We start from the raw sequence: 57,349 nt of genomic DNA, 5'->3' as shown, positions 1-57,349 counted from the left end.
ACCCCCGCCCGTCCGGCGGGTCAGTGGGCAGGGCCGATCGGGGCACCGGCCGGATTCGCCCCTGCGGGCGGTTCCTCCGGCGGGGCCGGGGAAGCGGCGGACTCGCCCGAGGCCGCGTAGCGTTCGGCTCCGGCCAAGGCCAGGGTCACGATGCGCCTGGTCAGGGTCTCCGGGGTCTCCTCGGGGTGTTGCAGGAGCCAGTCGGTCAAGGCGTCCGCCGCGCCCGCCGCCACGTGGGCCAGGACCTCGGCGTCCTTCTCCGAGACCAGGCGGCCGCCGCCCTCGGTCGCCGTGCCCGTCACCACCAGGGAGGTGATCTCCTCCATCACCCTGCAGCGCGCCTGGAAGACCTCCCGGGAGAACGGCTCGCCCTGGGTCCTGGCCTGCTGGTAAAGGACGATCCAGCTCTCCCTGTTGTCGGCGACGAACTCGAAGAACGCCCGCAGGCCGGCCCACAGCCCTTCTCCCGGCGTCGCGCACCCGGACACGCCCGCGCGGACCGCCTCGACCAGGCGGTCGGCCTCGCGCCGGATGCACGCGGTGAACACGCCCTCCTTGGAGCCGAGGTAGATGTAGACCATCGGCTTGGAGATGCCCGCCTCGTCGGCGATCTCCTCCACCCCGGCGCTGTGGTAGCCCCGGCGCGAGAAGACGCGGATGGCGGCGTCGATCATCTGCTGCTCGCGGACCTCCCGCGGAAGCCGCCTGTGCTTGGTTCCCACGGCGCACGACCCTATCGAGGCGCGCGGCGGCCCTCCCCTGCCGGTCGGCCCGGACGGCGGGGCGGGAACGGACCGGAGGGAGGGGCGGAGGTCCCGTGCGCCGGGCGCCCCGGAAAGGTCCTACCGTCACACCTGGAGCCCCAGGTGATTGCACTCCGTATACACCACCTGGCCTCATCCGGCCGCCGAGCCCCTCTAGCCCTCGCCCGGCCTCCCTCTTATGGGGCCCAGCATGATCGCTCTGACCACCGGAGATAAGGCCCAGCTAAAAGCCGTTCCGGAGGTTGGACCCACAGGCGCGCCCCGCCGCCTCCCCCTACCGCCGTGTATCGCCCCACCCGCCCTCCGCTAGGCACGGTGTGCAACAGCCGTGTTGCTCAACGGGTCGATTCGCTTATAGTCGCGAACTGTTTACCGATCGTCCGGTGGACACTCCGCCCGGCCCACAAGGCCGGGTGCCCCAAGACGTCCCGTCGGCCCGGCTCCGGCCGCAGGCACGGCGGGCGTCCGACCGCTCGACGAGTTCGCTGACTCCCCACCGCAAGGAGTAAGGAACGTGCGGAAATCCCCCTTCATTCGCCTCCTCGGCGGATCGACGCTGGCCGTGGGCCTGATCGCCGCCGCCCCCACCGGCGCCCAGGCCGACGCCTTCCCCGAGGGCACCGAGCCGCTGGCCCAGGCCCTGGAGCGCGACCTGGGCGTGGCCTCCGGCCAGGCCGATGACCTGCTCACCGCCGAAGCCGACGCCCGCTCCGTCCAGGAGGCCGCCCAGGAGGCCGCGGGCGCGGCGTTCGCGGGCGCGGTCTTCGACACCGATACCCGCGAGCTGACCGTCTCGGTCGCCGACGCCTCCGCCGTGGAGGCCGTCGAGGCGGCCGGCGCCGAGGCCCGCGTGGTCGAGGCCAGCCAGGACGACCTGGAGGCCGTCATGGCCGACCTGGACGCCGAGGCCGAGGACGGCGTCTCCGACAAGGTGACCGGCTGGTACGTCGACGTGGAGTCCAACTCCGTGGTCGTCGAGGCCGTGGACGGCGCCGAGGGCCTGGCCGAGGACCTCGTCGCCGACGCCGGCGTCGACGCGGCCGACGTCACCGTCGAGGAGGGCGCCGCCAAGCCGGAGCCCTTCGCCGCGATCGTGGGCGGCGACGCCTACTACCCCGGCAACAGCCGCTGCTCGATCGGCTTCTCGGTCTCCGGCGGGTTCGTGACCGCCGGGCACTGCGGCAGCACCGGCACCTCCGTGCGCGGCTCGGCCGGCGAGTCGGGCCGCGTGGCCGGCTCCATCTTCCCCGGCCGTGACATGGGCTGGGTGCGGGCGAGCTCCGGCTGGACCCCCTCCCCCTACGTGAACAACTACTCCGGCGGCCGCGTGACCGTCCGGGGCAGCCAGGAGGCGTCCGTGGGCGCCTCGGTCTGCCGCTCCGGCTCGACCACCGGCTGGCACTGCGGCACCATCCAGGCCAAGAACCAGACCGTCAACTACTCGCAGGGCGCCGTCCACGGCCTGACCCGCACCACCGCGTGCGCCGAGCCGGGCGACTCCGGCGGCTCCTGGATGAGCGGCAACCAGGCCCAGGGCGTCACCTCCGGCGGCTCGGGCAACTGCTCCTGGGGCGGGACCACCTTCTTCCAGCCGGTGAACCCGATCCTCAGCCAGTGGGGCCTGTCCCTGACCACCGGCTGACCCCCTGTCCTCCATTCCCCTGCCTCACGGCGGCGGCGTCCCCTCGGGGGCGCCGCCGTCCGGCGTTCCCAGGGCTCCGGCCGACCCGCCCCTAGATTACCGACCGGTTGGTATTGTAAGCTCGCGCACACCCCCGGGGCGCGGCCCCCCTCGTCGCGCCCCCTGCCACGCACGCGCGGGAGACGCCACATGAGCACCACCGTCCGGGCCGCCCTCTTCACCTCCGTCGGGGAACCCCCCGCCATCGGCGAGGTGGTCCTCCCCGAACCGGGCCCCGGGCAGGTGCGGGTCCGGCTGGCGGCCGCGGGCGTGTGCCACTCCGACCTCTCGCTGTCCAACGGCACGCTCCCCCAGACGATGCCCGCCGTCCTCGGGCACGAGGGCGCGGGCACGGTCGAGGCCGTGGGCGAGGGCGTCGCCTCCGCCTCCCCGGGCGACCGCGTCGTGCTGAACTGGGCCCCCGCCTGCCGCGCCTGCTGGTTCTGCGCCAACGGCGAGCCGTACCTGTGCGAGCGCTCCGGCGAGGCCGCGCGCACGCCCTACGCCGCCCTCCCCGACGGCACGCCCGTGCACGCCGGCCTGGGCACCGCCGCCTTCGCCGAGGCGACCAACGTCCCCGAGAACGCCCTGGTGCCCCTGCCCGGCGACGTCGACCCGGGCGCCGCCGCACTGCTGGGGTGCGCCGTCCTGACCGGCTGGGGCGCGGTCGCCAACTCCGCCGGAGTGCGCGCGGGACAGTCGGCCGCGGTCATCGGCCTGGGCGGGGTGGGGCTGGCGGCCCTGCAGGCCGCCCGCATCGCCGGGGCCGACCCGGTCATCGCCGTCGACGTCTCCCCCTCCAAGGAGGAGCTCGCCCGCGCGCTGGGCGCCACCCACTTCGTCACGGCGGGCGACGCCGCCGCCAAGGAGGTCCGCGCCCTGACCGAGGGCCGCGGCGTCGACCACGCCTTCGAGGTGGTCGGCTCCTCGGCCGCGATCCGCAGCGCCTGGAGCATGACCCGGCGCGGCGGCACGGCCACCGTCGTGGGCGTGGGCGCCAAGGACGACCGGCTCTCCTTCAGCGCGCTGGAGCTGTTCCACTTCGCCCGCACCCTGCGCGGCTGCGTCTACGGCTCCTCCGACCCCGCACGCGACGTGCCCGCCCTGGCCGGGCTCGTCCGCGACGGCTCGCTCGACCTGGCCTCCATGGTCACCGACGAGATCGGCCTGGACGGCCTGCCCGACGCCTTCCTCCGGATGCGGGAGGGGCGCGGCGGCAGGTCGCTCGTCCGCTTCGGCCCCTGAGCCGGGCGCCCCCGGACGGGGCCGATCGCTGTTCCCTCCCCGCCCTGCCCCGGGCGGGGTCCGACCCTAGGGAGTGTGCGCATGACCGAACCCCCCGTCCAGCGACCGGTGCGCGCGATCGGCGCCGTGACCGCCCGCCTCCTCCATTCGGGAAGCCCCTACGAGATCGAGATCGCCGACGTCGGCGGGGTGCCCACGCGGGTCTGGAAGCACGCGGCGCCCACCCTCCGGGCGGCCCTGGAGGCGAGCCGGGACTTCGGCGACGCGCCCGCCCTGGTGTACGGGGACGAACGCCTCGGCCACGCCGACTTCTACCGGCACGCCGCCACCATGGCGCGGCGCATGGCCGAGGACTACGGGGTCGCCAAGGGCGACCGGGTGGCGCTGGCGCTGCGCAACTACCCCGAATGGGTGATCGCCTACTACGCGGCCGCCTCCATCGGCGCGGTCCTCGTCCCGCTCAACGCGTGGTGGAAGGGTGAGGAGCTGGAGTTCGGCCTCACCGACAGCGGGGCGAAGCTGCTCGTGGCCGACGGTGAGCGGATCGCCGCGCTGGGCGCGGCCCTGCCGCGCCTGGGCCTGCCGGTGATCGCGGTGCGCACCGACGGCCCCCTGCCGGAGACGGCGCGCCCGTGGCCGGAGGTGCTGGGCGAGGTGGCACCGGACGCCGAGCCCCCGGCGGCCGACCTCCACCCCGACGACCCGGCCAACATCTTCTACACCTCCGGCACGACCGGCCGCCCCAAGGGGGCGGTGGGCTCGCACCGGAACATGATCTCCAACCAGATCTCCGCCGACTACGCGCGCATCCGCTCACTCATGCGGCTCGGCCTGGACATGCCCGACGCCCAGGCGTTCCTGGACGCGGTCGGCGCGGCGACGGTGCTGTGCACGGTGCCGCTGTTCCACACCACCGGCGCCCAGTCGGTGATGTACCCGGCGCTGGCCAAGGGCGGGGCGCTGGTGCTGATGTACCGGTGGGACGCCGAGGAGGCGCTGCGCCTGATCGAGCGCGAGCGGGTCACCGCCATCACCGCGGTCCCGGCGATGATCTCGCAGATGCTCGCCTCGCCCCGGCTCGGCGAGTACGACCTGTCGAGCCTGCTGGTGCTGTCCAGCGGGGGCGCGCCCGCGGCCCCGGCGCTGGTCTCGCGCGCCCGCTCGGGGCTGCACGAGCTGATGCTGGGCCAGGGGTACGGGCTGACCGAGTCGTCGGCGATCGCCACGGTCAACGGCGGCAGCGACTACCTGCTGCGGCCCGACAGCGCCGGGCTGCCGGTGGCGGTGGTCGACGTCAAGGTCGCCGGGCCGGACGGCGCCGAGCTGCCGCCGGGCGAGGTCGGGGAGGTCCTGCTGAACGGGCCGGGGATCGTGCACGGGTACTGGAACCGCCCGGAGGCGACCGCCGAGACGTTCAAGGACGGCTGGCTGCACACCGGCGACCTGGGGCGCCTGGACGAGGACGGGTTCCTCTACATCGTCGACCGCGCCAAGGACATGATCATCCGCGGCGGCGAGAACGTGTACTGCGCCGAGGTGGAGGCGGCCATCCACGACCACCCCGCCGTGGGCGAGGTGGCGGTGGTGGGCGTGCCGCACGAGGTGTTCGGCGAGGAGGTGGCCGCGGTGGTCGGCCTGCTGCCGGGCGCCGAGCTCACCGTCGAGGGGCTGCGTGCTTACCTGGAGCCGAAGCTGGCGGCGTTCAAGATCCCCGAGCACATCCGGATCGTGTCCGAGGAGCTTCCGCGGAACGCGGCGGGCAAGCTGCTGAAGAAGCGCGTGAAGGCGGAGTTCAAGCTGGGGCGGGAGGAGGAGGCCTGAGGCGCCGGGGGCCGCCGGGAGGACCGCGGTGCTCCAGGGGACGTGCGGTGCTCTCCCTCACGCGCGCCGGTCGCGGGGAAGGCCCAGGACGCGCTCGGCGATGATGTCGCGCTGCACCTCGTCGGTGCCCGCGTAGATGGTGTCGGCCCGCGAGAACAGGAACAGCCGCTGCCAGCGGTCCAGGTCGTAAGGGGGCCCGGAGGCGAGTGCGCCTTCGGGCCCCACGACGTCCATGGCCAGCTCGCCCAGGCGCCGGTGCCAGCGCGCCCAGTGGATCTTGGAGATCGACGCCTCCGGGCCCGGTGCGCCCTCGGACAGGCCCGCCATGGTGCGCAGGGCGGTGGCGCGCATGGCCCGCACGTCGATCCACGCGCGCGTGAGCCGGTCGCGGAGGAGGGGGTCGCGGGCGGTGCCGTTGGCGCGGGCCACGTCGATCAGCGCGCGCAGTTCGCGCTCATAGCCGACCTGCCGCCCGAGCGTGGAGACGCCGCGCTCGAACCCCAGGGTGGCCATGGCGACGCGCCATCCCTCCCCCGGCGCGCCGACGATGTGGTCGGCCTCGGCGCGCGCGCCGTCGAAGAACACCTCGTTGAACTCCGAGGTTCCGGTGAGCTGCGTGATAGGGCGGACCTCCACCCCCTCCTGGCGCAGCGGGACGAGGAGGTAGCCGAGGCCGTGCCTACGGGTGGAGGCGGGGTCGGTACGCGCGAGCACGAAGCACCAGTCGGCCTCACGGGCGTGGGAGGTCCACACCTTCTGCCCGTGGATGCGCCAGTGCGCCCCGCCGGGTCCATCGCGCCATTCGGCGCGGGTGGAGACGGCTGCCAGGTCGGATCCGGCTCCGGGCTCCGAGTATCCCTGGCACCACAGTTCCTCTCCCCGCCTGATGGGCGGGAGGAATCGGCGCTGTTGGTCGGGCGTGCCCAGCGCGATGAGCGTGGGTCCGAGGAGCTCCTCGCCGATGTGGTTGACGCGCGCTGGGGCGTCGGCGAGGGCGTATTCCTCGTGGAAGGCGACCTGGCGTTCGATGTCGGCGCCGCGACCGCCGTGCCCGGTCGGCCAGCCGATGCAGGTCCAGCCTGCGGCGGCCATGTGCCGCTCCCATGAGCGGCGCAGGGCGAAGGCCTCATGGTCGCGGCCGGGACCGCCCATGCCGCGCGCGTCGGCGAACGCGCCGGTGAGGTTCTCCTCCAGCCAGGACCGGAACGCACGGCGGAAGCCGTCCACGGACGCGTCCGGCCCGTCCGGCGGCCCTTTCGGCGCGTCGGGGCCAGTGTCGGCGGCCCGGGCGGGGTCGGTGGTGGACATGCACGGCCCCCTCTGGTCCACGGCGGCGCACGCGGTTAACCTATCAAACGATTGTTAGGTGAATCAGGGCCCACCGCCCCCGGGAGGCCGACATGCGATTCCGCCCCGAGCACGCGGACCTGCGCGCCGGAGTCCGGCGCCTGCTGGCCCACCACGGAGGCGGCGCGGCCTGGCGGCTCCTGGCCGAACAGGTCGGGGCGCCGGGACTCGCCGTCCCCGAGCGCCTGGGCGGCGCCGGGTACGGCCCCCTGGAAGTACACGCGGTCATGGAGGAACTCGGGCACGCGCTCGCGGAGGTGCCGTTCCTGTCCTCGTCGGTGCTGGCCACGCAGGCGCTCCTGGGCTGTGAGGCCTCCCCCGCTCGGGACGCCTGGCTCGGGCGCCTGGCCGAGGGGACCGCCACGGCGACCCTGGCGTGGGAAGAGGACGACGAGGGGGACGCGCGGAACGGCGACGCACCTCGCTGTTCCGCCACGGACACCTCCGGGCGCTGGAGTCTCAGCGGCCGCAAGCCGCGCGTGCTGGACGCGGCCACGGCCGACCTGCTCGTCGTGGCGGCGGCGACAGGCGACGGTCCGGCCCTCTTCGCGGTAGCGCCCGACGCCGAAGGCGTCGAGCTCGCCGAACGCGTCCCGCTGGACCTTACTCGGCCCCGGGCCGACGTCGCGTTCGACTGCGCGGAGGCGCTGCCGCTCACCTTCCAGGGCAGTCGGGTACTGGCCGACGCCCTGACGGCCGCGAACGCCGCACTCACGGCCGAACAGGTCGGGGGCGCCGCGCGCTGCGTGGAGATGACGGTCGGGTACGCGGGGACGCGCGAACAGTTCGGCCGCCCCATCGGGTCCTTCCAGGCGGTCAAACACCGCCTCGCCGACATGTACGTGGATCTGGAGAGCGCACGCTCGCTCTCCTATGCGGCGGCGTTCTCTCTGGAGTCGGGGAACGCCGACGCGTGGGCCGACGTGTCGGCGGCCAAGTCCGCCTGCTCCGAGGCCTATCGGGAGATCGCCGGGGAGGCGATCCAGCTGCACGGGGGCATCGGGGTGACCTGGGAGCACGAGGCCCAGCGGCACTTCAAGCGCGCGCACGGCTCGGCGTCGCTGTTCGGCGCACCCGAATGGCACCGTCGGCGGCTGGCATCCGTCATAGGCCTGGAGGACGGCGCCGTGGACCAGCACCCCGGCGGCGCCCTCTCTCCGTGAGCGCCCGGTCGCGGGGACGCAGCGGCACGACCGCCCCGAACCATGGAAGACGCATGCACCAGCCGACGCACCACCACCCGTACGGCCATGACCCGTTGAAAGAGGGGATCCGAGTCGACGGCGTCCGGGCCAGCCCGGGCGGACGGCGGACCCTGCGGTTCGGGACGGCCGGTTACACGACCGATCCGCGCCCGGTCGTGAAAGTGCTCGACCGCGTCTTCTCCGCCTGGCCCATGTTCACCGCCTTCGCGGTCATGGTCCTGTCGGCGATCGGGTGGGCGGTCGGTGACCCGGGGACGGCGCTCCACGCGTTCGTCCCGGTGTTCCAGGGCGGCGTGGTCGGCGGCCTGGCCTACCTGCTGGCCGGTCTCTTCTACCACCAGGGAGGGGAGATCCTCGGCGAGATCGCGGCATACGCCCTGATGGGGATGCTGCTGTGGTTGCTCGTGGCGGGGCTGGTGTTCTGGCTGCTCCTGCTGCCGTTCCCGTCGGCACGACGGGCCCTGAAGGCATGGTGGAAGAAGCGCTGGCCGGACAAGGAGGACGGGAGCCGCCGCAAGTGGCGCAAGCGGGCCGCGGTCGAGCTGGTGCCCTACTCCAAGGTGGCGTCGGGCAGCCTGACCTACGACCGGCGGGGAGGCACGATGGTCACCTTGTGGTTCAAGGACGGCAGCCACATCGTGTACGCGGCCTGGGGCGAGTCCGGTCAGCACTTGGCCCGCGCCTTCCACCGGGCGCTGGGCGTCCGTTTGCGGACCGCCCTGTAGGCATATGGGCCCCGCAGCGGATCAGCTGCCGACCACGCGCTGCACGGCGCCGAGGATGTCGGCGGTCTCCTCCGGGCGGCTGACGTGGGGGCAGTGACCGGCGGCCACCTCTACGGGGCGGACGCCGAGCCGCTCCACGGCGGCGCGGCGCATCCAGTCGGGGCGCAGTGTGCGGTCCGCGGTCGGCAGGATGTAGGTGGACGGGACGTCCGCCCGGCCGTCGGCCGGGCGGTGCCGGTAGACCTCGGGCGGGGCGAACATGCGCAGGGTGCTGAGCGCCCACTCCTGCACGTCCTTGGCACAGTCGTGGAAGAGGAACCGGCGGGCGGCGTCGTGGTCGGAGGAGGGGTCGACGCCGATCCAGTCCTCGGCGAACATCGCGGCGGGGTCGTCCTGGGCCTCTTCCAGGAGGCTGCGCCCGCCGACGGTGTCGGGCACGTAGGCGGCGAGCCAGACCAGGGCCCCGGCGCCGACGGCGTCGGCCACGGCCGGGAGCAGGGCGCCCGAGCCGGAGTGCGCCACCACGACGGGGGTGCGCACCCGGTCGGCCGTCTGCTCGGCCGCGATCCGCGCGTGGTCCTCCACACCGAGGGCGGGGTCGCCCGGCAGGTCGACGGGGATGCCGGTATGGCCGCGCTGCGCGAGCGCCTCGCGCAGGAGGTCCCACCCGGCCGGCGATTGGGTCGTTCCATGGATGAGGACGAAGTCGGTCATGGCGCTCCCCTTCCCGTTCGAAGCCCCGACAACGCACGGAATGGACGCCCGCACGCGGGCCCGTGGCCGGAGGGAGGACTCTCCCCGGCCACGGGCACCCTTCATCCCTTCATCCCTTCTGGGCGGCCGCAGCCTTCCTCTCCGGGGAGCGCCCGACAAGGGCCACGCCGAGGGCCCCCAGGGCGAGGACTCCGCCGAGGACCATGGTCGATGTTCCACCGAAACCGTCGACCGCCCATCCCCCGGCGAGGGCGCCCAGGGCGATGCTCGCGTTGAACACGCCGACGAACAGCGCGGTGACGGTCTCGGTGTCCTTGGGGGCGGCCTTCATCATCCACGTCTGGGACGCCACCGAGACGCCCCCATAGGCCAATCCCCACAGGATCATCAGCGCACCCGCGCCGAGGACGGTGACCCCGGCCCAGGGGACCAGGAGCACGGCGGCGGCGAGTCCCAGGGCGAGCACCGCGAGCACGGCCCGGACCGACCGGGCCGCTCCCAGGCCCGCCAGGAAGTTGCCGACCACCCCGGCGATGCCGTAGACGAGCAGCAGCGTGCCGATCATCGCGGCGCCGATCCCGGCGGAGCCCTCCAAGACCGGTCGGACGTAGGTGTATGCGGCGAAGTGCCCGCTCACCAGGAGCACGGCGGCGGCCAGGCCGGTGGCCACACGCGGGTCGGCGGCAAGGCGCAGGGCGCCCCGCGCGCGCACGGGGGCGTCGGCCGGAAGCGGCGGGAGGAGCAGGGCCAGCGCTACGGCCACGAGGAGGGCGAGCAGCCCGAGGACGGCGAAGGCCTCGCGCCAGCCCGCAAGCGCCCCGGTATAGGTGCCGAGCGGGACGCCCAGGACCGAGGCGACCGCGATCCCACTGAAGATGAGCGAGGTCGCCGCGCCGACCGACCGGGCGGGGACCAGGCGCGGCGCCAGCCCGGCGGCGAGGGCCCACACGCCGCCCATGCCGATGCCGACGAGGACCCTGGCCGCGACCAGCACGGCGAACGTCGGCGCCCAGGCCGAGAGGAGGTTGGCCCCGGCCAGGAGCGCGGTGAGCAGGACGAGGGCGGTCCGGCGGTCGGTGCGCCCGATCAGCGCGGGGGCCAAGGGGGCGGTGGCGGCGGCCACCAGGCCGGTGACGGTGAGCGTGAGCCCGGCCGTGCCCTCGCTGACGGCGAGGGAGCCGCCGATCGGGGTGAGCAGGCCGACCGGGAGCATCTCGGAGGTGACGACGGTGAAGGTCCCCGTGGCGACGGCGGCCACGGCGGGCCACCCGCCCCGGCGCCGCGCGGCCACGGCGGCGGCGCCGGTGGTGTCGGAGGCGGGTGGAGGGGTCTGGGGTGTGGAGGTGGACATGGGGAGATCCAAGCCGGGGACGACTCGGACGAACAAGCACGAATCACTCATGCTTCAATGAGCCCGGCTCATCGATGCAGATGCGTCGGCGGGCGCAGGCGGGACGTCGACGGGGAGGCGCACGTGGCCGGAGTGGAGATCCGGGAGCTGGAGTGCTTCCTCGTCCTCGCCGAGGAGCTGCACTTCGGGAGGGCCGGGGAGCGCCTCTTCGTCTCGCAGAGCAGGGTGAGCCAGTTGTTGCGCGCCCTGGAGCGGCGGGTCGGCGCCCGGCTGGTGGACCGGACGAGCCGGAGGGTGGGGCTGACACCGTTCGGCGAGGAGTTCGCGGCGTCGCTGCGTCCGGCGTACGAGGCGCTGGCGGCGACGGTCGACCGAGCGCGCGCGGCGGCACGGGAGGAGGCCGTGCGGATGCGGGTGGGGTTCCAGGGGTTGATCTACGCCGGGGTGGCGGAGGCCGTGGTGGAGTTCCATGGGCGCTTCCCGGGGCACAGGGTGGACCTGACGGAGATCCCGCTGTCCGACCCGTTCGGGGCGCTGCGCGCGGGCGAGCTGGAGGCGGCCGTCGTTCTGCTGCCGGTGGAAGAGCCGGACCTGAGAGTGCTGGCGCGCCTACCGGACCAGCGGCAAATGGTCGCCGTGCAGGCAGGGCACGCGTTGGCGGGGAGAGAGGCCGTGGCGGCCGAGGAGCTGGCGGGCCTATCGCTCGTTCCGCTATCGGGCGATGCCCCGGAGTACTGGAAACGCGCGCAGAGCCCGGTCGCGACGCCGAAGGGAAGGCCGATCCCGCAGATGCCCGGCGTGAGCACTTTGCAGGAGGGGTTGACGAGGGTGGCTTCGGGGCTCGGGGCGATGATGCTGTGCGAGGCGACGGCAGAGCACAACCGTAGGGACGACGTGGCGTATGTGCCGGTGGACGGCACGCCCCCGTCGCGCCTGGCACTGGTCGGCCGGACGGACGGAGGCACCCCGGAGTTGAAGGCGTTGGCCGAGGCCGTGGAGGGCGGCTACTGGGGGTGAGCCGTCACGTGTCCGAGGAAGGCCCGCCACTCGTCACCCGGGAAGGACAGGTGGCCGTGGCCGGGATTCTGACTGTCGCGGACCTGCACGACGTGGGCCTGGGAGCGGCACTCGACGCAGTCGTTGGTTCCACCGCTGTAGCTGGACTTATGCCAGCTCTCGCCTAGGCGACACTCGACACAGTCGTTGCTCCCGCCGTTATAGCTGGACTTGCGCCAAGACGGTTCGCTGATCACTCGATCTCTCCTTGCACCTGCCCACTAAGGGCCAGTGGCGGGTCGGGAGGAAGCGCCACTCCTCTCAGGTCTGCCATCAACGCCACATGGTCGTCGACGGATTCCTGCTCCACGACCACACCGCCGCCTGACGCGTCTCCTGGTAGACGACCATGTCGCTGTCTGGGACACGGACGAGCTTGAACCCCCCCTCCAAACCTGGATGGTTCGTGGTAGCCGCAGGTATCACCAGCACCTCCGCCCGAGGCCAGGAGGCCACCTCCCGAAGCCGATCAAACTGGTCCTTCATGACGGCAGTGCTCCCCAGCCGCCTATGCACCATCGGTATCGACGCCTGAAGCCGGGCTGCTGCGCGGTAGGCGAGGGGGCCGCGCAGCAGCCCATTCCCCTTGACAACACGTTGTCAATTCGACAGTCTGTTGTCATGACGAACGGAACAGTCCACCTCGCCGTCTACGACACCCTCGCCGACTGGGAGACCGGGTATCTCACCCCGCACCTGCGCAACGGGCTCGCGCACAAGCGGCCCGGCGGATCTCGTGTGACCACCGTCGGCCTCACCACCGACCCCGTCACCACGATGGGCGGCGTGCGCATCCTGCCCGACACCGCCCTCGCCGACCTCGACCCGGCCGACAGCGCGCTGCTCGTCCTCCCGGGCGCCTCGGCCTGGGACACCGACGCCGACCGGCTCGCGCCCTTCACCCGGACCGCACGCGCCTTCCTCGACGCCGGAGTCCCCGTGGCCGCGATCTGCGGGGCCACCGCCGGGCTCGCCCGCGAAGGGCTGCTCGACGAGCGGCCCCACACCTCGAACGCACCCGATTACCTGGCGGCGACCGGATATGCCGGGGCCGCGCACTACCGCGACGAGCCCGCCGTCACCGGCGGGGACGTGGTCACTGCCGGGGCCACCGCGCCGATCGCGTTCGCGCGGGAGGTCTTCGCCCGGCTCGACGTCTTCGAGCCCGACGTGCTCGACGCCTGGTACCGCCTTTTCGCCCACGAGGACACCAGCGCCTTCGAGGTGCTCCAGCGCGCCGCCGGCGCGACCGAGGGGGTCTGAGTGGCGGAGCCCCGCACCACACCGGACGTGCAGGAGCTGCTCTCAGGGGCCGCCCTCACCTCGTTCCGGCTCAACGGCCGGTTCCTCGCGGTGGCCGAGGCCATGGCGCGGCCCGCCGGGCTCACCGCCGCGCGCTGGCAGGTGCTCGGCGCGGTCCTCCACGAGCCGCTGACGGTGTCGGGCATCGCCCGCGCCATGGGCATGACGCGCCAGGCGGTACAGCGCACGGCCGATCTCCTCGTCGGGCAGGGCCTCGCCGAGTACCGGCCCAATCCCGCGCACAGCAGGGCCAAGCTGTTCGCCCCGACCGAGGAAGGGCTGGCCGCCGTGCGCAGGATCGGCCCCGCCCACGGTGAATTCGCCGCGCACCTCGCCGACGCCGTGGGCCCGGAGGAGCTGGCCCGCACCGTGGACGCGATGCGCAGGCTGGCCGACGCCGTCGAGTCCCTGGAGGAGCCGGACGACGGACAGTGACACCGCCCCAAATCCCGTTGATCTCGGGAAAATGGACGCTAAAACCGCGCCTGTAGCGTCGCTTTTCCCGAGATCAACAACAGACGGGACCTGGCTCAGTCGCCGCCGTTGGCCTCTTCGTAGGCGTCGACGACCTCGGCCGCCGTGCCGTCCATGATCAGCTCTCCGCGCTCCATCCACAGCGCGCGGTCGCACGTGTCGCGGATCGTCTTATTGCTGTGGCTGACCAGGAACACCGTCCCGGCCTTCTCCCGCAGCTCCTTGATGCGCTTCTCCGACCGCTTGCGGAAGGCGCGGTCCCCCGTCGCCAGCGCCTCGTCGATCAGCAGCACGTCGTGGTCGCGCGCCGCCGCGATGGCGAAGCGCAGCCGGGCCGCCATGCCCGAGGAATAGGTGCGCATGGGCAGCGAGATGAAGTCGCCCTTGTCGTTGATCCCCGAGAAATCGACGATGTCGTCGTAGCGCTCCCGCACCTCGGCGGGGGTCATGCCCATCGCCAGGCAGCCCAGCACCACGTTCCGCTCGCCCGGGAGCTCGTTCATCAGTGCGGCGTTCACGCCCAGCAGCGACGGCTGGCCGTTGGTGTACACCTTGCCGCGCTCCGGCGGGATCAGCCCGGCGACCGCCCGCAACAGGGTGGACTTGCCCGATCCGTTGGAGCCGATGACGCCGATCGCCTCACCCCTGCGGGCCACGAAGCTCACGCCCTTGACCGCGTGCACCTCGCGCGCACCGCCGCCGCCCTTGCGGCGGGCCAGCGCGCGCAGCAGCGCGGCGGGACCCCCGCCGCCGGAGCGCCCGGCGGCGCCCCGCACCCGGTAGACCACGTGCAGCCCGTCGGCGATGACCGTCGGCTCTCCGAAGTCCGACGGGGCGTCGGGCGCGGGGGCGCCCGACGCTTCGACCGCCTCCGCGGTCGCCGTGGCCCCCTCAGTCGCGGCCATAGCTCTCCTCCGCCTTCCAGAAGTAGACGAACCCGCCGATGAGCACCGCGACGGCCCACACCGCGGCCGTCCACCACGCGTTGGGCGGCATGTCCGAGGCGGTGAAGCTCTCGATCAGCGCGAAGCGCATCAGGTCGATGTAGATGGCCGCCGGGTTCACGTCGAGGATGAACCGCACCGCCGCCGGGGCGCCGGCCGCCATGACCGAGATCGAGTACATGACGCCCGAGGCGTACATCCACGTCCGCAGCACGAACGGCATGAGCTGCGCCAGGTCGCTCACCTTGGCGCCGGCGCGGGCGAAGACGAGCGACAGGCCGATGTTGAACAGCGACTGCAGCACCAGGGCGGGCACCGCCAGCAGCCAGTTCCACTGCGGCACCTGCCCCGTGGCCACCACGATGACGAGCAGCACGCCCATCGTGACGAGCATCTGCCGCATCTGCACCAGGGCCAGCGAGACCGGGAGCGCGGCGCGCGGGAAGTGCAGCGCCCTGATCAGGCCGAGGTTCCCGGAGATCGCGCGCACCCCGGCCAGCACGGTCTGCTGGGTGAAGGTGAACACGAAGACGCCGGTGACCAGGAAGGGGATGAAGTCCTCGACGCCGCGGTCGGTCTGCAGCAGCAGGCCGAAGATCAGGTAGTACACGGCCGCGTTGAGCAGCGGCGTGCCGACCTCCCACAGCCGTCCGAGATTGGCCTTGCTGTACTTGGCGCTGGCCCGCGCGCGGGCGAAGGCGTCGACGAAGTGGCGGTGCCGCCACAGCGCCTTCAGGTACCGGCCCAGGGGCGGCCGCTTGCCGCTGGGGGCCAGCCCGTGCCGCGCGGCGAGTTCCGCGAGGCCTGCGGCGGCCGGAGCGCGGGGGGTGTCCGGGGCCGGGTCCGCGTCCGCCGGGGCCGCCGCCCGCGCGGAGGACGGGGAACTGCTCACGCTCGGCTCGCTTTCGATTCGGGACCGCGGTGGGTAGAGTCGGCGGCCGCTCCGCCGTGACGCGACCGTTTCGCCGCTGGAGAGCGTAGGCGACGCCACGACAGAACGCAACCGTTTCGTCGCGGCCCTGCGTTAGGCTTCGTCACATGGCCGAACCCGAAACGCCCGCCCCCAGACGCGCACCGGCCGGCGCCGCGGTCCTGCAGGAGGACGTCACGCGCGCCATCCGTGCCGCCGTGTTCACCGAGCTGGCCACGGTGGGCTACGGTCGGCTGTCCATCGAGGCCGTGGCCAAGCGCGCGGGGGTCGGTAAGACCGCCGTCTACCGCCGCTGGAAGTCCAAGCTGGAGATGGTCCTGGACGTGGTGTCCGAGGTCGCCGCGCAGGTGACCCCCGTGCCCGACACCGGCTCGCTCCGCGGCGACGTGCACGAGCTCGTCACCACGGCCGCCCAGGCGCTGCGCCACCCGCTCGCCCGGCAGATCGTGCCCGACCTGCTGGCCGAGGCCGCGCGCAGCCCCGAGATCGCCGCCACCCTGGAGGAGGCGCTGCAGCGCACGCAGCGCGGCATCGCCGGGGTCGTCATCCGCAACGCCGTCGAGCGCGGGGAGCTTCCCGAGGGCACCGACCCCGAGCTCGCGCTCGACGTCATCCTCGGTCCCGTGTACTGGCGGCTGGCGGTCATCCGCGAGGAGCTCAGCCCGGCCCAGACCCGGCGCCTGGTACGCGCCGCGATGGCGGCGCTGGCCGATGCCGGATCCGAATAGCGGCCGAAAGCCCCTTTCGCGTTGCGCAATCCCCCTCTCAAAAGGGGAACGGCGTTCTAGGGTGGATTCGACGCCGGATCAAGAGAGGATGCCACGCATGCTCCACCGTGAGCGCGGCCGGGCCCGCCGCGCGATCACCGAGGCTGCGAACGAGTACCGACGCTCTCTCAAGTCGTTCGACGTCGGGACCCCGCCCCCCGCCACCTGGCGCCAGCACGCCTTCGACACCGACCCCGGCCGCCGCTCGCACGTCAGCGCCGCCCGCGTCCAGGAGGCCCTGGCCGATGTCGACACCGCGCTGCGCCGCATGCCGGAGATCCTGGAGGCCATCGACACGGTCGAGGTGGACGACCTGATGGCGCAGGAGCTGATCAAGCTCAGCGGCGGCGACCCCGACTCCTTCTCGGACGAACTGGACAACGCCGTCTGCGAGGAGCGGCTGCACCGCTCCGAGGAGCTCGGCTACACCGACGAGGTGGCCGCGTTCCTGCGGTTCGGCAACCTGGTCGTCCAGTCGCGCGCGAGCGACCGCTACCGCTGCCTCGTCCTCGACCTCGGAGCGTTCCGCCCCGAGCCCGTCCTGGCCTACAACATCTACGACGCCCTGCGGATGTACAACAAGCTGAGCAGTTCGCGGTTCCACGACACCGTGAAGGTCTTCCGGGACATGGGACGGATCGACTAGCGCGTTCCGGGGCGGGCGCCCCGGGGAGGATCCTCCCCGGAACGCGTGACCGGCGGGGCGCTCGGCGCCCCGCCGGTCGTGTGCGCGCTCTTCAGCGCCGGTCGCTACGGGTCGTCGGTCATGACAGGACGGTCAGGGGAACGTCGACCGGGCGGTAATCCGAACGGGGAGGACTCCGCCGGCGATGCGCCGACCGGGGAATGCGCCCTTGTGGCCGGTGCGGCCCAGCCCTTCGGCCGGGGCGTTTCATCCCGCAGAGGCGGCGGGGTCCCGTGGGCCCAGGGCGGGCCCGTGCTGGAAGCGCCCCTCCGGCTCGGACACCGGGACGTCCGGGAAGGGCGGCATCTCGCCCGCGGCGAGCCCCGCCCCGGCCAGCCGCCCGAGCCCCATCGCGCTCAGCCGCGCGCCCACATCGCCGCGCAGCTGCGGCAGCAGCGCATAGAGGCGGTCGCCCGGGCAGGCGGTGGCGTTCAGGTCGCGGTGCCCGATGATGGCCGACGTCGGCCGCCCGTAGGCCGAGCACAGCCAGGCGCAGGTCGCCACCAGCGCGTCGTACAGCGCCGTCGTGGGCGCGACCGAGGTGTAGATGCCCTGGTTCTCGATGCCCACGGCCCGGGTGTTGTAGTTCGCCACGTGCGCGCCGACCACGTGGCGGCCGTTGGTGATGGCCGGAAGCGAGGAGTTGCGGCCCTCCATGATGTGGCCGCCGCGGGAGATGGTGAGCTGCTGGCCGGTGTCCGCCCAGCCGTTGGAGTCCATGTGGTGGTTCTGGATCGACCTGGACAGGGCGTATGCGGCCGCCAGCGAGTAGTCGGTGCTGTTGGGCGTCGCGGTGTGGTGCACCACGATGTAGGTGGGGGCCTGGTTCAGCACCTGGGCCGGGTTCGTCGGCGGCCGGGCGTTCCAGGCGGCCCGGGTGCGCACGGTGGGCGCGGCCGAAGGGCTCGGCGCCGCGGCGGCCTGCGCCGCTCCGCCGAACAGCACTCCCCCTGCGGCCGCCGTCCCCGCGAGCAGGGCCGAGCGCCTGCTCACCGCCGCGGGGGGTGGATACTGTCTACGTTCGGGCATCGTTCCATCCTCGGAATCGTCGGGTACCGGGGCGTACGCGAACGATCGAAACACGCTGCGTGGCGGCGCGAATAGGGATGCGGACGGGACTCCCCGACCGAATGCGGCCTCCGAAAGGCCCTTGACCGGCCGACTCCGGCCCGCGGGCGCCACGGGGCTCCCGGCGCCGGTACGCTGCCGCGCGAAGGGAGGCCCCATGCCCGCCGCCCCTGCGCGCCCCCTGGTGGCCGCACTCGCCGCGGCCGCCGCGCTGACCGCCGCCGTCGCGGCGGCGGTGCTGCTGTCCGGCCCGCCCTCCCCGGCCCCGGCGTCGGCGCCCGAGGAGGCCTTCAGCGCCGCTCGGGCCGCCGCCCACCTGGAGGCCGTCGCCGCCGCGCCCCGGCCGCCCGGCTCCGACCACCATGCGGCGGCGCGGGACCTGATCGCCGGAGAGCTGGAGCAGACCGGGCTGGAGACCGAGGTGCAGTCCTCCGTCGGCACGACCTCCTCGCCGGGCGCCGTCAACGCCGCCGCGACCGAAAACGTGGTCGGTGTGCTCCCCGGGACGGACCCCACCGGCCGAGTGGTGGTCGCCGCGCACTACGACACCGTTCCCGGGAGTCCCGGCGCCGGCGACGACGGTGCCGCCGTGGCGGCCATGCTGGAATCCGCGCGCGCGATGGCCGCCGGGGCCGCACCCCGCAACGACATCGTCTTCCTGTTCACCGACGCCGAGGAGGCGGGGCTTCTCGGCGCGGAGGCGTTCACCTCCCAGCACCCCCTGGGACAGGACGGCGGCGCGGTGTTGAACTGGGAGGGCCGCGGCTCCTCAGGCCCCTCGTCCGTCTTCCGCTCGGCGCCGCTGAACGATTCGGGCGTCATCGGTGTCCTGGCCCAGGGGGCTCCCCACCCGCGCGGCGACTCCGCGTCGGCCGCGAGTTTCGCCGACCAGCCCTACGACACCGACATGACGGTGTTCACGGACGCCGGATTCGCCGGGCTGGACTCGGCCTTCGGCGGGGACGCGGCCCACTACCACAGCGCACAGGACACGGTGGAGAACCTGTCCCGTGCGACGCTCCAGCACCACGGCGACAACATGCTCGGCATGGCCCGCGCGCTGGGCGACCGCGACCTGGGCACCCTTGAGAGCGGGGACCCGGCCACCTACTTCACCGCGGCCGGGCGGATGGTGGTCTACCCCTCCTCCCTGGACCTGCCCATCGGCGCGGCGGCCCTGGCGCTGTCGCTGGCCGCCGCCGTCGCGGCACGCATGCGCCGCGCCGCGACCGTGCCGCGGATGCTGGGCGGGATCGTCGCGGCGGCGGCCGCCGCCGCTCTGGCCTACGGCGCCGCACTCGCCCTTTGGCAGGGCGTCCTCCTGCTCCGGCCCGATCTCACGGCCTTGGCGCTGGTCGGCGACCTGTACCGGCCCGTGTGGCTGCGCGCCGCGTCGATCGCCGTCACCGTCGGGGTGCTGGCGGGCTGGTACCTGGCCGCACGGCGGCTGCTGGGGCCGACCGCGGCGGCGGTCGGCGGCACGGTCGCGGTCGCGCTGCTGGGGGCACTGAGCGCCTTCGAGCCCGGGGTCTCCCACTCGTACACGCTTCCCGCGCTCTTCGCGGGCGCAGGGCTCACGGCCGCTCTCGCCCTCCCCGAACGGATGCGGATCGTACGGACCACCGCCGTGGCCCTGGGGTCGCTGGGCGCCGTCCTGCTGCTGGTCGCCCCCGCGGTCTCCGCGCTCACCGAGAGCGGGATCGCGGGCGCTCCGGTGCTGGCGCTGCTGTGGGCGCCCGGGGCCGTACTGCTCGCCCCGGTCCTGGAGACCATCCTGCCGCCTCCTGGGCGGAACCGCGTCGCCGCGCCCGCGGCGGCAGAGGACGGCCCCGGCGACGACGGTGCCCGAGAGGGGCCGTCGGCGCCCGGCCTGCTGCGCCGACCGGTCTGGGCTGCGGTCGCCCTGGTCTCCGCGGGCGCGGTGGTGGCGGCCGGGACGGTGCTGCGCCCCGGGTACATCGACGCCGAGCACCCGCTGCCGGTGGACCTGGCCTACGTCCTCGACGCGGACACCGGGGAGGCCGTGTGGGCCACGCGCGGCGCCGGCGGCCACCCGTGGGCGGCGCCCTACGTCGACGGCGGTGTGCCGTTCGACGCCTCGGCCCTCCTGGCGGCGGTACCGCCGCGGTTCCCCATCGCCCAGGGGCCCGCCACGGCCGCCGACCTGGCCGCCCCCACGGCCGATCTCCGCCCCGCCCCGCCCGACGAGGTGGCGGGCCGGGAAGCGGTGCTGCGGGTCGGCTCCGCCCGTGGCGCCACCGACCTGCGCGTGGACCTGGGACGCGTCCCCGAGGAGCTGGAGATCGCCTATCCGGGTGCGGGCGAACGGAACCCGGGTCCTCAGGAGCGGAACGCCGAGATCCAGCGCAGCGATGATGAGGAGGCGGCCTTCAGGATCGGCCTTTCCGCCGTTCCCGAGGGCGGGGTGGAACTGCGGATGCGGTTCGACTCCGCCGAGGAGGTGGAGGTCAGGGTCACCGACCGCACGCGCGGGCTCGAAGGGCTCCCCGGTTACACCGCCCCGCCCGAGGGGGTCGGGCCGTGGGTGGTGCCGGATTCGCATTCGACACTGGTGACGCGGACACTCCAGGTCTGACGGCCCGGCCCCGATGAGGCCCGTGCCCGGGGCACGGCACGGCGGAAGGGGCCGCGGGGTCTAGGGCGTGTTTCTCGGAGGCTTTTCGATCAGCGAGCGGCCGTCCCGGGCGGCGCTCGCAAGACGGGGCGCGAAGTTCATCCTGGTTGGCTGCTCGAGCGTCCCGGCGCAGCGAGCGTCGTCCTGGTGGTCGCGAGCCGAAAATGATCCGAGAAACACGCCCTAGTCGCGTCCGGGGCCGGGGACCCGGCCACGGTGCCCGGGGACGTGCGCGAGCGCCATCTCGACGATGGGGTACACGTCCAGGAGCTCGTCGATCCTGAGGGCGTCGAGGGTGCGCTGCACCTGAGGCGTCGGCTCGGCCAACACCATGTGGCGCCCCTGCGCCGTCAGGACCTTGTAGGCGGCGAGGACCGCCCGGACCGCGCTGGCGTCGAAGAACGTCACCCGGGAGAGGTCGACCACCACGCATCTGCGCTCGCCGACCGCGGCCGCGTCGATCACGTCATCGCGCATCCGGTCCGCGGTGGCGATGTCGATTTCGCCCCGGACCGGCACCACTGTGGCACTCCCGCATGGGAAGCGCTCCATAGGTCCTCCATGCACGCCGCGCCGCCTCTCAGTCGCGCCCCCGCGTAACTTCACGATCACCCCCGTGTGCAAGATCGTATCGCCCCATTGGCGCCTTGAGGGGGTTTTCACGGAAATCCACGGCGCGCCTCGTGATCAAGGGACCTACGGCCCCCGGGCCGCCCGCAGGCCAGGGTTCTCGGCGGCATTCCCCGACATCAACCGTGCACCGGAGCGGCCTCCAACAAGCGCATCTCCAATGGCATCTCCGTTTCCCCTACGGGACGCAGCCCCGCCTGTTTCAGGATGGACTGATATTCGGATCCGGTGCGTTCGCCACCGCCCGTCATCACCATCATGTGCACGTCGAAGGCGAGCGACAGCCACGGGTGCCCGTGGTCGGGCAGGACGCGTTCGGCGATGAGCACCCGGCCGCCCCCGGCGGGCATGGCGGCGCGGCAATTGGAGAGGATCCGCTGGGCGGAGGCGTCGTCCCAGTTGTGCAGGACACGGCTGAGGATGTGGGCATCGGCTCCGGGGACCCCCTGGAGGAAGTCGCCCTCGACGACCGTGCAGCGGCCTTCGGCGATGTAGGGCAGCAGGCGCTCGCGCGCGGGCTCCATCGCGGCGGGCAGGTCCATGAGCACGCCGATGACGTGCTCGTGGCGGCTCAGGACGGCTTCGAGGACGGCGCCGTCGCCGCCGCCGACGTCGACGACCTTCGACACCCCTGAGAAGTCGAAGGAGGACGCGAGCGCGTCGGCGTAACCGACCCCCGCGGCCATCCCGGAGGAGAACCGTCGGGCCTCCTCCGGACGGGACGCGATGAAGGAGAAGACGTCCTCGCCGAATGCGGCCTCGAAGGGGCGGACTCCGGTCCGCACCCCTTCGGCGAGCCGGTCCCAGGCCTCGCGGAAGTAGGGCGAGTCGTAGAGGAGGGCCTGCTCGCGCATGGAGGCGGGGTGGGCGGATCCGAGCAGCTCGCCGGTTGAGGTGAGCGCGTACCGCCCGGCGTCGTCGTGCACCAGGTCGACGGAGGCCAGCAGCCGCAGCAGCCGTTCGAGGGGCTCCTGCCGCACGCGCAGTTCGTCGGCGAGCTCGGCGCCGGTGCGTGGGCCGTCGGCGAGCCCGTCGGCCACGCCGAGCTCGGCGGCGACGGCGACGGCCTTGCCGACCCACGGCCCCACGAGCAGCCTGAGCAGTTCCCTGCGGTCTGCGTCTCCCCCGGTCACAGCACTCTCCCCTGGTCGATGCGCAACTCACCGTATCCTGCCGAACGCGTACCGTCTCGACACCCCTCCCGGAACCCGGAGCCGGGAGAGGACACCGAGTGCGTGCCCGGGCGGCGGTCACACCCCATGCCCCGAAACCCTAGACGCTCAAGGGCACCGGAGCCCCGGTATCCGGCCCGCCGCCCCCCGCCTGCGCTCACGCCGCCTGACGGGACCGCCGGAGGGAGGTCCGCCCTTCGCACCCGCCGTGCGACCCGAAAATGTCGTACCCGCCCCGTAGTTTCAGGGATGTGAGCACACACTGGAGCGCCGACGACGTCTGGGGGCTCGTCCCCGACGGCTCCTCCCGGTCGGACGTCCTCACGGCGGCCGACGAGGGCTCCTGGCCCGTCCTGGGCGCGGCTCGGGAGGTGTGGGGTCCCGGGGCCGGGCAGGACGGGTCCGGCCCCGGGACCACCGTCTGGGGTGAACACGCCCGGGGCGCCTCCGCCCCGCTCCGCGTCGCCGTGCGCCTGCCGGACTCGGGGGGCGGCCCCCTCCACCGGTGCGGGTGCCCGGTACGGCGCAGGATGTGCCCCCACGCGCTGGCCCTGCTCCTGCTGTGGAGCCGGGGCGGGGCGGGCCACGCCCCTCCCCCCGAGTGGGTGGTGCGCTGGCCGGACCGCCGGGCCGCCGCCCTGCGGGCCGTCGAGCAGCGGGCCCGCCGTCGCGCCGACCGGGTCGCCGCGGGCCTGGCCGACCTCGAACTATGGCTGCGCGACCAGGTCGACACCGGCCTGGCCGACGCGCGGACGGCCGGATACGCGCACTGGGACGGCATGGCGGCCCGGCTGGTGGACGCCCAGGCGGGGCGGGTGGCGCGGCGCGTGCGCGCGCTGGCGGGGGCGGTCGGGTCCGCGGGGGCGCCGACCTCCCCCGACTGGCCGTCGCGGCTGCTGGCCGAGGCGGCGCTGCTGCGCCTGCTCGCCGCCGGCTACCGGCGCCGCGACCGGCTGCCCGACAGACTGCGCGCGACCGTGCTCTCCCGGGTCGGGCTGGGCCCCGGGCCGGAGTCGGCACCGGTGCGGGACTCCTGGCAGGTCCTCGGGCGCCACGACTTCTCCGGCGAGCGGCTGGCGGGGTGCCGGACCTGGCTGCGGGGGGCGTCGAGCGGGCGGATCGCCCTGGTGCTGGCCTTCGCGCAGGAGGGGGGCGAGCCCGAAGCGCCGCTGCGCCCGGGGACGGTGGCCGACGCGGACGTGGTCTTCCGCGCCGCCGAGCACCGGGCGTCGGTGTCCGGGGTGCGCGGCGAGCGTCCGCTCGCGGCGCCGCCCGGCGGGGGCGCGGAGGACGCGCTGCGCTCCTGGGCCGAAGCACTGGCCGCGGACCCGTGGCTGGAGGCCTGGCCAGTGGTGCTGAAGGGGGTGCGGCCCGCGCGGGACGCATCCGGGTGGTGGTGCCTGGTCGGTGCGGACGGGGCGGCGCTTCCGGTGTGCCCGCAGGCCGCTCCCCCGTGGCGGCTGCTCGCGGTGAGCGGCGGCGCGCCGGTGACCGTGGCCGCCGAGTGGACGCCGGAGGGGGTGCGCCCGCTGACGGTATGGCCGCCGGGCGGCCGCGCACCGGAGGCCGGTTCCGGCGGGCCGGTCCCTCCGGCATCCCGGGCGGTCCCGTGCCCCGGAACCGTTCGCCACATTCAGGAGGAGCCGCATTGAGCGCGACAGAGCCTTCTGCGAAGCGGGTCGCCTCCGCGGCGGCTGAGCCGCGGCCACAGGCCTCCCTGACCCGCGCCCGCACCTCCGCCGCGACCCGGCGGACGGCCCCCGGCGGCCGCGGCGATCAGCCCGTCCCCCTCAAGGGGACTGGGCCCCTCCGCACCCGTTCCGGGTGTCCGGCGGACCCCAAGGGCGCGGGCCATCCCGCCACGCTCTGGGCGACCGCACCGACACCGCCCTCCACAGGGGCCGTTGGCCACGCGCGCCCCGTGCACCCGGCGTTCCCGCAGCCGTGGACGCCAGGGCGGGCCCACGACTGCGCTCCCCTCCCAGGACAAGCCGGGTCGCGGGGTCATCGGGCCCGTCACTCCGGACGAGCAGCAGGAGCCGATCCGGCCACGCGGACGGCGGCCCTCCGGCGAGAGGCCTTCCGGCCCCGCCCTGCGCGCCTCGTGAGTGCGGAGCCGCCGTCGCTCTTCTGAACGCTCCCCGGGCCGATCGTCCGGCTCGGGGAGTCCGCCCCGCTCGCGGGCGGCGTGGTCTTCCCTCGCGCCGCCCGCGACCGGTGCCCCCTCGTGCGGACCGGCCGCACCGCCCTGCCCGCATGCGCCTGACGCGATCCGGGCGGCCTGGAACCACGGCCGCCCGTTCGGACTCCAATAGTGCACCCCACCCGGAAAGGCCACCGTTGGACGCGTTCCCCCCTTCCCCGTCGGTCCCGTGGGACGAGCTGGTCGCCGCGGCGCTCGTGGGGACGGCGCGGGCCGGGGTCCCCGGCGGTGAAGGCGAGGGGCACGGCCGGGGCGCGGACCGTGCGGAGCCGAGCGCGGCAGAGCCGGGCCCAGACGACGGCACGGACGACGGCACGGAGGACGGCCCCGGGCACCCCGCGCTCATCCTCCTCGACCGTGCGGCGCTCGCGGTCGTCCGGGACCGCGCCGGTGCGCGGCCCACCACCGCCGCCCCCGTACCCACCGCACCGGCCGAGACCTCCCCCTGGGCCAGCCCGGCCGCCGGAGCGGCGCTCGACGCCCTCCTCGAACGGGACGACCCCGAGCTGATCACCGAATGGCTGGAGCTCGCCCGCGCGCGCGGCCTGCTCGCCCCGCCGCCCACCCTGCCCGGCCTCCTGGACGCCGGGAACCGCCACCGCGCGCTGCGCACCGCCATCGTGCCCGTCACCGGTGAGCGCGGGCGATGGCTGGCCTCCCTCTCCCCCGCGTGGTCCTTCCTCCCCGATTCCTGGCCGCCGGAGGAGCGCGTCCCCTCCGCCGACCACTGGGCGGCCCAGGACTCCGCGGGCAAGCGCCGCATCCTCGCCGCCCTGGAGGAGCGCCTGTCCCCCGGCGACGAGGACTTCCTCACCACGGCGCTGCGCGACCCGGCACCCGGTGTGCGCGCGCTGGCCTCCGCCCTCCTGGCGCGGCTCCCCTGCTCCAAGCGCGGTGACGCGCTCGCCCGCCGGGTCCGCGCCCACGTCCGCCTCGGTACCGGCGGCCGCCCCACCGCGCGCCTGCCCGACCCCTCCGACCGCGCGCTGGGCGCCGCCCTCGGGCTGCGCACCCTCTCGGCGGCAGGACCCGCCGCCTCACCGGAGATCCGCCGCGAATGGCTCTGGACCCTGGTCGCCCACGCCCCGCTCCGCACGTGGATCGGCCACCTGGCCGACGACCGGGCGGGCGTGGTCCGCGCGGCCTCCTCCGCCCGGGACTGGGACCTGCTCGACGCCCTGGCCAACGCCGCCGTGGTGCAGCGCGACCGGGAGTGGGCGGCCGCCCTGCTCGGCCCGGTCATGGACCGCCTCCTGCAGGGCCACTCGGTCTACGGCAGCCGCGGCCCCGCCCTGCTCGCGCTGCTGCCGCCCGAGCAGCGGTGCGCCTGGGCCGCCGACGCCGTCGGCGACACCGGCGCGCCCGGCACACAGTTCCCGCTGCGCGTCCTCGAACACGTTCCGGGCCCATGGACCGACGAGCTCGCCGACTCCGCCGCGCGCGCCGTCGACGCCGCCCCCACCGGTCCGGACGAGTCCTACCTGCCCGAACTGTGCCGGGTCGCGGCCCGCCGCCTTCCCCCGGCCTTCGGCGCCCGCGTGCGCCGCCCCCGCCCCGGCGACCGCCCCCGCGCCGCCGCGGCCCTGTCCGACCTGCAGGACGTCCTGCGCCTCCGCCGCCGGATCCACGAGGAGCTCCAGTGACCCCCAGCGACACCGGTCCGACCCGCACGGGCCCACCCGCCGACGTGCTCCGGCCGCACGCCGAGCAGCGCCACGCCGACGAGCTCGCCGCGCTGGCGCGGGCCGACGACCGCGTCCGGCCGCCCGGCTGGCGGCTGTCCCCCTGGGCGGTGGTGACCTACGTGCTCGGCGGCGAGCTCGGCGACGGCACCCTCGTCTCCCCCAAGTACGTGGGTGATCGCCGCATCGTGGAGGTGGCCGTGGCCACGCTGGCCACGGACCGCGCGCTGCTGCTGGTCGGGGCGCCCGGCACGGCGAAGACGTGGCTGTCGGAGCACCTGGCCGCGGCCGTGTCGGGCGACTCGACCCTCCTGGTCCAGGGCACCGCCGGGACCTCCGAGGACGCCGTCCGCTACGGGTGGGACTACGCGCGGCTGCTCTCCGAGGGGCCGTCGCGTCGCGCGCTGGTGCCCGGCCCGGTCATGACCGCCATGGCCGAGGGGCGCCTGGCGCGCGTGGAGGAGCTGACCCGCATCCCGTCGGAGGTGCAGGACGCGCTCATCACCGTCCTGTCCGAGAAGACCCTGCCCGTCCCCGAGCTCGGCGAGGAGGTGCAGGCGCGGCGCGGGTTCAACCTCATCGCCACCGCGAACGACCGCGACCGCGGGGTGAACGCCCCCTCGGGGGCGCTTCGGCGCCGGTTCAATACGGTGCACATGCCCTCGCCCGCGACGGCCGAAGAGGAGGTGGGCATCGTCGCCCGGCGCGTGGACGAGATGGGGCGCTCGCTCGGGCTGCCCGAGGTCTCCTCGGGCATGGAGGAGATCCGCCGCGTGGTCACGGTCTTCCGGGAGCTGCGCCGGGGCGCGACCGAGGACGGCCGCGCCGAGGTGGCCTCGCCCGGGGCGACGCTGAGCACCGCCGAGGCGATCTCGGTCCTGACCCAGGGGATGGCGCTGGCGGCGCATTTCGGCGACGGGGTGCTCCGCCCGGCCGACGTGGCGGCCGGAGTGCACGGAGCGGTGGTGCGCGACCCGGTGTCCGACGGTGTGGTGTGGCGGGAGTACTTGGAGACGGTCGCCCGGGACCGCGACGGGTGGGGCGAGTTCTACCGGGCGTGCCGGGAGGTGAGCGATTGAGCCGGGGGCGGAGGCGTCCCGGACCTGCGGAGCGTGGGCCGGTTCCCGCCGCTGGACCGCCTCGCGGCGGTTCCCGCGGCCGACGCGCCGCCGGCTCCGGGGGCCGCCCCTTCGACAGGATCGGCGGCGGGGCGTGTCGGTGGGAGCCGCCTTGTCGTGGAGGGGCGGCCGACCGCCGGTGTCCGGCCCGCCCCCGAACGAGACGAGAAGCGCCCGCCGACGCCCCGAGGAAGGACCACCGATGAACACCACCGACTCCGGGCGGGTGCGCGTGCTCGGTGTGCGGCACCACGGCCCGGGGTCCGCGCGCGCCGTCCGGACGGAGCTGGAGGACTTCGCCCCCGACGCGGTGCTCGTCGAGGGGCCGAGCGATGCCGACCCCCTGCTGTCGCTGGTCGGCGGGCTCGAACCGCCGGTCGCGCTGCTCGCGCACGCCCCCGGCGCGCGCGGCGCGCGCAGCGGGCCGCGCCGTTCGGCTTTCTGGCCGTTCGCCTCCTTCTCCCCCGAGTGGCAGGCCCTGCTCTACGCCCATGAGCACGGCTGCGACGTCCGCTTCTGCGACCTCCCCGCGTCCGTCTCACTGGCGGTGGAGGACGGTGGGAGCGACGGGGGCGCCCCTCTTGCCCGCCCCGCCGACCCGCTCGCCGAGCTCGCGGCAGCGGCCGGATACGACGACGCGGAGCGCTGGTGGGACGACACCATCGAGCACCGCGGGCGCGAGCGCGACCACCTCCCTAACGCGCGATCGGCCCCAGCCCTGGCCCCGCCGTCGCCGTTCGCCGCCATCGCCGAAGCCATGACCGAGGTCCGCGCCCGCACCGCCCCCGGCCCACCTCCCCTCCACGAGGCCCGCCGTGAGGCCCATATGCGCCGGGCCGTGCGCTCGGCCCTGCGCGCCGGGCACGCCCGGATCGCCGTCGTCTGCGGCGCCTGGCACGTCCCGGCCCTCCTGCAGCGCCCCAAGGCCGCCGAGGACGCCGCCCTCCTGCGCCGCATGCCCCGCGTCGCCGCCGAGACGACGTGGATCCCGTGGAGCCACGGTCGCCTCAGCGCCTCCTCCGGCTACGGGGCGGGCGTACGCGCCCCCGGCTGGTACCACCACCTCTTCTCCGCCCCCGACCGCCCACTGGAGCGGTGGCTGTCCGAAGCGGCGCGGCTGCTGCGCGCCGAAGGTGAACACGTCTCCACGGCCCATGTCATCGAAGGCGTCCGGCTGTGCGAGGCGCTGGCGGCGCTGCGCGGCCGCCCCCTCCCCGGACTCGACGAGGCCGGGGAGGCGGTGGCCTCGGTCCTGTGCGAGGGGTCCGCCCTCAAGGCCGAACGCGTGCGCGCGGCCATGGAGACCGCCGAGCGCCTGGGCCGCGTCCCGCCGTCGGTGCCCAAGGTGCCGCTCCAGAAAGACCTCGAAGCGCACCAGCGCCGTCTGCGCCTGCGTCCTGACGCCGAGCCGCGCGACCTCGACCTCGACCTGCGCGAGGAGAACGGGCGCGCCCGCAGTGCCCTGCTGCACCGGCTGCGCATGCTGGAGGTGGACTGGGGTGTTCCCGTCGCCGATCCGGTGCGCGTGCTGGGCTCCTTCCATGAACGCTGGCGGGTGGCCTGGTACCCGGAGCTGGAGGCGGCGGTCGTCGACGCCTCTGTCTGGGGTTCGGACGTCGCCTCGGCCGCCGACGCGCGCACACGCGACCGCGCGGCGCACGCGGATCTCACCGGACTGACCACGCTGGCCGAGCACTGCTTGAAGGCCGGGCTCGACAGTGCTCTGGAGGCGGTGCTGGACCGCGCCTCAGCGCGCGCGGCGCACGCCTCCGACACGGCAGCACTGATGGACGCCGTGCCGCCCCTGGCCCGCGCCGCCCGGTACGGGGACGTGCGCGGCACCGCGAGCGCCCCCTTGCGTCGCGTCGCGGCGATGCTGCTGGACCGGGTGTGCGCCGGGATCGGGCCTGCCGTCACGAACCTGTCGGAGGAGGCCGCCGAGGAGATGTGCGGTGCGGTGGAGGCGGTCCACCGGTCGGCGGTTCTGATCGGGGGTGCCTCCGAGCGCTCCTGGTGGGACGCGCTGGTCCGGCTGTCGACGCGATCGGGCGTGCCCGGCCTCGTGGCGGGCCGGGTACACCGGCTGCTGCGCGACGGCGGCCGCTTGGGCGACGGGGAACTGCTCCGGCGGTTGAGCCGTGCGGCCTCGCGCGGGTCGGAGCCGCAGCGCGCGGCGGCGTGGATCGCGGGCTTCCTCGGGGGCGAAGGGCAGGTGCTCGTGCACGACGAAGGGCTGTTGCGCCTTGTCGACACGTGGTTGTGCGCTCTGGACGGTGAGTCGTTCGGCGCGGTGCTGCCGCTGCTGCGCCGCACGTTCGGCGGGTTCTCCAACGGTGAGCGCCGTGCGATCGCCCGGAAGGTGCGCACGCTCGGCGTCGGCCCTCGAACGGCGTCCCCGGGATCCGAGGGCCCTGAGGAGTCCGAGGCCTCCGGCGTCGACCTCGACCGCGCCGCGGGGGCGGTGGCCACTGCAGCGCTGCTCCTGGGCCGAGAGGAGGGGTGAATGGAGGAATGACGGGTCCGGGCCGCGCCACTCCCCTCGGGTGACGGGGCTCCCCGCGAGAAGCGCCCCTACGTCCCGACACCGACGTCCCCATTGGAGAGCCATGACGCACCCCGGTGTCCCCCCGTCCGCCGACGCGACCGCGCCCGTACCCGCCACCGACGCCTCCGGCGAGCGGCTGCGGCGTTGGCGCCTCGTCCTCGGCGAACCGTCCGGGTACGGCCCCTTGCACGGGCGCGATGCACGGGTCGACTCCGCGCTCGCCGCCCTCTACGACGGAGGCCCCGACGGCTCCGACCGCGCCCCGGACGGCTCCGCTCCGCGCGGGGCGACGCTCGGCGACTCCTCTCCCCGCGTCGCGCGCTGGCTCGGCGAGGTCCGCGACCTCTTCCCCGCGCGCATCGTGCGCGTCCTCCAGGACGACGCCCTCGACCGCCTCGGGGTGCGGCGCATGCTCCTCGATCCGGGCCTTGCGGAGGAGGTCCGGCCGGACGTCCATCTGGCCGCGGCGGTACTGGCGCTGGCCGACTCCCTGCCCGAGGAGGCCCGCGCGCCCGCCCGCACCCTTGTCCGGCGGGTCACCGACGACCTTGAGGAGCGCCTGGCGCACCGGATGCGCTCGGAGCTGCGCGGCGCCCTGGACCGCTCCGCGCGCACCCGCCGCCCCCGCTCGGCCGCCGACGTCGACTGGCACGCCACCATCCGCCGCAACCTGCGCCACTACGTGCCCGAGCGCGGCGTGCTGGTCCCCGCCTCGGTCGTGGGCCGGGCCCGCAGCGGCCCGGGGGTGCGCGGCCAGGTGGTGCTCGCCGTCGACCAGAGCGGTTCGATGGCCGCCTCCCTGGTGTACGCGGGGGTGTTCGCCTCGGTCCTGGCCTCGCTGCACTCCCTGCGCACCCGCCTGGTGGCGTTCGGCAGCGACGTGGCCGACCTGACCGACCGCCTCTCCGACCCGGTGGACACGCTGTTCGGGGCCTCCATCGGCGGCGGGACCGACGTCGGGCGCGCGCTCGCCTACTGCGAGCGGCTCATCACCAGCCCCGCCGAGACGGTCCTGGTCCTCATCTCCGACCTGCACGAGGGCGGTTCCCCCGACGAGATGCTCCGCCGCCTGGCCGCGCTGCGCTCCGCCGGGGTGCGGGTGGTGGTCCTGCCCGCGCTCTCCGACGACGGCACGCCCGCCTACGACCCGCAGAACGCCTCCGCCCTGGCCGCCCTGGGCATCCCGGCCTTCGCCTGCTCCCCCGACGACTTCCCCGACCTGATGGCCGCCGCGATCGAAGGGCGGCCGCTGTCGGAGTGGGCCCAAGAACGCGGGAACGGGCGTTAGTCGATCACCGCCGGGGTCAGAGGACTCCCATGGGACTGCTTCTCCTCATACTCGGAATCGTTCTCATCGTCGCCGGCGTGTTCGCCCTTATCAGGGGACAGCTTCTCTGGGGCGCCGTCCTCGTCATCGTCGGCCTGGTCGTCGCGCCCAGCAACCTCGTCCTCGGCCTGTGACCCGGGGCCGAGGGCCTCACATCCAGTCGCGCACCTTGAACACCACATAGAGGGTGACACTGATCCCCAGCATCAGCACCAGCGCCAGGGGATACCCGAAGATCCAGTGGAGCTCCGGCATGTGGGTGAAGTTCATGCCGTAAACGGCGCCCACCAGGCTGGGCGCGAAAAGAATGGCGGCCCAGGCGGAGATCTTCTTGGTGTTCTCCCCCTGCTCGTAGCTGGCCTCGGTGAGGCGGCGCATCTCCTCGTTCTGCCGCTGCGAGACCAGGGTGGCGTTCACCTGGAGGATGTCCTGGAGCATCTGCCGGAAGCCGTCCACGCGCTCGGCGACCGTCGTGGCGTGGTCGGCCACGTCGCGCAGGTGCCGCCGGAGCTCCTCGTCGGTGCCGTAGCGGTCGAACCCCTCGGCCAGCCGCCTGAGCATGGACAGCAGCGGGCGCGTCGCGCGCTGGAACTCGATGACCTCGCGCGAGAGCTTGTAGATGCGCCGGGACGCCGCGGGGTCCCCGTTGAACACCTGCGTCTCGATCTCGTCGATGTCGTTCTGGAGCCCCGCCACCACCGGCGCGTACCCGTCGACGACGGTGTCCATGATCGCGTACAGCACCGCCTCGGGCCCCAGGGCGAGCAGGTCCGGGTCGCCCTCCAGGCGCCGCCGCACCGCCGCCAGGTCGGGGGCCTCGGCGTGGCGCACCGTCAGCACGAAGCGCGGGCCGGTGAACACGTGCAGCTCACCGAAGCGGACCTCCTCCTCGTCGTCGAGGTAGCGGGCCGCCTTGAGCACGACGAACAGTGTCTGGCCGTAGCGCTCCAGCTTGGGGCGCTGGTGGGCGACGATCGCGTCCTCGACGGCGAGCTCGTGCAGTCCGAACTCCTCGGCCACCACGACGAGCTGCGAGGCCGCGGGGCGGTACAGCCCCACCCAGGCCATGGCGCCCGGTTCGGCGTAGGTCCGCCTGTGCAGCTCGGCCAGGTCGGAGATGTCCTCGGGCCCCTCGCCCCGCTTGCCGTCGACGTAGATGGCGGCGTCGATGACGCTCTGCCGCAGCGGCGGGGTCTCCCCCTCGTCTTCGGCCCGGGGGTCCATGGAGTACTCGGGCGCCTCGCTCGGCGCGCCCCGGCGCTCGTGGCGCCGGGTGCCGCGGAGCCCGGGAAGCCAGTCCAACGGTCGGCGCTGCGCCACGGCGATCACCCCCCGGGCCATCACACTAGCCGGAGGGCCGGTGAGCACCACCGTGCCGCGCCGAAGGGCCGACAAAGCGGACGGAAAGGACGCCGTGCGGCCAATCACAGCCACGGAATCCGATTGCCTCGCCGGGTTCGGCGGTGGTGGCATGGATCCATGGCCCCATCATCGCCCGCGGTCACGGTCCGCCATGCGCGCTCCGGCGACGCCGCGCCGATCGAAGAGATCAGAGTCGCCGGTTGGAGGTCGGCCTACCGCGGCCTCATGCCGGACGAGGTCCTGGACGGCCTGGCACCCGACCACGGGCGACGCACCGCCCAATTGGACGACCCCCTGGGGACCGACCTGGTCGCCGACGTGGACGGCCGTGTCGCGGGGTGGCTCAGCTACGGCCCGGCCCGCGACGGCGACGCCCCGCCCGGGGCGAACGAGGTCTACGCGTGCTACGTCGCCCCGGCCGCCTGGCGCGGAGGCGTCGGTCGCGCCCTGATGGCCGCGGCCCTCACCCACCTGGACGGGGATCCGGCGCTGCTGTGGGTACTGAAGGGGAACCGGCGCGCCATCGGCTTCTACGCCGCCTTCGGTTTCCACCCCGACGGCGCCGAGCGCGCGCTGGAGCGGCCGAGCGCCGCGAACGTCACCGCGGTGCAGGGCATCCTCGAAGTGCGCTGCCGGCGCGAACCGGAAGGACGGGTCCGATGAGCGAAGCACTGTTCGAGGCCGGGCCGACCGAGGTCGCCCCCGGGGCGGTGCACGTGCCCGGGTGGCTGCGCCCGGACGCCCAGACCGAACTGGTCGACCTGTGCCGCCGCTGGTCGCGCGGCCCCGGCGGCATGCTGCGCCACCGCATGCCGCGCGGCGGCGAGATGAGCGTCCGCATGACGTCGCTGGGCTGGTTCTGGCGGCCCTACGCCTACAGCAGGAGCCTGCCCGGCGGCGAGGCGGTGCGTCCGTTCCCGCGCATCCTCGGGGAACTGGCGCACGACGGTGTCGCCGCCGCCTACGGGGCGCCCCCGCCCGAGGAGGCGCCCGAGTACGACGTGGCCCTGGTGAACTTCTACGACGGCGACGCCAGGATGGGAATGCACCAGGACCGCGAGGAGGAGGCCGATGCGCCGGTGGTGTCGCTGAGCCTGGGCGACGCGTGCGTCTTCCGGTTCGGCAACACCGAGAACCGCAACCGCCCCTATACCGACGTCGTACTCCGCAGCGGCGACCTGTTCGTCTTCGGCGGGCCGTCGCGGATGGCCTACCACGGCGTCCCCCGCACCATGCCCGGAACGGGCCCCGCCGAACTGGGCCTCGACGGACGGCTGAACATCACCATCCGCGCCTCCGGCCTCGGCTGAGCCATCACTTCTCGGTGGCGGCGAGGCCGTACCGGGTCTGGCGGACCAGGAGGTCGACGACATCGCTCAGGCGCCCGCGCCGGGCGTAGGCCGCGCGCTGGCGTCGCGCCCCCGACCCCGCCGCGACGACCCGTTCGAGGAGCGCGGCCGCCGACGCCGCCTCCCCCGCCGCGGCGAGCGCGGGCTCGGCATGGGCGAACATCCGCTCCACCGCGGCGCGTGCGGGCTCCGAATCCCCGGTCGCGGGGTCGTACGCCTCCCCTTCGAGACCGTCTCGGGCCGCCCGCCACAGGGCCAGGCGCAGAGGGCGGTCGGCGGGCCCAGGCGACGGCGCGGGTACCCCCGCGAGGCCGCGCACCAGCACGGCCGCGAGCACCGCCTCCTCCGCCGTGGCGGCCACGTCGCCCACGCGCACCTCCACGGTGGGCAGTTCCGGGGCGGGGCGGACGTCCCAGTAGACCATGCGCCGGTCGAGGGCCGCTCCCGAGGCGGTCAGCTCCTGGACCGCGCGCCCGTACTGTGCCGGGGAGTCCATCGGGGGCGGCGGCCCGGCCGAAGGCAGCCACCCCCAGGACACCCGGCGCCAGCTCGCGTGGCCGGTGTCGCGCCCGCGCTGGAACGGCGAGTTGGCAGTGAGCGCGAGCAGGGCGGGCAGCCAGGGCCGCAGCCGGTTGACGGCCTCCAGCGCGGCGGCGGTTCCGCGTGCGCCCACGTGCACATGGCACCCGCACACCGCATGGGAGTCGCGCAGCGCACCGAACTCGTCGGCGATGGCGCGGTAGCGCGGCCCTTGAGTGAGCGGGGCGGCGGCGACGTCGCCGAGGACGGCCGTGCCGGTCGCGGCCACGGCCAGGCCCCGGTCTGCGGCGGCGTCGCCCAGCTCGGCCCGGGCCCCCGCCAGTCCCCGCGCCATCTCCTCAGCGGTGCGGCACACCGGGCCCGAGGCCTCGACCTGGAAGCGGGTCATCTCGACTCCCAAGCGCGCTCCGGACTCCGGGCGGTCCGCGAACCGGGCGCGGACGGCTTCGAGGACGTCGCCCGCACGCGGGGCGACCAGGCGGGAGTCGGGGTCGACGACGAAGAACTCCTCTTCTTGCCCGAAGGTCGGAACCGTTGCGGGCACGGGCGGCTGGGGGCCGGGAAGGGCGGCGGCTCCGCCTGAGGTCGGGGTCTGCGGGGTCCGGTCGGTGTGGCTCATGCGGCGCCTCGTTTCGACAGGCCCAGGGGCGAAACGGCACACGGGTCGCAGGGGATGCGCGGCCGGTGTCCGCGCCGGTGCGGTGGGCGAAGGGAGGGCGGGCGCACGGCACTCGGCGCCCGCATCGGCGGGGTTCGGTCCGGAGTGATACCCGCGCCGCCGATCCGCCGACCTCTCCTGAGGGGCCCGAATCCCCGGCGCCGCACCGACGCGTTGACGTGCCCGCCCGGCCCCTGCCGATGACGCAGCCCACAGGACGGCCATGGTGGCGGAACGGACGCCCCTGGCGCGAGCGGGTGGTGCGAACACCGCTCTCACCCGCCCCAGGGGACCGGAACGCGCCTTCGCACGGGCGGAGCACCGGAATGCCCGATTCCCCGGCGGCCGTCGGCCCCAGGCGCGGACGCGCCGCCCCCTCAGCTCACTTGCGCACGAGGTCGCGGATGTTGACGAACAGCAGGATCGCCACCACGATCCCCGTCGGTACCAGCACGGCGATGCGCCAGTTCAGGACGAAGGCCACGATGATGCCCGCGATCACGGCCGCCACCAGGGCCAGGATCGCCACCCCGGTCAGGAACGACCACAGCTTGCGCCGGGCGAAGGCGTCGATGGTGGCGAAGATGAACACGATGCCGATCATCGCCGGCATCACGTCGCTGCCCCGGAGGAAGTACAGGCTGGCCCCCAGGGCGATGATCAGCAGCGGCGTGCTGAGCGTGGCCCAGATGTTCAGGAACCGCGACGGGCGCTGCCCGCCGGAGGAGAAGGGCATGTGCGGGGCGCGCAGGTGCTCGGTGGGGCCCATGGCCAGCGGGGTGTCCGAGGCGAGCGCCTCCTGGTGCTCCTCCATCTCGTCCCGGATCAGGACGCGCTCGCGGTAGAGCTCGGCGAGCTCGCGCTCCTGCTCGGCGATCTGCTCGCCGTACTCCGAGCCGCGCTCGCGCGAGTGCGCGTCACGCCTGAGCACCACGCGCGCGGCCGACAGGCGGCGCAGCCGGTCGCGGCGCTCGGCGATCTCGTCTTCGGCCTGGGAGATCCGCTTCTCCAGGTCGGCGATGTGCTCCCGGAGGCTGGTGCGGGCCGCCTCGTCGGTGGCCGACACCTTCTGCAGGCCCACCCACTCCAGCGGGTCGGACCAGGACCGGCGCACGTTCCCGTCGCGCTCGTACCGGGGGCCGCTGGGCGCACGCTCACCGTCGAAGAAGTCCTTGGTGTCGCGCCCCCACAGGCCGCGGAAGCCGCGCACCCACGGGGTGTCGTCGTCGATGAGCACCGGCCGCCACTCACGGTCGCCGCCTGGGCCCACGGCGATGCCGTCCCCGCGCGCGTAGTCGACGAACGGGACCCCGATGCCGTGCCGCATGCCGCTGCTGCCGGGGAACAGCCGCTCGGTCATGCGGCGCCACAGCCGCACCACGCCCCGCAGCACGGCCGGGTCGACCTGGATGAGGTAGTCCCCGGGGAGCAGCTGGTGCGAGTGCGACCCGGCGCCCGGGTAGACCACCGGGTGGTCGTTGATGCGGTGCAGGGACGGGTCGTCCCAGGAGCGGCGCAGGTCGTCGCCCCGGTATTCGTGGGAGGAGGCCCCCACCCACAGCGGGCGGGTGCTTCCGTCGGGCTCCTCGACCACGTAGACCATGACCTTTTCCCAGTCGGCCTCGTGGTCGTTGACGCCCCCGTAGATGGAGCGCCAGTCGTTCATGGCGTAGAAGAACCAGTACTGGAGCGCGATGTAGCCGCCCTCGCGCACGACGCGGCCGTAGTAGACGGCGCCGCCGTCGTCGACGCGGTCCCGGTAGCGGGTGGCTGCAGCGGCGGCCACCCCTCCGGGAACGGCGCCGCGGATCAGCAGGGAGACCTTGACCAGGACGTCCAGCAGGCGCCCGAGCACGCCGACGGCGGCCAGGCGGCCGTGCTTGGGGATGACCGGGCGCGTGGTGCGGCGGAACCGGCGCGCCTCGGCGCGCAGCGAGGCCTCCTGGACGAACCTCAGGTGGGCCCAGCGCCCGGGGAACTCCCGGTCCGCACCGGCCAACCGGTCGAGGTCGAGCTCACCTGCGGGCACGGCCTCGCGTTCCTTGCCGCCCTCCTCGACCCAGAGGCTGCAGGCCTCGACGTAGGGGCGCACGTCCGTGGGGAAGAACAGCTCGCCTCTGGTGTACCGGAGCACGGGCTCGTAGCGGCGCAGCAGTTCCAGGTCTGATTCTTTGCTCATGGTCGGATCCGACATTAGTGGATCGTGAGACCTCCGTATTCCGTCCTGTCCCCGCCTCAGGCCGCCCGGGGCGGGCGTTTCCGCCCGCCTTCGGGGAGGCGTAGCGTTGGGTGCCATGGAGCAGGACACGATCGCGGAGCTTGCGGAGTCGGTGCACGACGAGTCGCCGATGGTCGCGCTGATGGCCACCGTCAAGCTGCGCGACGAGGTGGAGCGCCTGCTGACGCTGCACGTCCGGCGTGCGCGCGCGCAGGGCGCCACCTGGTCGGAGATCGCGATGATCCTCGGCATCAGCAAGCAGGCCGTGCACAAGAAGTACGGCGGGAAGCGCCGCGAGCCCTGAGCCGCGAGCCCTGACCGCGCCCGCCGTTCAGACGTGCTCGGGCGAGCGCCCCCTACGCGGCCCGCGCCCGTCGCCCCCGTCCCGGACGGCCCCGCCCCGGTCGCCCGCGGTGGCCCCGGCCTCTCCGGCGGACCCGGTCCCGGCGGGTACGGCCTGCGGCGTGCGGTCGCCTCGCGCGGCTCCGGCCCCCGCGGCCACGACCAGCATCATCCCGGCGGCCTGCCCCCAGCCCGGCACCTGCTGGATCAGCACCATGCCCATGATCAGGCTCACGGCCGGCTCCAGGGCGGCGAAGACGCTGAAGGCGGCCCGGCTCATCCGCTGCAGCGCGACCATCTCCAGCAGGAACGGCACGACGGGGAAGAGCAGGGCGATGCCCAGCACCGCCAGCAGGCCCTCCGGGGAGGGGTCGGCCAGCGCGGAGGGCGCGCCGAAGGGGGCCGTGACCACCGCGCCGACCGCCATGGACAGGGCCAGGGCGTGCACGGGCCGGAAGCTCCCGCCGACCTTCTGGGTCAGGATGATGTACAGCGCGACCGTGACCGCCCCGGCCAGGCCGAACGCGATGCCGACCGGGTCGGTGCCGCCGGTCCAGGGGCGGGTCAGCAGGAGCACCCCGGCCACCGCGGCGGCGATCCACACCAGCTCGGCGCGGCGGCGCATCGCCACCACGGCCACCACCAGGGGGCCGAGGAACTCCAGGGCGGTGGCGGTGCCGAGCGGGATGCGGGCCGTGGCCTCGGAGAAGAAGCCCATCATCCCCGCGCTCACTGTGCCCAGGATCACCACCGACCCCAGCTCACGGCGGCTCGCACGGCGCACGGCGGTCCACAGCCCGGGCCCGGAGAGCACCACCAGCACCGCCGCGGCGAACGTCAGCCGCAGCCACGTGACGCCCATCGCGCCCATCCGGTCGAACAGGTGCACCGCCAGCGCGCTTCCGGTGTGCAGGGCGAACATGCCGAACAGCACCAGCAGGGGCGCGGGGGTCCGCGCGCCCGCGGCGCGCACTCGGGTCAGCAGGGAGATGATCACCCGACCATTGGATCCACGCGCTTTGTTTCTGTCCACGGACCTGAGGCGAAGGGGCCGTGTACTTTTACGACATGGATCTGACACGGCTGCGCCTGCTCGTGGAGCTGCAGCGGCTGGGCACCATGGCCGCCGTCGGCGAGGTCGCCGGGATGGGCACCTCCGCGGTCTCCAAGCACTTCGCGGTGCTGGAGAGGGAGGTGGGGGTGGCGCTGCTGGCCGCGGACGGGCGCCGGGTGCGCCTGACCCCGGCCGGGCACCGGCTGGCCGCGTACGCGGTGGACATCCTGGCCCGGGTGGAGGCCGCCGAGGCCGAGCTGGCCGGGGCCGGTGAACCGGCGGGGCGGGTGGACCTGGCCACCTTCATCAGCGTCAGCACGCCCATCGTGCTGCCCGCGCTGGGCCGCCTGGAGGCCGAGCACCCGGGCGTGGACGTGCGCATCATCGAGCACGAGCCGGACGAGGCGCTGGCCCTGCTCCAGGACGGCGGCGCGGACCTGGCCCTGGTCTACGAGTACAGCCTGGTCCCCCGGCGCTTCCCCGACTCGCTGACGCTGCACCTGATCGGCACCGAGCCGCTGCTGCTGTCCCAGCCCTCCGACGACCCCGGGGCCGACAGCCGCCCGCTCACACGGCAGCGGCTGCGGGGGCTGTCGGAGGCGCACTGGATCGCCAACTCGCGCGGCAGCGACGAGGACGAGCTGGTGGGGCGCCTGTGCGCGTCGGCCGGGTTCGCCCCGCGCATCCGGCACCGGGTGGACAACCTGGAGGTCGTGGAGCGCTTCGTGGCGGCGGGGCAGGCGGTGGGGGTGATGCCCAAGCTCGCGGCGGCGACCCGCCGGGGCGTGGTGCACTCGCCGCTGGGCGACCTGGGCGGGAACCGCAGGGTGTACCTGGTGGGGCGCACCGGCGCGTGGGCGTGGGCGCCGATCCGCCTGGTGGCGCGGCGCCTGCACGAGGCGGCGGGCGACGTCCTCGACGGGGTGGGGCCGCTGCCCGCCGAACTGGCCCCGCCTGAACGGGACGGCACGCACGGGGAGCCCGAGCGGGAGGGCTTCCGCGGCCTCTAGCGCGCGGCGCACCGGACGCCCGGCGCGCTTCGGGGGCACGTGGGCCCGCACGAGGGGCGTGGCCGCCCTTCACACCTCCGTGGCGGCCGTCTGCCCGGGGCCGACCGACATCAGCGGGCCCACGGCGGGGACCGGGACCTTGCTCGCGGCCTCGCGGATCGCGCCGAGCAGCGGCTCGGGCGAGGCGCCCGCCCGGGTGAGGGCGATGATGTGGCGCCGGGCCGTGTTGCGGACCGTGCGCACCACCACGTTGGGCGAGGCCAGGCCGGTCCACCCCATCCGGGGCATCAGGGCCACGCCCAGCCCGGCCTGCACCAGCGCCATCACCGCGCTGAACTCGTCGACGGTGTGCACGATGCGCGGCTGGAACCCGGCCTGGTTGCAGGCGGCGGTGACGCAGTCGTACCAGGCGGTGCCCGGCGCCGACATGATCCAGTCGACGTCGGCCAGGTCGGAGGCCAGTTCCAGGTCGGGGTGCGAGGCCAGCGGATGGTGGTAGGGCAGCACCGCGTCGAAGGGCTCCACCATGATCGGGTCCATGCGGAACTCCGAGGAGCCGCTGTGCGGCAGGTGCACCGAGGACATGGTGACCGCCAGGTCCAGGGTGCCGGTGCTGAGCAGCTCGGTGCTCTCCTCGGGCTCGGCCTGGACGATCTCGAAGCGCCACCCCGGGTGGGTGCGGCCCAGCGCGGCGACGGCCGGGGCCAGCAGGTCGGAGACGCCGGTGGAGAAGGACCCGGCGCGGGCCACGCCCACCCCGCCCTCGGAGTAGGCGGCGAGGTCGGCCTCGGCGCTCTCCATCTCGGCGAAGATGACGTCGGCGTGCTCCAGCAGCACGCGCCCGGCGCCGGTGAGCAGGAAGCGGCGCCCGCGCCTCTCGACCAGTGCGGCGCCCGTCTCCTTGGACAGGGCCGCCAGCTGCTGTGAGACGGCGGAGGGGGTGACGTTGAGGGCCTCTGCGGTGCCCGCCACGGTGCGGTGTTTGGACAGCGCCTGCAGCAGCTGCAATCGCCGGACGTCGATCATGATCCTTAATCTAGGCGAGACCGGAACGCGTTCCGGCCATCGTCGGCGCCCGGCAGGGTGATCCGTTCCACCCGCCCGTCGGCGGATCCGGCAGCCGGATCGGCGGTCCGGTCCAGGGCCGGGCCGCGTTTCCGGCGTCGGCGGCGGCGCCCCTGCCGCCCGCGTGCCGATCGGGAGACGCACTGCTCGGCGGGGCTTCGGGCGTCTCCGGGGCCGGGCGCGGGGCGGCGGGTGCGGACCGCGAGGACGCCGGTGCGGTCCGTCACCGTGCGCCGCTTCCGACGGTGTCCGGGGCGGCGCCTCAGGGCGCCGCCCCGTGACGAGGAACTCACCCCTTCCGCGCGCTCCGGTTGGCGGCGTCGACGCGTTCGAGGTCGGCGACGATGCGCGCCGTCACCGGGGTCTCCACCCCCGACTCCCGGGCGGCGCGCAGGAAGGCCCCGCCGAGGGCGTCGACCTCCATCGGCCGTCCCGCTTCGCGGTCGCGCAGCATCGAGGGCTTGGTGTCCGGGGGGATGGTGTCGACCGCCCGCTCGATGTGGCCGGAGTCCAGCGCGACGCCGATGCGTGCGGCGGCCTTCTCCACCTCCCCGGCGACGCCCAGCAGGTCGGCGCGCCGCCCGCCCGTCCGCACCCCGCCGATGGAGGACTCGGCGTGGGTGCACACCAGGGCCGTCGGCAGGAGGAAGTGCATCTTCCTCCAGAGGATCTCGTCCTCGGTGCCCTGGGCGCTCATCGTCAGCCCGGTGGCCTCGATCGCGTCGGCGAACGCCGCGGCGCGTGGGCCGGGGTCGGGGTCGGAGGCGATCGCGAACGCCGCGAAGGGGCTGGACTGGACGATGTGGCCGGGGGCGACACGGGTCGACTCCACCCGGATGGCCGCGCCGACCGCCGTCGCACCGGGGAAGCGTCTGCGCAGGGCCCGCATGTGCTCGAACCCGTTGAGCAGGGGGACGACGAGGGCGCCGCGCACGTGCTCCGCGGGGATCCGGTCGAGGGCCTCGTCGAGGGCGGTGGCCTTGCAGCCGACGACGAGGACGTCGGCGGGCTCCTGGAGGCGCGGGACGGCCGGGAGGCGGACGGTGAAGTCGCCGAAGGCCGCGGAGTCCACGCGCAGCCCGTGCTCGCGGATGCGGTCGGCGGTGGACTCGGTCGCCACCACCGTCACGTCGTGCCCGTCGCGGTGGAGGAGGCCGGCCAGCAGGCCGCCCACGCCTCCGGGGGACAGGACCGCGATGCGGCCCGGCCCTTCGGCGCCGCCGTGCCCGTCGGGGCCCAGCCCCTCGGAGCCGTTCCGCTCGGGGGCGTCAGCGCGCTCCCGGTCCTCGTCGCCCGTCCGGTCCTGGTTCGCCATGGTGGCTCCTTCTGTCGGGGCCGGGCGGCCGGCGTGCCGCGGCGTGACCGCCAGGGGCACGCCGGGGCACGCCGGGGTCCGCGCCGCAGGGGCGCCGTCAGCCCGGCCTTCGGTTGTCCGAACCCCTCATATCTTCCAAAACGGGCCCCGAGTGCGCGCTACGGGCGTCCACCCCACGACTCCTCAGCGCCTTTTCGACGCCGTGGCCTCACGCCTGCCCGGACGCCCTCACCCCCGATCGGCCTCCTCCCGTTCCAGGTCCGCGACGATGCGCTCGGTCACCGGGACCTCCAGGCCCGCCGCCCGTGCGGCACGGACGAGAGCCCCGCCCAGGGCGTCGGTCTCCATCGGGCGACCGGTCTCCCGGTCGAACAGGAGCGAGGGGCGGGTGTGCGCGGGGCGTTCGGCGATGGTGCACCGCACCGCGTCCGCATCGACGGGCACGCCTCGGGCGGCCGCGACACGCACCACCTCCCCCAGCACCGCCTCCATGTCGGCGCGGCGCTCCTCGCGCGCGCGGCCGATCGGCATCAGCGCGTGGGCGCACACCAGGGCGGTCGGCAGGAGGAAGGCGTACTTGTCCCACAGGACGCGGTCGCCGTCGTCCACGACGTCCACCTCGACGCCGGCCCCGCGCAACACGTCGGCGAGCGCGCGTGCCCCCTCCCCCGCGATCTCCATACGGTTGTAGGGGCTGGTGTGCCGGACGACCCCGGGGGCGTCACGGGAGGCGCCGACGTGGATCGCGGCGGGCAGGACGCGGGCGCCGGGGTAGCGGTCGCGCAGGATCTCCACGTGCTCGAAGCCGTTGAGCAGCGGGACGACGTGGGCCCCGTCCACGTGCTCGGCGGGGACGCGCGCGAGGGCGTCGCGCAGGCCGGTGCCCTTCGTCGTCACGAAGAGGACGTCGGTGGGCTCGGACAGCGCGGGGACCGCCTCCGGCCGGGCGGTGAAGCCGCCGTAGACGGGCGAGTCGACCGACAGGCCGGAGTCGGCGATGCGCGCGGCGGTCCCCTCGGCCGCCAGCACCCGGGTGCGCTCGCCCGCGCGCGCCAGCAGGGCCGCGAGCAGGCCGCCGACACCTCCGGGTCCCAAAATCGTAAAATCCTTCAATTCTTCTGACTTCGACACGTCACACCGTCCTTTTCTTCGTGTCGGCCACTTGTCTCACCGGGCATGCACGTAGTGTCAGGAACACAGCTCAACCCCGTAGAGGATGCGGACTACTACGGGGAGAGGGCGCGCCGATGCGGGTGGAACGGGTGGGAAGAACATGCAAACTTCGTTGGCTGCCAAAACGACGACACCTACCGAGGGCCACATGCGGTTCCGCTACCTGGGGACCGACGAGGTCGAGGAGCTCGCGGACCTGTGGAGCGTGGTGCACGAGCAGCACACCTCCGTCGCCCCCGCCCTGCAGGACGTGATCGCGTCGCTCGGGGCGGACGAGGCCTGGCGCCGCCGCCGCGCCCAGTACCGGAACTGGCTGACCGAGCCGTCGTCGCTGGCGGTGCTCGCCGAGCGCGGCGGGGTTCCGGTCGGGTACGCGATGGTGACCGTGCGGGAGAACCCGCAGGGCAGCTGGGACCGCGGCGAGCGCGTCGCGGTGGTGCAGACCCTGGCGATCCACCCCGAGGCCGAGGGCACGGGCGTGGGGTCGGGCCTGCTCGACGAGATCCGGCTGCAGGTGGCCGCGCAGGGCGTGCGGGACATCGAACTGTCCGCGCTCGCAGGCAGCTCCGACGACATCCGCTTCTTCGAGCGTGAGGGCTTCCGCCCCTTCGTGACCACGATGGTCTGCCGCATCGGCGGCACGGGGGCGCGGGACTGAACTCACGCGGCGCAACACTACGCAGGGGCGCCATCCGCCGGCCGGGCGGGTGGCGCCCTTCGTCGTGCGCACCCCGCCCCTTCACCCTTCCGGGGCCCCATGGTAGAAATAAGCACTAGTACATAAATAGCTTTGAACCATGCAAAGGTGGCCCCATGGACGACGCCCCCGCCTACTCACCGACGCCCCGCACCCGGGCCACGCGCAACCGCGACCGGATCCGGTACGACGCGCCGACCGTGCACGCGGTCCTCGACGAGGGGCGCCTCTGCCACCTGGGGTTCGTCGCCGACGGGGCGCCGGTGGTGCTGCCGACCCTGTACGCCCGCGTCGGCGGCGTGCTGTACCTGCACGGCTCCACGGGCGCCGCGGCCATGCGGATGGCGCGGGGCGGCGGCCTGGAGGTGTGCGCGACGGTGACGCTGACCGACGGGCTGGTGCTGGCGCGCTCGGGCATGCACCACTCGATCAACTACCGCTCGGTGGTCGTGCGCGGCACCGCGTACCGGGTGAGCGACGAGGCCGAGCAGCGGTCGGCGCTCGACGCGATCGTCGACGCCGTGGTGCCCGGGCGCTCGGCCGACTGCAGGCCGGCCGACGCCAAGGAGCTGGCGCAGACGGCGGTGCTGCGCCTGGAGCTGCGGGAGGTGTCGGCGAAGGTGCGCACAGGCGGGGTCAATGACGAGCCCGAGGATGTGGACCTGCCGCATTGGGCGGGCGTGGTGCCGGTGACCGAGGTGTACGGGGCCCCGGAGCCGGACGCGGCGATGGCGCCGGGGGCGCCGCTGCCGGAGTACCTGCGCACGCTCACCGGCTCGCCGGACTGACTCGCCGGACTGAACCGCGCCGCCCCGGCCGCACGGCGCCCTCCGCGCTCTCCACGGCTCTCCGCAGAGCTCTCCGCAGAGCTCTCCGCAGAGCTCTCCGCGGCCTTGCGCGCCGCGCGCCCGCGGGCACCGTGCCCCGCCCGGCGAGCCGTTAGGCTCGTCGGGTGGCCGACGACGCGAACACCTGCAACTTCCCCGGATGCGACCGGCCGGTCCCGCGCAGCAGCTCACCCGGGCGCCCCGCCCAGTACTGCGACCTGCCCGAGCACACGCGGTGGCGCGCCTGGAAGGAGCGCCAGCGCATGCAGCAGGAGGAGGAACGCGCGCTGGAGGCCGCCGAGGACGGGCAGGCGTCCTCCCTCCCGGCGGGCGCGCAGCCGGCCGCCCTCGCCTCCGGGTCCCCTCCGCCGCAGGCCACCCCCGTGAGCGACGCCCGCCTCCGCGCGGACGACCTGCTGCGCCGCTTCGCCGTCCAGGCCGAGCAGTTGTCGTCGACCCTGGCGTCGGCCACCGACGCCTTCCGCACGATGACCGACCCCGCGACCGCGGAGGCCCAGGTCGAGGCGGCCCGGTTGCACGCCGACCGGCGCGTCGCCGAAGCCGACGCCGCCCGCCTCGAAGCCGAGAACCGCAGGCGCGAGGCCGAACGGGACCGGGTCCGCGCCGACGAGGCCGCGGCCTCGGCCGTCGCGGCCGCCGGTGCGGCGGAGAGGATGGCCGACACCGCCCTGCACCGGCGGGAGGAGGCCCAGGAGGAGGCGCGCGCCGCGGAGGCGGAGCGCGAGGCGGCCGTGGAGGAGCGGGAGTCGGCCGTGCGGGAACGCGACACCGCCGTGCGCGAGCGCGACGCGGCACGCGAGGAACTCGACTCCGCCAGGGCCGAGGCACGGCGGCAGGTCCAGGAGGCGCAGGAGGAGGCGCACCGACGGGTCGGTGAAGCCGAGGACGACGCCGCCCGCCGCGTGTCGGCGGCCGAGCAGGAGGCGGCACGGCGCGTGGAGGAAACGCGCGCGGAGACGTCCCGGGTCGCCGAGGAGCGTGACCGTTCCGAGGAGGCGCGGCGGCGCGCCGAGGAGGAACTCGGCACTGCGACACGGGCGCGGGAGCAGGCCGACGCCGACGCCGCCGCCGCGAAGGCCAGGGCCGCGGACCTGGAGCAGCACCTCGGAGCGGAGCGGGAGCGCGCGGCCGCGACGGCGGAGGGGCTCAGGGCCCGGCTTGACGAGGAGCGCGAACGTTCCCGGGGCGAATTGGAAGAGCAGCGCCGGACTGCGGCAGAGGCGCTGGCCGAGGCCAAACGCTCCGCCGAAGAGCGGTTGGAGGCCATGGAGGACGCCCGGTCCCAGGCCGCGCACCGCGCAGAACGTGCGGAGGCCCAACTCGACGAGGCGATGGCCGAACTACGCCGACTACGCGAACGGACCGGCGACCACGCGGAGAGGCGCTAGAAGGCAGAGCAGGGTTCAAGTGGTTCCCCGCACCGACGGGCTGACCGGCCCCCTCCGCCGTACCGCGCCGGACCGGCGCATGCCCCCATGATCCGAAAGCAGCCGCATGCCATGGGGCATGGTGCCAATACTGGCGGGGAAGGAGGCGCCCATGACGGTGAACAACGCTGAAGGCCGGAACGGGGGCCCCACCCGTGGTCGGCCTTCGCTGGAGGAGCTGGCCGAGCGGCAGGGCATCCGCCCTGTCGAATCAGCCGACGATCTGGCCGGGACGGAGTATTCGACTCCGACGAGGGGCTGAATGCCTTCCTGACACATATCGCCGAATCGCGCCACGCCGATCTCGCCTGAGGCTCCGATGGACTTCATCATCCCCGACCGGTGAACGCTTCTGGAGTGCGGTACCGGTCACCCGTGGGCGTGGTCCGTGCCTCGTCGTCCATCCCGCCTCCCGCTCCGCGGCCGGTGGCGCGCATCCTCCGCTGAAGGGGCGCTTCACCTGGGCTGTCATGGCCGCCTTCAAGCGGCTCCCGAAGGCGGTGAACCGCACGCACCGCCCGCCTTCCCCTGCCCCGGCGCCCCCGTATTGCGACCGCACCGCGCCGTCCGCACGCGAATCGCCCCCGGATCGCTCTTAACATTGGGGGCGTGACGGACCAGGGGACTTCGGGCAGCGACACGGCCGATCCGACGTCGGAGGCCGGCGGCCCCGACTGGAATCCCCCCGCCCGGATGCGCGCCCAGGTGTCGGCGCGCCCGCGGCCGCGGGTCGACCTCACCGCCCTCTTCGGGTTCGCCTCGGGCGGCTGGGCCTGGACGACGGCGGCCAAGGCCGCCATCGCGATGTCCTCGTCCTTCGCCCTCGCGGCCCTCCTTCTGGGGCCCCAGGTCGGCACGCTCGCCGCCCTCGGGTCGATGACCGTCCTCTACGAGAAGAACACCCCCTACGCCTACCGGGCCGTCGCCCTGGGCACGGTGGGGCTCGGGTTCGTCGCCGCCGTCGCCGTCGGCTCCCTGGCCTCCCTCAACGCCTACGCCTCCGCCGTGGCGATCGGCGCCGTCGCCGGCGTCGCCACCTGGCTCTGCCAGGCCCTGCGGGTCGACAAGCCGGGACCGCTCTTCTTCGTCCTGGTGTGCGCCATCTCGACGATCGCCCCCGGCGGGCTCGCCGAGGTGCCCCTGCACGCCGGGGTCGCCGCGCTCGGCGCCGCCGTCGGCTGGGCCGTGTCCATGGCCGGCGCCCCCGTCCGCAGCCGCCACCCCGAGAACCGCGCCGTGGCCGACGCCTTCCGGCAGCTCGCCGCGCTACTGCGGGCCGTGGGAACGCGCGAGCTCGACCACGTCCAGCACGAGGCCTCCCTCGCCGTCGCCGAGGCCTGGCGCATCGTCCTGCTGGGGCAGACCCGCGGCTACCGGGACACCGCCCAGGCCGCCCGCCTGCGCGCGCTGCTGCGCTGGGTCTCCGACATCCACCTCGCCGCCACCGACGTCTGCCTGGCCCGCACCGACCCCCTCCCCGGGGAGGCCGCGCGCTTCGCCGACCGGATCGCCGACGCCGTCGGCAAGCCGGACCTCTGCCCCTCCCCCTCCGACCTCGACGAGGTGCGCAAGGGCCTGCGCCCGCGCTCCCTGGAATCGCGCCTGTACTCACGCCTCGCGCGCGCCGCCCAGGCGGCGCGCAAGCCCACTCACGAGGACGACAGCCGCGGCCTGGAGCTCTACGACCAGCGCCACCCGCCGCTGCACAGCCTGCTGCGCTCCAGCCTCGACAAGGACTCGCTGATCGTCCCGACCGCGCTGCGCATGGGCATCACGGTCGCCGTGGTCGGCCTGGCCGCCCTGATCATGGGCTTCGACCGGTTCTACTGGGTCTCCATCACCGCCACCTCCGTGCTGCAGGCGGGCAACGTCGTGCTGACGGTGAACCGCGGCATGCAGCGCGCTCTGGGAACCCTGATCGGCGTCGTCATCGCGTTCGCCATCCTGCTGCTCGACCCGTCCCTGCCGGTCGTCATCGCCCTGGCCGCCCTCTTCCAGGGGCTGACGCAGCTCGTGGTGGCGCGCAACTTCTTCTACGCCAGCATCCTGCTCACCCCCATGGCCCTGCTGCTGGCGCACACGGCCGCCCCCTACCCGGTGGACGAGCTGGCGCAGGCCCGGGTCTTCGACACCGTCCTCGGCGCGGTGGCCGGGATGCTGGGGTCGGTGCTGCTGTGGCGGAAGGCGTCGGCGTCGCGCCTGCCCCAGATGATCGTCGACGTGCTCGACCAGACCCGCGCCTCGGTGCTGGCCGTGCTCGACCCGGACGTGCGCATCACGCCCGAGCGCCGCTACGAGCTCCGCCGCGACCTGCGCGCCGCACTGATCGGCCTGCGCGGCGTCTACGACAGCGCCATCGGGGACGTCCCCCGCGCGACCACGACACAGCCCTTGTGGCCGGTGGTGGTGGCCGCCCAGCGCGCGGGCTACCTCGCACTGTCCACACTCGCCCTGGAGAATCCGCCGACGGCCTCGCAGATCACCCTGCAACGGCTGGACCTGGCGTTCAACGAGCTGATGGCCGCGATGCGCGAGCGGCGCACCCCGCGCCTGGGCGCGCTGCCCCGGCTGGTCGACTATCCGCGCATCAACATGGAGCTGCGCATGCTCTCGTCGTCCATGCGCACCGCCGTGGCCGAGGACGAGCGCTCCGCCGAACAGGAGCAGGAGCGCCGCGCCCAGCGCGAGCACCGCCGCGCGCGCGAGGAGGCCGACGCCGATCTCTAGCGCGGCCTCCCCGGACGCGTCCCCGAATGCGCGCCGCCGAGCCCGCTAGTCGTCGATGATGGCGAACGCCCGCACCGGGAAGGTGCCCATGCCGCGGACCTTGGCCGGGACCGCGAAGAAGCGGAAGCCGTCCGCCGGGAGGCGGTTGAGCATGCACATGTGCTCCACCACCGGAACGCCCTTGGCCAGCAGCACCGAGTGGGCCGGGCGGGCCCCCTGGGCCGCTTCGGAGGTGTCGTCGATGTTGACCGAGTCGATGCCGACCATGCGGGCGCCCTGTTCGACCAGCAGCCGCGCCCCCTCCTCGGTCAGGAACGGGTGCTCGGGGTCGCCGTACTTCTCGGTGCGCCAGTGGCGGTCCCAGCCGGTGCGGATGAGCACCGCCCGGCCCTTCACCGGGACGTCGTCGAAGGCCTCGGGGCCGACCTCGCGCGCGGACGCGTCGACGACCGTGCCCGGCACGTCGGCGACCTTCTCCAGCTCCAGGTCGGCCAGGTCGGCTCCGTCCCGGTAGCGGTGGGCGGGCATGTCGATGTAGGTGCCGGTGTTGGCGACCATGGAGATGCGGGTGATGCTGAACTCGGTCCCCGGGGCGTAGCTGCGCTGCGAGGCGTCGAAGGTGACGTGGTCCTCGATCTGCGGACCCGGGAGCCCGGGGTAGGTGGTCATATCGTGGGTGATCTGGTGGCTGACGTCGACGAACCGTCCCATGTACGCCCTCTTCCCTCGGTCTGCGGCCGGTGCGGCCCGGCCGGGTCGTGACCGCTCCCTACCCCGGGCCGCCCCGCCCGCCTCACAGGTCTAGACCAACACTAGCGCCCGGCGCCGCGGGGCGCCCGGTGATCCCGCCATGGTCTCGGGGCGCGGCGGCGCCCGCCCCCCCGACCTGCGCCCGGCCGCCGCCCGGTGCACACGCCTCCCCGCCGCGCCGTTAAGGTTCCATATCGTCCGTATCGGCGCCGACCGGCCCGGACACCTGCCGTTCCCGCCCGCACCCACACACGAAGAGGGGGACACCCGAGTGTCGATGTACGGGGCCGCCAAGGCGGTCATCGCCCCCGCCGCACGGACCCTGTGGCCGATCGAGGCCGAAGGGGTCGACCACATCCCCGCACGGGGTCCGGTCATCCTGGCCTCCAACCACCTGTCCAACATCGACCCGCTGTTCATCGGGGTCGTGGTCCCCCGGCCGGTGGTCTTCATCGCGAAGGAGGAGCTGTTCGCCGACGGCAACGCGGCCCAGCGCGCCTTCACGCGCGCGCTGCGCGCCATCGGCCAGCTCTCGGTGGACCGCAAGCCGGGACAGAGCTCGCAGGAGGCGATGGAGAACAGCCTCAACGTGCTCCGCGAAGGGAGCGTGTTCGGCATCTTCCCGGAGGGCACGCGCTCCCCGGACGGGCGTCTGTACCGCGGCCAGACGGGCCTGGCGTGGCTCGCGCTGTCGTCGGGCGCCCCGGTGGTGCCGGTCGCGCTGTACGGCACCGACCGCATCCTGCCGCACGGCCGCACCGTGCCCGTGCTGCGCAGGGTCGGCATGCGTTTCGGCGCGCCGGTCGACCTGTCCCCGTGGGAGGGCGAGGCGGCGAAGGCGCGTTCGCGGCGCGCGGCCACCGACGCGATCATGGCCGCGATCCAGCGCCTGTCCGGGCAGGAGCAGGTGCCCCGCTTCGCGGCCACGGTCAAGGCCGAACTCCAGGAGCAGGAGGGCGCGCACACGGGTCCGGCGAGCCGCCCTGCCCTGAAGGACCGCCTGCGGCTCGGACGGCGGGGCTGAGGCCGCAGGGCGCACCGCGGCCCGGACGCGGGGCGGCAGCCGAGCGATTCGTCCATTCCACCCCCGCACCCGACCGCTCCGGTCTAGAGTGTGGCCCCAGATGACCGGTCCCCTCGCTCTTCCGGTCGCAGCGGGCCCGGCCGCACCGTGCGGCCGGTGCGGCGGTTGCACGCGTGAGCGCGGAGGTGGATCGAAGGTGGCCCGGTTGAGCCGTTCGCTCTTCCCTGTCCTGCCCGAGGACGGCGTGTTCCGGATCTACGGCCAGGGCGCCCGGCCCGACCCGTCCGGAACCCCCGCCCCGCCGGGCGGGGAGCTGCTCGCCTGCGGGGTCGACCACATGGAGCTGCGCACCCTGCAGGGGCGCGTCCCGGTCGGCGTGACCGTCGAGGAGTGGGACGGCCCACCGCGCTCCGACGCACCCGGCGCCGAGGGCCCTGAGGCCCCCGAGGACGCCGAGGAGGGTGGGCCCTGGGAGGAGCGCGCGCTGGGATCGCTGCTGCTGCACGGACAGATCTCGGTGCGGGGCGGCGTCAACGGCAGCGCGGTGCGGATCCGCCTGGCCGGGGGCTCGGGCCGGTACGCCGCCGAGGTTCGGGCCCGCCACCGGCGGGCGGTCGCCGAGGACTGCGTGCGACTGCTGCGCCGCCATCCCGACCCGCGCTGCGAGGGCTTCCTGAGGGCGGCGCGTATGCTCGGCGGTCGGGAGGCGTTCCTGATCCGCCTATGGCCGCTGTCGGCCGCTGCGGACCAGCGTTCTTCGCGCGCGGTTGCGGTGAGGTACCCCACAGTCGTTTCGGGCTGAGTCCCACCCCTTCGGCGCGTTCTGTCTTTCAGGGGCGCCGTTGACGTGCGCCGACACCCCCCGCTCCGGTCGGTGGGCCCCGAGCGGCGGACCGGAGAGGGCAATGCCTATCTTGGAGATAGGGTTTATAGGAAACCGATCCCTCCTATAAATTAGGTTAGCCTCGCCTGATTTACCGCGCCCTGGGGGCGTGGACGGCGGCCCGCGCGCCCGGCGGGACCGCGGACGACCCGGCGCGACGAACGGAGAAGGAAGAGATGACGCGACCACTGCGCGTGGGAATCGTGGGGGCCGGCCCCGCGGGGATCTACGCGGCGGACCTGCTCACCAAGGACGAGACCCTCGCCGCGGCCGGGGTCGAGGTCAGCATCGACGTGCTCGACCGGCTGCCCGCGCCCTACGGCCTGGTCCGCTACGGCGTCGCCCCCGACCACCCCCGCATCAAGCAGATCCAGTCGGCCCTGCACAAGATCCTCGACAAGCCGCAGGTCCGCTTCCTGGGCAACATCGCCTACGGGATCGACCTCAAGCTGGAGGACCTGCACCGGCACTACGACGCCGTCATCTTCGCCACCGGCTCCGACCGCGACCGCCCCCTGGACGTCCCCGGCATCGACCTGCCCGGCAGCCACGGCGCCGCGGACTTCGTGTTCTGGTACGACAGCCACCCCGACGTCTCGCCGCAGTGGAAGGTGGAGGGGTCCAGCATCGCCGTCATCGGCGCGGGGAACGTCGCGGTCGACGTCGCCCGCATCCTCGCCAAGGACGCCGACGACCTGCTGGCCACCGACATCACCGACAACGTGCACCAGGGCCTGCGCGCCAAGGGCGTCACCGACGTGCACGTCTTCGCCCGGCGCGGCATCGCCCAGGCCAAGTTCACCCCCATGGAGCTGCGCGAGCTGGACAAGCAGCCCGGCGTCGAGGTGATCGTCTACCCCGAGGACTTCGAGATGTGCGACGCCTCCGTCGCCGCCGCCGAGGAGTCCAACCAGGTCAAGACCAATGTCAAGGTGCTGCAGAACTGGGCCATCCGGGACCCGCGCGGCGAGCCGCGCCGCCTGCACCTGCACTTCCTGCACCGCCCCGCCGAGGTGCTCGGCGAGGACCGCGTCACCGGCCTGCGCACCGAGCGCATGGAGCTGACCGGCGACGGCGGCGTCCGCGGCACCGGCGAGTTCATCGACCACGAGGTGCAGGCCGTCTACCGCGCGGTGGGCTACCTCGGGTCGCCGCTGGCCGACCTGCCCTTCGACGAGGACCGCGGCACCGTCCCGAACGCGGGCGGCCGGGTGCTCGACATGGACGAGCGGCACATGCCCGGCGTCTACGCCACCGGGTGGATCAAGCGCGGCCCGGTCGGCCTCATCGGCCACACCAAGGGCGACGCGCTGGAGACCGTCACCAACCTGGTGGAGGACCGGTCGTCGCTGCCCGAGGCCGAGGCGCCCGAGCCGGAGGCCTTCGTGCGCCTGCTGGAGGAGCGGGGTGTGCCCTACACCACGTTCGAGGGGTGGCAGCGCCTGGAGACGCACGAGGAGTCCCTGGGCGAGGCCGAGGGGCGCAAGCGCGTCAAGGTGCGCGAGCGCGACGCCATGACCCGCATCGCCCGAGGCGAGGGCTGACCGGGGCGGGACGCCCGGATCGTTTCGGCTCACGGCCGCCGCCCCTGCCGCAGACCCCGCCGGGTCGGCACGGCAGGGGCGGCGGCCGTTCGCCGCTCTTCGCCGTTCGGAAGGCGTCTGGGCCCCCTCCCTGAGACGTGTTCAGCAAGGACGGGACACGCTCAGGGGGGAGAGCGGGGCGCGCCCCTGTGAGCCGAACGGAGACAGGTCCAAGGGCACCGCCGTGTTGCATAGGTCACGCCATGCCGTGCGGCCTCAGGGCGCCTCCTCGGCCGCGCTCCCCCGATGGCCGACGCCGTGCCCCGACCGACTCCCTCGTCGGCCGTGAGAGGGCCCTGACGCCGCCGAGGCCGATGACGGCCAAGACCCGCGCGCCTCATGCCCCGAATCCCGGACACTGGCCCTTCCACCGGCCGCTATCGTCGTTGATGGCTCAGACACACACGGCGAGGCGATCGGCCGGGCCGGATCGCGCGAGCGGGAAGCCGTCGGCTCCCGCGGCCCGCGAAACCGGCGCCGCCCGCTCCCCCCTTCGGCGCCGATGCCGAGCCGTGCCCCTGCGTGCGCGGGGGCGGCGCACCCCGGGAAGGACGAATCAGGCGTGGACGACAGGTGGACACCGGGAGAGGACGACGACGCGTTCCCCCGGCGCGACCAGGAGAGCGGTGAGGGAGCGGCCCCTCCCCCGCCGCCCGCCGGCGCACAGGAGGAGGCGGAGCCCGCTCAGGCCCGCAACCCCTATGTTCTGCCGACGGCATCCGCCGGAGGGGAGGGGTCGGGGATGCCCGGCGCCCCCACCGGCACCGAGCGCCCGTACCCGCCGGTGAGCGGTGCGCCGGGGGCCTCGGGGACGCCGGGAGCGCCCGGCGGAGGCATCGACTGGAAGGCGCCGCCGCGCCCGTCCGGGACGGCGAACGGTGGAGCGGCCGGAGCTGCGCAGTCCGGAGAGCCCGGGGACGCTGCCGCGCGCCCGGACTCGCGCCCGGCAGCGGGAGGCGTGGAGAACGGGCAGGAAGCCCCCGAGGCCCCGTCGCCTCCGGACGCCCCTCAGGGACCGCAGACACCGCAGTCGTCCCAGACGGCCCAGACGGCCGAGGGACGGCCGTTCACCGACTGGACGCCCGCTGCCCCCCAGGCGGCCGCCGCCCCCGCTCCTCAGCCGTCTGAGGCGCCGGAAGAGGGGCCAGGCGACCCCGAGAGCCCGCAGGGAACCGCCGGGGTCGGCGACAGCGCGGCCTGGTCCGGTGGGAGCGCGGCCTGGTCCAGCGGGAACACGGGCTCCCACGAGGAGTCGGCGGCCGACCAGACCATCCCCACCGGCGAGGGCCTGCCCTGGCAGACGGACGGCACCGACCGGCCGGGCCCCGCGGGCGCCGATGCGGCCGACGCCCAGGGGTTCTCGTGGCAGACGCCGCAGAGCCCCGCGGACAACCCCTTCGAGGACCGCCCGCCGCAGGCACCCGGATCGGCCCCCGAGACCGATCGGCAGGCCCCTTGGGGAGCCTCCGCGTTCGACCTCCAGGACTCCGGGTCCGGGCCGCGGCAGGATCCCTACGGGTCTGAGCGCTACGGCATGCCGGAATCGGACGCGCCGGCCTACCCCGGCGCGCCCATGGGCGCCCCCTACGCGTCCGAGAGCACGCCTGTGCCGCCGGGGCCCTCGGACCCGCCCGAGACCATCGCCCACCGCTTCGACACCCCGGACGGCCCCGACACCGGCGGCATGCCCGGCGCCCCCGCGTCGGCCGACGGCCATGGGGACGGCCGCCCGGGGCCCTCCACCCCGCCCGGCGGATTCGGTTCGGCTCCGGCAGGGCTCTCCTACCTGGACGAGACCTCCAACCCGGCCTTCCCGAACACCGAGCGCTCGCCGTTCCCCGAGTCCGACGAGATCCCCGCCGACGCGCACGGGGGCGGTCCCGCCGACGGGGGGCCCGCAGGCGGCGACCCCGGTCCCGGCACGCAGACCTTCGCGGTGCCCTCCGACCTCTCCTCCGCCTCCGGGGCGGCCGGGTCCTCCGCCTTCTCCGCCCCCTCCGGTACCGCTGGAGGCCCAGACGGCGCCGCAGGGCCCGGCGGCGCCCCGGACGCGTGCGGCCCCGACTGGCAGCGCGGCTCCGCCGCCTCCGGCGGCGCGGGCACCCCTGGGGGCCCAGGGGGCCCAGGGGGCCCCGGCGGGCCTGGCGGCCCGAACGGCCCCTTCGGCGACGACCCGGTGCCGGGGCCGAAGAAGCGGTCCCGCAAGGGCCTGATCATCGGCATCGCCGCGGGCGTGCTCGCGGTCGTCCTCGGTGGCGGCGTCACCGCCTGGTTCGTGCTCGGCCGGGGGGCGGGGCCCGAGGGCGCCGCCGACGCGTACACCACCGCGTGGGCCGAGCGCGACTACGCGGCCATGGCCGCGCTCACCACCGGCGGCGATGCCGAGAAGGTGCTCACCGGCATCGACGAGGACCTCGGCGTCGAGAAGGCCTCCGTGGAGACGGGCGAGGTCACCGAGGGCGACGGCGGAACGGCCACCGCGCCCTTCACCGCCACGCTCACCCTGAGCGGTGTCGGCGACTGGTCCTACGACGGCGAGCTGCCGCTGGTGCGGCAGGACAGGGAGTGGAAGGTCGACTTCGGCCCCTCGGCGGTGCACCCCGAGCTCAAGGACGGCACCACGCTCGTCCGCGCGAACGTGCTCGGGGAGCGCGGGAAGATCCTCGCCGCGGACGGGTCGCGGCTGGACACCGACGACGCCTCCGGCTCCATCAAGATGCTGACCGGTGCCGTGGGCGCCGCCACCGCAGAGGACGTGGAGCGGCTGGGCGCCGGGTACAAGGAGGGCGACCCGGTCGGCCAGGGCGGCATCCAGCAGCAGTACGAGGAGCGCCTGGCCGGTGCGTCGTCCGCCTCCATCCGCATCGCCGAGGCCGGCAAGGAGCAGGAGGCGATCGAGGACCCGGACGCCCCCGTCGTGGCCACCATCGAGGGCGAGGGCGGCCAGGACGTCACCACCGCCATCGACCCGGGCCTGCAGGACGCGGCCGCGGCGGCCGTGACCTCCCAGGGCAAGCCGACGGCGCTGGTGGCGGTGCGCGCGTCCACCGGCGAGGTGCTGGCCGTCGCCAACAACGCCGCCGGGATGAACCGCGCCTTCGACGGGCAGTACGCCCCCGGCTCCTCGCTGAAGATCATCACCTACGAGTCGCTGCTGGAGAACGGCATGGCGACCACGGATCCGATGAACTGCCCGAAGAATGCGCTGGGCTTCAAGAACGCCGGGGACGCCGCCTACGGCGCCCAGACGATGAGCGAGGCGTTCGCGACCTCCTGCAACACCGCGCTGGTGCAGTCGGTGGTGGAGCGCCTCAGCGGGAAGCAGCTCACCGCCACCGCCGAGGAGTTCGGCATGAACGCCGAGCTCAACGTCGGAATCCCGGCGCGCAAGCCGTCCTTCCCGCAGCCGGACGGCGAGGGCCTGCTGGCCGCGCAGAGCATCGGGCAGGGACAGGTCATCTCCACGCCGCTGCACATGGCGACGGTCCCCGCGGCCATCGCGGACGGGTCGTGGCGGTCCCCGTCGCTGGTGACCGAGCCGGCCCTGGAGGACAAGCCCGAGCCCAAGCCGATCGCGCACGCCGAGCAGATCCGCCCGATGATGCGCGAGGTCGTCACCGACGGCACCGCGAAGAGCTCCGGGTTCGAGGGCGAGGTCTACGCCAAGACCGGCTCGGCCGAGTTCGGCACCGCCTCCGGTGAGGACGACGAGCTGGACACCCACGCCTGGGTGGTGGGGTACAAGGGCGACATCGCCTTCGCGGTGGTGGTCGAGGGCGGCGGAGGCGGCGGCTCGGTCGCGGGCCCCGTGGCGGCGAAGTTCGCCAACACGCTCTAGCCGGGACCACCGCGGCGAACCGCCGACCGCTCGGCGCAGGGCCGCCCGGGAAATCCTCCCGGGCGGCCCTGCGCGTATCAGCAAGTGGGACCGT

48 protein-coding genes are annotated in these 57,349 nt (G+C 74.4%); 29 read left to right on the top strand and 19 right to left on the bottom strand.

The genetic code is table 11. The features are described from left to right. Positions 1-20 precede the first annotated feature (20 nt). Positions 21-722, bottom strand: a complete 702-nt coding sequence (locus O4U47_RS11040; RefSeq protein WP_270677698.1) for a TetR/AcrR family transcriptional regulator — start codon at positions 720-722, stop codon at positions 21-23. Positions 723-1,278: 556 nt separating this feature from the next. Here O4U47_RS11040 and O4U47_RS11035 point away from each other — a divergent pair. The 3 genes from O4U47_RS11035 to O4U47_RS11025 all read left to right on the top strand — a co-directional run bounded on the left by O4U47_RS11035 (position 1,279) and on the right by O4U47_RS11025 (position 5,511). Continuing rightward, positions 1,279-2,406: a S1 family peptidase gene (locus O4U47_RS11035; protein ID WP_270677697.1), complete on the top strand. Its 1,128-nt coding sequence runs from the start codon at positions 1,279-1,281 to the stop codon at positions 2,404-2,406. Positions 2,407-2,595: 189 nt separating this feature from the next. Then, on the top strand, positions 2,596-3,690 hold the full coding sequence (locus O4U47_RS11030; RefSeq protein WP_270677696.1) for a Zn-dependent alcohol dehydrogenase: 1,095 nt from the start codon (positions 2,596-2,598) through the stop codon (positions 3,688-3,690). Between the two features lie 81 nt (positions 3,691-3,771). Next, positions 3,772-5,511 (top strand): class I adenylate-forming enzyme family protein, encoded by a 1,740-nt coding sequence (locus O4U47_RS11025; protein WP_270677695.1) that lies wholly within the window; start codon positions 3,772-3,774, stop codon positions 5,509-5,511. Between the two features lie 57 nt (positions 5,512-5,568). Here O4U47_RS11025 and O4U47_RS11020 read toward each other — a convergent pair whose 3' ends face one another. Beyond that, positions 5,569-6,819 carry an acyl-CoA dehydrogenase family protein gene (locus O4U47_RS11020; RefSeq protein WP_270677694.1) on the bottom strand — a complete coding sequence of 417 codons (1,251 nt, stop codon included), beginning with the start codon at positions 6,817-6,819 and terminating at the stop codon, positions 5,569-5,571. A gap of 92 nt (positions 6,820-6,911) precedes the next feature. Between O4U47_RS11020 and O4U47_RS11015 the strand changes: the two genes are divergently transcribed. Together O4U47_RS11015 and O4U47_RS11010 are read left to right on the top strand one after the other, a co-directional pair. Further along, positions 6,912-8,021, top strand: coding sequence for an acyl-CoA dehydrogenase family protein (locus tag O4U47_RS11015; protein ID WP_270677693.1), 1,110 nt, complete (start codon positions 6,912-6,914; stop codon positions 8,019-8,021). Between the two features lie 53 nt (positions 8,022-8,074). Then, the gene (locus O4U47_RS11010; RefSeq protein WP_270677692.1) at positions 8,075-8,788 is read left to right on the top strand and encodes a hypothetical protein; all 714 of its coding nucleotides are present in this window, start codon (positions 8,075-8,077) and stop codon (positions 8,786-8,788) included. A gap of 21 nt (positions 8,789-8,809) precedes the next feature. Here O4U47_RS11010 and O4U47_RS11005 read toward each other — a convergent pair whose 3' ends face one another. Together O4U47_RS11005 and O4U47_RS11000 are read right to left on the bottom strand one after the other, a co-directional pair. After that, positions 8,810-9,502, bottom strand: coding sequence for an alpha/beta fold hydrolase (locus tag O4U47_RS11005; protein WP_270677691.1), 693 nt, complete (start codon positions 9,500-9,502; stop codon positions 8,810-8,812). A 109-nt stretch (positions 9,503-9,611) separates the two neighbouring features. Then, positions 9,612-10,853, bottom strand: a complete 1,242-nt coding sequence (locus tag O4U47_RS11000; RefSeq protein ID WP_270677690.1) for an MFS transporter — start codon at positions 10,851-10,853, stop codon at positions 9,612-9,614. Between the two features lie 123 nt (positions 10,854-10,976). On the opposite strand from O4U47_RS11000, the gene O4U47_RS10995 reads away from it, so the two are divergent. Further along, positions 10,977-11,870, top strand: a complete 894-nt coding sequence (locus O4U47_RS10995; RefSeq protein ID WP_270677689.1) for a LysR family transcriptional regulator — start codon at positions 10,977-10,979, stop codon at positions 11,868-11,870. On the opposite strand, the gene O4U47_RS10990 is transcribed toward O4U47_RS10995, so the two are convergent. Together O4U47_RS10990 and O4U47_RS10985 are read right to left on the bottom strand one after the other, a co-directional pair. Then, positions 11,858-12,106, bottom strand: coding sequence for a DUF397 domain-containing protein (locus O4U47_RS10990; protein WP_270677688.1), 249 nt, complete (start codon positions 12,104-12,106; stop codon positions 11,858-11,860). The two genes, O4U47_RS10995 and O4U47_RS10990, sit on opposite strands and share 13 nt — an antisense overlap. Positions 12,107-12,182: 76 nt before the next feature. Then, entirely contained in the window at positions 12,183-12,395 is a 213-nt protein-coding gene (locus O4U47_RS10985) for a Scr1 family TA system antitoxin-like transcriptional regulator (protein ID WP_270677687.1), read from the bottom strand. A 135-nt stretch (positions 12,396-12,530) separates the two neighbouring features. Between O4U47_RS10985 and O4U47_RS10980 the strand changes: the two genes are divergently transcribed. Both O4U47_RS10980 and O4U47_RS10975 read left to right on the top strand, forming a co-directional pair. Then, a complete protein-coding gene (locus O4U47_RS10980; RefSeq protein ID WP_270677686.1) occupies positions 12,531-13,172 on the top strand; it encodes a DJ-1/PfpI family protein in 642 nt (213 codons plus the stop codon). Then, a complete protein-coding gene (locus tag O4U47_RS10975; RefSeq protein ID WP_270677685.1) occupies positions 13,173-13,646 on the top strand; it encodes a MarR family winged helix-turn-helix transcriptional regulator in 474 nt (157 codons plus the stop codon). 95 nt (positions 13,647-13,741) lie between these two features. Here the strand turns inward: O4U47_RS10975 and O4U47_RS10970 are convergent, their stop codons facing one another. Next, on the bottom strand, positions 13,742-14,590 hold the full coding sequence (locus O4U47_RS10970; protein ID WP_270677684.1) for an ABC transporter ATP-binding protein: 849 nt from the start codon (positions 14,588-14,590) through the stop codon (positions 13,742-13,744). Then, positions 14,577-15,521: an ABC transporter permease gene (locus O4U47_RS10965; protein ID WP_270677683.1), complete on the bottom strand. Its 945-nt coding sequence runs from the start codon at positions 15,519-15,521 to the stop codon at positions 14,577-14,579. The genes O4U47_RS10970 and O4U47_RS10965 overlap by 14 nt, the downstream gene beginning before the upstream one ends. Before the next feature lie 146 nt (positions 15,522-15,667). Between O4U47_RS10965 and O4U47_RS10960 the strand changes: the two genes are divergently transcribed. Beyond that, positions 15,668-16,288, top strand: coding sequence for a TetR/AcrR family transcriptional regulator (locus tag O4U47_RS10960; protein ID WP_270677682.1), 621 nt, complete (start codon positions 15,668-15,670; stop codon positions 16,286-16,288). Between the two features lie 97 nt (positions 16,289-16,385). Further along, positions 16,386-16,973: a hypothetical protein gene (locus O4U47_RS10955; RefSeq protein WP_270677681.1), complete on the top strand. Its 588-nt coding sequence runs from the start codon at positions 16,386-16,388 to the stop codon at positions 16,971-16,973. 246 nt (positions 16,974-17,219) lie between these two features. On the opposite strand, the gene O4U47_RS10950 is transcribed toward O4U47_RS10955, so the two are convergent. After that, complete coding sequence (locus O4U47_RS10950; protein WP_270677680.1) at positions 17,220-18,041, bottom strand: peptidoglycan recognition protein family protein; 822 nt, start codon at positions 18,039-18,041, stop codon at positions 17,220-17,222. Between the two features lie 196 nt (positions 18,042-18,237). Here O4U47_RS10950 and O4U47_RS10945 point away from each other — a divergent pair, with 196 nt between their 5' ends. Next, positions 18,238-20,676 carry a M20/M25/M40 family metallo-hydrolase gene (locus O4U47_RS10945; RefSeq protein WP_270677679.1) on the top strand — a complete coding sequence of 813 codons (2,439 nt, stop codon included), beginning with the start codon at positions 18,238-18,240 and terminating at the stop codon, positions 20,674-20,676. Between the two features lie 222 nt (positions 20,677-20,898). Here the strand turns inward: O4U47_RS10945 and O4U47_RS10940 are convergent, their stop codons facing one another. Together O4U47_RS10940 and O4U47_RS10935 are read right to left on the bottom strand one after the other, a co-directional pair. After that, positions 20,899-21,267: an STAS domain-containing protein gene (locus O4U47_RS10940; RefSeq protein ID WP_270677678.1), complete on the bottom strand. Its 369-nt coding sequence runs from the start codon at positions 21,265-21,267 to the stop codon at positions 20,899-20,901. Positions 21,268-21,464: 197 nt separating this feature from the next. Continuing rightward, positions 21,465-22,478: a methyltransferase gene (locus tag O4U47_RS10935; protein ID WP_270677677.1), complete on the bottom strand. Its 1,014-nt coding sequence runs from the start codon at positions 22,476-22,478 to the stop codon at positions 21,465-21,467. Between the two features lie 290 nt (positions 22,479-22,768). Between O4U47_RS10935 and O4U47_RS10930 the strand changes: the two genes are divergently transcribed. The 6 genes from O4U47_RS10930 to O4U47_RS10905 all read left to right on the top strand — a co-directional run bounded on the left by O4U47_RS10930 (position 22,769) and on the right by O4U47_RS10905 (position 31,526). After that, the gene (locus O4U47_RS10930; RefSeq protein ID WP_270677676.1) at positions 22,769-24,169 is read left to right on the top strand and encodes an SWIM zinc finger family protein; all 1,401 of its coding nucleotides are present in this window, start codon (positions 22,769-22,771) and stop codon (positions 24,167-24,169) included. A gap of 688 nt (positions 24,170-24,857) precedes the next feature. After that, positions 24,858-26,363 carry a DUF5691 domain-containing protein gene (locus O4U47_RS10925; RefSeq protein WP_270677675.1) on the top strand — a complete coding sequence of 502 codons (1,506 nt, stop codon included), beginning with the start codon at positions 24,858-24,860 and terminating at the stop codon, positions 26,361-26,363. Beyond that, positions 26,360-27,481 carry an ATP-binding protein gene (locus O4U47_RS10920; protein ID WP_270677674.1) on the top strand — a complete coding sequence of 374 codons (1,122 nt, stop codon included), beginning with the start codon at positions 26,360-26,362 and terminating at the stop codon, positions 27,479-27,481. Before O4U47_RS10925 ends, O4U47_RS10920 begins: the two co-directional genes overlap by 4 nt. A gap of 241 nt (positions 27,482-27,722) precedes the next feature. Beyond that, a complete protein-coding gene (locus tag O4U47_RS10915; protein WP_270677673.1) occupies positions 27,723-30,023 on the top strand; it encodes a DUF5682 family protein in 2,301 nt (766 codons plus the stop codon). Positions 30,024-30,126: 103 nt separating this feature from the next. Then, complete coding sequence (locus O4U47_RS10910) at positions 30,127-31,353, top strand: VWA domain-containing protein (protein WP_270677672.1); 1,227 nt, start codon at positions 30,127-30,129, stop codon at positions 31,351-31,353. 29 nt (positions 31,354-31,382) lie between these two features. Then, on the top strand, positions 31,383-31,526 hold the full coding sequence (locus O4U47_RS10905; RefSeq protein WP_270677671.1) for a GPGG-motif small membrane protein: 144 nt from the start codon (positions 31,383-31,385) through the stop codon (positions 31,524-31,526). A gap of 16 nt (positions 31,527-31,542) precedes the next feature. On the opposite strand, the gene O4U47_RS10900 is transcribed toward O4U47_RS10905, so the two are convergent. Then, positions 31,543-32,712, bottom strand: coding sequence for a magnesium and cobalt transport protein CorA (locus O4U47_RS10900; protein WP_270677670.1), 1,170 nt, complete (start codon positions 32,710-32,712; stop codon positions 31,543-31,545). A gap of 159 nt (positions 32,713-32,871) precedes the next feature. On the opposite strand from O4U47_RS10900, the gene O4U47_RS10895 reads away from it, so the two are divergent. Further along, entirely contained in the window at positions 32,872-33,417 is a 546-nt protein-coding gene (locus tag O4U47_RS10895) for a GNAT family N-acetyltransferase (protein WP_270677669.1), read from the top strand. Beyond that, complete coding sequence (locus O4U47_RS10890) at positions 33,414-34,064, top strand: alpha-ketoglutarate-dependent dioxygenase AlkB family protein (RefSeq protein WP_270677668.1); 651 nt, start codon at positions 33,414-33,416, stop codon at positions 34,062-34,064. Before O4U47_RS10895 ends, O4U47_RS10890 begins: the two co-directional genes overlap by 4 nt. 4 nt (positions 34,065-34,068) lie before the next feature. Here the strand turns inward: O4U47_RS10890 and O4U47_RS10885 are convergent, their stop codons facing one another. Both O4U47_RS10885 and O4U47_RS10880 read right to left on the bottom strand, forming a co-directional pair. Further along, positions 34,069-35,262: a carboxylate-amine ligase gene (locus O4U47_RS10885; protein ID WP_270677667.1), complete on the bottom strand. Its 1,194-nt coding sequence runs from the start codon at positions 35,260-35,262 to the stop codon at positions 34,069-34,071. 421 nt (positions 35,263-35,683) lie between these two features. Then, entirely contained in the window at positions 35,684-37,480 is a 1,797-nt protein-coding gene (locus O4U47_RS10880) for a cation:proton antiporter (RefSeq protein WP_270677666.1), read from the bottom strand. A 115-nt stretch (positions 37,481-37,595) separates the two neighbouring features. On the opposite strand from O4U47_RS10880, the gene O4U47_RS10875 reads away from it, so the two are divergent. Further along, positions 37,596-37,823, top strand: a complete 228-nt coding sequence (locus O4U47_RS10875; protein WP_017624373.1) for a hypothetical protein — start codon at positions 37,596-37,598, stop codon at positions 37,821-37,823. 27 nt (positions 37,824-37,850) lie between these two features. Here the strand turns inward: O4U47_RS10875 and O4U47_RS10870 are convergent, their stop codons facing one another. Then, entirely contained in the window at positions 37,851-38,858 is a 1,008-nt protein-coding gene (locus tag O4U47_RS10870; protein WP_270677665.1) for an EamA family transporter, read from the bottom strand. A gap of 71 nt (positions 38,859-38,929) precedes the next feature. On the opposite strand from O4U47_RS10870, the gene O4U47_RS10865 reads away from it, so the two are divergent. Further along, on the top strand, positions 38,930-39,925 hold the full coding sequence (locus O4U47_RS10865) for a LysR family transcriptional regulator (protein ID WP_270677664.1): 996 nt from the start codon (positions 38,930-38,932) through the stop codon (positions 39,923-39,925). Positions 39,926-39,994: 69 nt separating this feature from the next. Here the strand turns inward: O4U47_RS10865 and O4U47_RS10860 are convergent, their stop codons facing one another. The 3 genes from O4U47_RS10860 to O4U47_RS10850 form a co-directional block, all read right to left on the bottom strand. Beyond that, positions 39,995-40,951, bottom strand: a complete 957-nt coding sequence (locus O4U47_RS10860) for a LysR family transcriptional regulator (protein WP_270677663.1) — start codon at positions 40,949-40,951, stop codon at positions 39,995-39,997. A gap of 328 nt (positions 40,952-41,279) precedes the next feature. After that, positions 41,280-42,305, bottom strand: a complete 1,026-nt coding sequence (locus O4U47_RS10855) for a ketopantoate reductase family protein (RefSeq protein ID WP_270677662.1) — start codon at positions 42,303-42,305, stop codon at positions 41,280-41,282. Positions 42,306-42,533: 228 nt separating this feature from the next. Continuing rightward, positions 42,534-43,400, bottom strand: coding sequence for a ketopantoate reductase family protein (locus O4U47_RS10850; RefSeq protein ID WP_270677661.1), 867 nt, complete (start codon positions 43,398-43,400; stop codon positions 42,534-42,536). Between the two features lie 226 nt (positions 43,401-43,626). On the opposite strand from O4U47_RS10850, the gene O4U47_RS10845 reads away from it, so the two are divergent. The 4 genes from O4U47_RS10845 to O4U47_RS10830 all read left to right on the top strand — a co-directional run bounded on the left by O4U47_RS10845 (position 43,627) and on the right by O4U47_RS10830 (position 49,177). Next, positions 43,627-44,136 (top strand): GNAT family N-acetyltransferase, encoded by a 510-nt coding sequence (locus tag O4U47_RS10845; RefSeq protein ID WP_270677660.1) that lies wholly within the window; start codon positions 43,627-43,629, stop codon positions 44,134-44,136. A 155-nt stretch (positions 44,137-44,291) separates the two neighbouring features. Continuing rightward, positions 44,292-44,963, top strand: a complete 672-nt coding sequence (locus O4U47_RS10840; RefSeq protein WP_270677659.1) for a pyridoxamine 5'-phosphate oxidase family protein — start codon at positions 44,292-44,294, stop codon at positions 44,961-44,963. A 164-nt stretch (positions 44,964-45,127) separates the two neighbouring features. After that, positions 45,128-46,411: a coiled-coil domain-containing protein gene (locus tag O4U47_RS10835; RefSeq protein WP_270677658.1), complete on the top strand. Its 1,284-nt coding sequence runs from the start codon at positions 45,128-45,130 to the stop codon at positions 46,409-46,411. Positions 46,412-47,143: 732 nt separating this feature from the next. After that, positions 47,144-49,177 carry an FUSC family protein gene (locus tag O4U47_RS10830; RefSeq protein ID WP_270677741.1) on the top strand — a complete coding sequence of 678 codons (2,034 nt, stop codon included), beginning with the start codon at positions 47,144-47,146 and terminating at the stop codon, positions 49,175-49,177. Positions 49,178-49,222: 45 nt separating this feature from the next. Here O4U47_RS10830 and O4U47_RS10825 read toward each other — a convergent pair whose 3' ends face one another. Next, positions 49,223-49,888 (bottom strand): cyclase family protein, encoded by a 666-nt coding sequence (locus tag O4U47_RS10825; RefSeq protein WP_270677657.1) that lies wholly within the window; start codon positions 49,886-49,888, stop codon positions 49,223-49,225. Positions 49,889-50,198: 310 nt separating this feature from the next. Here O4U47_RS10825 and O4U47_RS10820 point away from each other — a divergent pair, with 310 nt between their 5' ends. From O4U47_RS10820 to O4U47_RS10805, 4 genes are all read left to right on the top strand, one after another. Continuing rightward, positions 50,199-50,951 carry a lysophospholipid acyltransferase family protein gene (locus O4U47_RS10820; protein ID WP_270677656.1) on the top strand — a complete coding sequence of 251 codons (753 nt, stop codon included), beginning with the start codon at positions 50,199-50,201 and terminating at the stop codon, positions 50,949-50,951. Positions 50,952-51,147: 196 nt separating this feature from the next. Continuing rightward, positions 51,148-51,753 carry a hypothetical protein gene (locus tag O4U47_RS10815; RefSeq protein WP_270677655.1) on the top strand — a complete coding sequence of 202 codons (606 nt, stop codon included), beginning with the start codon at positions 51,148-51,150 and terminating at the stop codon, positions 51,751-51,753. Between the two features lie 275 nt (positions 51,754-52,028). Then, complete coding sequence (locus tag O4U47_RS10810; RefSeq protein WP_270677740.1) at positions 52,029-53,378, top strand: FAD-dependent oxidoreductase; 1,350 nt, start codon at positions 52,029-52,031, stop codon at positions 53,376-53,378. A 601-nt stretch (positions 53,379-53,979) separates the two neighbouring features. Beyond that, entirely contained in the window at positions 53,980-57,255 is a 3,276-nt protein-coding gene (locus tag O4U47_RS10805; RefSeq protein ID WP_270677654.1) for a penicillin-binding transpeptidase domain-containing protein, read from the top strand. Positions 57,256-57,349: the final 94 nt, after the last annotated feature.

It is taken from the genome of Nocardiopsis suaedae (assembly GCF_027706745.1).
Taxonomy (GTDB): domain Bacteria; phylum Actinomycetota; class Actinomycetes; order Streptosporangiales; family Streptosporangiaceae; genus Nocardiopsis_A; species Nocardiopsis_A suaedae.
Note: the sequence above shows the minus strand (reverse complement) of the source record. Positions and strands in the feature narration are given on the sequence as shown.

Excerpts from the sequence above, each read along its gene's own strand:
- O4U47_RS11030 (WP_270677696.1), top strand. The coding sequence starts at position 2,596 with ATGAGCACCACCGTCCGGGCCGCCCTCTTCACCTCCGTCGGGGAACCC.
- O4U47_RS11025 (WP_270677695.1), top strand. The coding sequence starts at position 3,772 with ATGACCGAACCCCCCGTCCAGCGACCGGTGCGCGCGATCGGCGCCGTG.
- O4U47_RS11020 (WP_270677694.1), bottom strand. The coding sequence starts at position 6,819 with ATGTCCACCACCGACCCCGCCCGGGCCGCCGACACTGGCCCCGACGCG.
- O4U47_RS11015 (WP_270677693.1), top strand. The coding sequence starts at position 6,912 with ATGCGATTCCGCCCCGAGCACGCGGACCTGCGCGCCGGAGTCCGGCGC.
- O4U47_RS11010 (WP_270677692.1), top strand. The coding sequence starts at position 8,075 with ATGCACCAGCCGACGCACCACCACCCGTACGGCCATGACCCGTTGAAA.
- O4U47_RS11005 (WP_270677691.1), bottom strand. The coding sequence starts at position 9,502 with ATGACCGACTTCGTCCTCATCCATGGAACGACCCAATCGCCGGCCGGG.
- O4U47_RS11000 (WP_270677690.1), bottom strand. The coding sequence starts at position 10,853 with ATGTCCACCTCCACACCCCAGACCCCTCCACCCGCCTCCGACACCACC.
- O4U47_RS10985 (WP_270677687.1), bottom strand. The coding sequence starts at position 12,395 with ATGAAGGACCAGTTTGATCGGCTTCGGGAGGTGGCCTCCTGGCCTCGG.
- O4U47_RS10980 (WP_270677686.1), top strand. The coding sequence starts at position 12,531 with ATGACGAACGGAACAGTCCACCTCGCCGTCTACGACACCCTCGCCGAC.
- O4U47_RS10970 (WP_270677684.1), bottom strand. The coding sequence starts at position 14,590 with ATGGCCGCGACTGAGGGGGCCACGGCGACCGCGGAGGCGGTCGAAGCG.
- O4U47_RS10960 (WP_270677682.1), top strand. The coding sequence starts at position 15,668 with ATGGCCGAACCCGAAACGCCCGCCCCCAGACGCGCACCGGCCGGCGCC.
- O4U47_RS10955 (WP_270677681.1), top strand. The coding sequence starts at position 16,386 with ATGCTCCACCGTGAGCGCGGCCGGGCCCGCCGCGCGATCACCGAGGCT.
- O4U47_RS10950 (WP_270677680.1), bottom strand. The coding sequence starts at position 18,041 with ATGCCCGAACGTAGACAGTATCCACCCCCCGCGGCGGTGAGCAGGCGC.
- O4U47_RS10945 (WP_270677679.1), top strand. The coding sequence starts at position 18,238 with ATGCCCGCCGCCCCTGCGCGCCCCCTGGTGGCCGCACTCGCCGCGGCC.
- O4U47_RS10940 (WP_270677678.1), bottom strand. The coding sequence starts at position 21,267 with ATGGAGCGCTTCCCATGCGGGAGTGCCACAGTGGTGCCGGTCCGGGGC.
- O4U47_RS10915 (WP_270677673.1), top strand. The coding sequence starts at position 27,723 with ATGAACACCACCGACTCCGGGCGGGTGCGCGTGCTCGGTGTGCGGCAC.
- O4U47_RS10910 (WP_270677672.1), top strand. The coding sequence starts at position 30,127 with ATGACGCACCCCGGTGTCCCCCCGTCCGCCGACGCGACCGCGCCCGTA.
- O4U47_RS10905 (WP_270677671.1), top strand. The coding sequence starts at position 31,383 with ATGGGACTGCTTCTCCTCATACTCGGAATCGTTCTCATCGTCGCCGGC.
- O4U47_RS10895 (WP_270677669.1), top strand. The coding sequence starts at position 32,872 with ATGGCCCCATCATCGCCCGCGGTCACGGTCCGCCATGCGCGCTCCGGC.
- O4U47_RS10890 (WP_270677668.1), top strand. The coding sequence starts at position 33,414 with ATGAGCGAAGCACTGTTCGAGGCCGGGCCGACCGAGGTCGCCCCCGGG.
- O4U47_RS10885 (WP_270677667.1), bottom strand. The coding sequence starts at position 35,262 with ATGAGCCACACCGACCGGACCCCGCAGACCCCGACCTCAGGCGGAGCC.
- O4U47_RS10880 (WP_270677666.1), bottom strand. The coding sequence starts at position 37,480 with ATGAGCAAAGAATCAGACCTGGAACTGCTGCGCCGCTACGAGCCCGTG.
- O4U47_RS10875 (WP_017624373.1), top strand. The coding sequence starts at position 37,596 with ATGGAGCAGGACACGATCGCGGAGCTTGCGGAGTCGGTGCACGACGAG.
- O4U47_RS10865 (WP_270677664.1), top strand. The coding sequence starts at position 38,930 with ATGGATCTGACACGGCTGCGCCTGCTCGTGGAGCTGCAGCGGCTGGGC.
- O4U47_RS10860 (WP_270677663.1), bottom strand. The coding sequence starts at position 40,951 with ATGATCGACGTCCGGCGATTGCAGCTGCTGCAGGCGCTGTCCAAACAC.
- O4U47_RS10855 (WP_270677662.1), bottom strand. The coding sequence starts at position 42,305 with ATGGCGAACCAGGACCGGACGGGCGACGAGGACCGGGAGCGCGCTGAC.
- O4U47_RS10845 (WP_270677660.1), top strand. The coding sequence starts at position 43,627 with ATGCGGTTCCGCTACCTGGGGACCGACGAGGTCGAGGAGCTCGCGGAC.
- O4U47_RS10840 (WP_270677659.1), top strand. The coding sequence starts at position 44,292 with ATGGACGACGCCCCCGCCTACTCACCGACGCCCCGCACCCGGGCCACG.
- O4U47_RS10830 (WP_270677741.1), top strand. The coding sequence starts at position 47,144 with ATGCGCGCCCAGGTGTCGGCGCGCCCGCGGCCGCGGGTCGACCTCACC.
- O4U47_RS10825 (WP_270677657.1), bottom strand. The coding sequence starts at position 49,888 with ATGGGACGGTTCGTCGACGTCAGCCACCAGATCACCCACGATATGACC.